Raw genomic sequence first — 55,006 nt, 5'->3', positions numbered from 1 at the left:
GATGATCGAGGCCGACCTGACCCGCGCCAAGCGCGCCGCCGCGGTGGATGCGGCGGCGGCGGCCTACACCCTGCAGTCCGCGCTGGACGCGACGCGGCCCGCCCCTGGCTGATGCAGCCGGCAGGTCCCGCAGATTGGGGCAACTGCTTGGCCACCTTCCCCGGCAAGGCTAGCTTGCCCCCCGCCGCAGCCCGCGAGTCCCGATGTCCTTTTCCTTCCCGATCCTCCCCGGCGGCCACCTGCTGGCCATCGAAGGCCTGGAGCCGCCGCATATCGGCGCCCTGCTCGACTTGGCCGAGAGCTACGCCCTGCTGAACCGCGGAGGGAAGACCCAGCGCGACCTGCTGCGCGGCCGCACGCTGATCAACCTCTTCTTCGAGGACAGCACCCGCACCCGCACCAGCTTCGAGCTCGCCGGCAAGCGGCTGGGGGCGGACGTGATCAACATGTCCGTCTCGAACAGCAGCGTGAACAAGGGCGAGACGCTGCTGGACACCGCCTCCACCCTGAACGCCATGCATTGCGACCTGCTGGTGGTCCGCCACGCCCAGTCCGGCGCCCCGGCCCTGCTGTCCCAGAAAGTGTCGGCCAGCGTCATCAACGCCGGCGACGGCACGCACGAGCACCCGACCCAGGCGCTGCTCGACGCCCTGACCATCCGCCGCCGCAAGGGAAGGCTCGAAGGGCTGGTTGTCGCCATCTGCGGCGACGTTCTGCACAGCCGCGTCGCGCGGTCCAACATCCACCTGCTGACCGCGATGAACGCCCGCGTCCGCCTGGTCGGCCCGCCCACACTGATGCCCGCCGAGGCCGGGCGCCTCGGCGTCGAGGTCTTCCACGACATGAAGGCGGGCCTGGCCGGCGCCGACGTGGTGATGATGCTGCGGCTGCAGAAGGAAAGGATGACCGGCGGCCTCGTGCCCTCCTCCCGCGAATTCTTCCGCTTCTTCGGCCTGGACCGGGAGAAGCTGGCCGTCGCCCGGCCGGATGCGATCGTCATGCATCCCGGCCCAATGAACCGCGGCGTCGAGATCGACAGCGCCGTCGCCGACGACCCGGAGCGCAGCGCGATCGGCGAGCAGGTGGAGATGGGCGTCGCCTGCCGGATGGCGGTTCTGGACGTGCTGGCCCGGGACCTTCGCCGCAATGCATGACCTTCTCTTCACCGGCGCCCGCCTGCTCGACCCGGCCAGCGGCCTCGACGGCCCCGGCGACCTGCTGATCCGCGACGGCCTGATCCTCGACCACGGCAGCGGCCTCGGCCGGCCGGACGGGGTGACGGCGATCGACTGCGCCGGGCTCTGCCTGGCCCCCGGCCTGGTCGACCTGCGGGCCGATATCGGCGAGCCGGGGCACGAACACCGCGAGACCATCGCGACGGCCGCCGCCGCCGCCTCGGCCGGCGGGATCACCACGCTCTGCGCGCTGCCCGACACCGACCCGGCGCTGGACGACCCGGCCCTGGTCCAGTTCGTCCTCCGCCGCGGCGAGGCGACGGGCTGCATCACCCTGCTGCCCTATGGCGCCGCGACCAAGCGTTGCGAGGGCGGAGAACTCGCCGAATACGGCCTGCTGAAGGAGGCCGGGGCGGTGGCCTTCACCGACGGGCGCCGCGCCATCGGCAATGCCCGGACCATGCGCCTCGCCCTTTCCTACGCCCGCGCCTTCGGCAGCTTCGTCGTCCAGCACCCGGAGGAGCCCAGCCTGGCCGCCGGCGGTGCCGCGACCGAGGGCGAGCTGGCGACCCGGCTCGGCCTGCCGGGCATCCCGCCGGCGGCCGAGGCCATGATGGTCGCACGCGACATTGCGCTCGCCCGCATCACCGGCGGCCATGTGCATTTCGCCCATGTCAGCACCGCCGCGGCGCTCGGGCTGATCCGCGCGGCCAAGGCCGAGGGCCTGGCCGTCACCTGCGATACCGCACCACCCTATTTCGACCTGAACGAGACGGCGATCGGCGACTGGCGGACCTATGCCAAGCTCTCGCCGCCGCTGCGGCCGGAGGCCGACCGGCTGGCGGTGGTCGCGGCGCTGGCAGACGGCACGATCGATGCCATCGCCTCCGACCACCAGCCGCGCGACGCCGACGACAAGCGCCTGCCCTTCGCCCAGGCCGAAGCCGGCGGGGCGGGGCTTGCCACGCTGCTCGGCGTGACGCTCGCCCGCGTGCATGGCGGCGACCTGTCCCTGCTGGCGGCGCTCGACCTGCTCACGGCACGGCCGGCCAAGCTGCTCGGCCTGCCGGTCGGAAGGCTGGCCAAGGGGGTGGCGGCCGACCTCATGCTGCTCGACCTCGACCGCGGCTGGCAGGTGAAGGACGGCCAGCTGCCGGGCAAGGCGCAGAACACGCCCTTCGACGGCCGGGCGCTGGAAGGCCGGGTGGTCGGCACCTGGAAGGCCGGGCGGCGGGTCTTCGGATGAGCGTGCTCCTGGCGCTCGCCCTCGGCTACCTGCTGGGCTCGGTCCCCTGGGGGCTGCTGCTCACCCGGGCGTCCGGACTCGGCGATATCCGCAGCATCGGCTCCGGCAATATCGGCGCGACCAACGTGCTGCGCACCGGCAACAAGACGCTCGCGGCAGCGACGCTGGCGCTCGATATCCTGAAGGGGGTCGCGGCGCTGGCCCTGGCCCAGGCGCTCTGGGGCGAGACGGCGGGGCTGCTGGCCGGGTTCGGCGCCATGCTCGGCCATGCCTTTCCGGTCTGGCTGGGCTTCAAGGGCGGCAAGGGCGTGGCGACCGGCGGCGGCGTGCTGCTGGCGGCGGGCTGGTGGCTCGGGCTCGGCGCGGCGCTGGTCTGGCTGGTCATGGCGCTGGTCACCCGCATTTCCTCGGCCAGCGCGCTGGCGGCCTGCGCCGCGGCGCCGGCGATCGCCGCGATGGCCGGGCGCTGGGACCTGGCGGCCTTCTCGGCCGGAATCGCCCTGCTGGTGGCCTGGCGGCACAAGGCGAACATCAAACGCCTGCTGGCCGGGACGGAGCCGCGGATCGGCCGCAAGGGCTGATGCTTCAACAGGCTAATTTGTTGCTGATTCGCATATAATTCTGGTGCCGCGGCGGCGTCCTTCCTATGCTGCGCGCGGCCAAGGAGCGGCGCCGGGCATGTCCGACCCCCATGGGCAGCACAGGGTCCTGCACCGCACCACCGGGGTGCCGACCGGATGAACGCGCCGCCGATGGCATTCCTGCCCCCGGCCGAAGCGCTGGCCCGGCTGCGCCTCGCCCGCACCGATGGCATCGGCCCGCTCACCTTCCGCCGGCTGCTCGAGCGCCACGGCCACGCCGCCGCCGCGCTTGCCGCGCTGCCCCGCCTCGCCGCCCGCCGCGGCGCGCCCTTTGTCCTCCACCCCGAAGCCGATGCGCGGCGGGAGATGGAGACATTGCACCGCATGGGCGCCCGGCTGCTCTTTGCCGGCCTGCCGCCCTACCCGCCCCTGCTGGGGATGCAGGAGGACGCGCCCCCGGTGCTTGCCATGCTCGGCGACCCGGCAGCGCTGGCCCCCCGCGCCGTGGCCCTGGTCGGCGCCCGCAATGCCTCCGCCGCCGGCCGTCGGATGGCCGAGGACCTGGCCGAGGCGCTGGCCGCCGAGGGCCTCTCCGTGGTCTCCGGCCTGGCCCGGGGAATCGACGCCGCGGCGCATCTCGGCGCGCTGCGGAAGGGCCGCACCATCGCCTGTGTCGCCGGCGGGCTGGACCAGCCCTACCCGCCGGAGAATGCCGCGCTGCAGGCCCGCATCGCCGCGGAAGGCGGCGCGGTGCTGGCCGAGGCGCCGCTCGGCACCGCCCCGCTCGCCCGCCACTTTCCCCGCCGCAACCGCATCGTCGCCGCCGTCTCGCTCGGCGTGGTGGTGATCGAGGCGGCGCTGCGCTCCGGCAGCCTGATCACCGCCCGCATGGCGCTGGAGGGCGGGCGGGAGCTCTTCGCCGTGCCCGGCAGCCCGCTCGATCCCCGCGCGCGGGGCTCGAACGACCTGATCCGGCAGGGCGCGCACCTCGCCGAGAGTGCCGAGGACGTGCTGCTGCACCTGCCCGAAGCCCCCCGCGCGGCGCCGCTCTTTTCCCCAGCCCCGGCATGGTCCGGCAGCGAACCGGCACGGCCGGTCGTTCCGCAATCGCCGGGAGACTCCGCAAATGCCTCTGAAGTCATTGATATGCTTGGAACCTCGCCGATAGCGGTTGACGAGGTGATGCGGCGCTGCCACCTGTCGCCCTCCGCGATCCAGGCGATCCTCCTCGATCTCGAACTGGCTGGACGGGTGGAACTGCTGCCGGGCAACCGCGTGGCGCTCACCGGACGGGCCCAGGACGGGGGCTAGGAGGGGCGCCCGCCTCGCCGCAAATGCCGCCTGCCCGCGGCCACAGGATGTGTGGAGTCCATGACGGACGTCGTCGTCGTCGAAAGCCCCGCCAAGGCCAAGACCATCAACAAGTACCTCGGCGGGGACTACACCGTCCTGGCGAGCTTCGGCCATGTCCGCGACCTGCCCCCGAAGGACGGCTCCGTCCGTCCGGAGGAGGATTTCGCCATGGACTGGGAATCGGAGGACCGCGGCGAGCGGCAGGTGAACGAGATCGCCCGGGCGCTGCGCGGCGCCAAGCGGCTCTACCTCGCCACCGACCCGGATCGCGAGGGGGAGGCGATCTCCTGGCATGTGAAGGACATGCTGGCGCGGAAGGGCGCGCTGAAGGGCGTCGAGGTCCAACGGATCACCTTCAACGAGATCACCAAGCGCGCCATCCAGCACGCCGTGGCGCATCCGCGCGAGCTCGACACCCCGCTGATCGATGCCTACCTGGCGCGGCGGGCGCTCGACTACCTCGTCGGCTTCACCCTCTCGCCGGTGCTCTGGCGGAAGCTGCCGGGCAGCCGCTCGGCCGGCCGGGTCCAGTCGGTCGCGCTGCGGCTGATCTGCGAGCGGGAAGCCGAGATCGAGGCCTTCCGCGCCCGCGAATACTGGACCGTCGAAGGCCGCTTCACCACGCCGCAGGGCGCCCCCTTCACCGCGCGGCTGACGCATCTGGACGGCAGGAAGCTCGACCAGTTCGACCTTCCCAACGAAGCCGCGGCGCTCAAGGCCAAGGCGGCGGTCGAGGCCGGCACCTTCTCGGTCCTCTCGGTCGAGAAGCGCCGGGTCCGGCGCAACCCGCCGCCGCCCTTCACCACCTCGACCCTGCAGATGGAGGCCAGCCGCAAGCTCGGCATGGGCGCGCAGCAGGCGATGCGGACGGCGCAGCAGCTCTATGAAGGGGTCGAGATCGGCGGCGAGACCGTCGGCCTGATTACCTATATGCGGACCGACGGCGTGCAGATGGCGCGGGAGGCGATCGCCGCCATCCGCGACCATGTCGGCGAGGCCTTCGGCCGCGACTACCTGCCCGGCGCGCCGCGCGAATACGCTTCGAAGGCGAAGAACGCCCAGGAGGCGCACGAGGCGATCCGCCCGACCGACGTGCGCAACACGCCGGAGAAGGTCGCCCGCTACCTCGATGAGCGGCAGCGGAGGCTCTACGAGCTGGTCTGGAAGCGCGCCGTGGCGTCGCAGATGCAGTCGGCCGAGCTGGACCAGACCACGGTCGAGATCGGCGACGCGGCAAAGAAGGTCATCCTTCGCGCTACCGGCTCGGTCATCGCCTTCGACGGCTTCCTGAAGCTCTACCGCGAGGACGAGGACGACCGCGCCGCCGATGCCCGCGCCGGCATCACCGGCGTCCCTGCCGGGGAGGACGAGGACAGCCGCACCCTGCCGCCGATGCGGGAGCGCGATCCGCTGAAGCGCGGCGAGGTGGCGGCGCTGCAGCACTTCACCCAGCCGCCGCCGCGCTATTCGGAAGCCTCGCTGGTCAAGCGAATGGAGGAGCTCGGCATCGGCCGCCCCTCCACCTATGCCTCCATTCTGCAGACGCTGCAGGACCGGAACTACGTCAAGCTCGAGAAGCGGCGGCTGATGCCGGAGGACCGCGGTCGGCTGGTCACCAGCTTCCTGGTCAAATTCTTCGAGCGCTACGTCGACACCGGCTTCACCGCGGGGCTCGAGGAGCAGCTCGACGACATCTCCGGCGGCAAGGTCGACTGGCGCGCGGTGATGCGGGCCTTCTGGGAGGAGTTCAAGCGGGCGATCGACGCCACCAAGGACCTCAAGATCAGCGACGTCATCGACGCGCTGGACGAGGAACTCGGCCCGCACTTCTTCCCCGAGCGCGGCGACGGGACCGACCCGCGCCTCTGCCCGGCTTGCAGCAGCGGGCGCCTCGGTCTGCGGCTCGGCCGCACTGGCGCCTTCATCGGCTGCTCCAACTACCCGGAATGCCGCTACACCCGCCCGCTGATCGCCCCGGGCGCCGAGGGCGACGGCACCACCGGCCTGAGCGAAGGCCCGCGCGAGCTCGGCACCGATCCGGCCAGCGGGGAGAAGGTCACCGTCCGCCGCGGCCCCTATGGCGTCTATGTCCAGCTCGGCGAGGGCGGCACCGACGCGAAGGGCAAGCCGACCAAGCCGCGCCGGGCCAGCCTGACCAAGGACATGGACCCCGATACGCTCGACCTCGACCGGGCGCTGAAGCTGCTCTCCCTGCCGCGGCTGATCGGCCGCGATCCGGAAAGCGGGGAGGAGATCCAGGCCGGGCTCGGCCGCTTCGGGCCCTACATCAAGGTGGGGTCCATCTTCCAGTCGCTCGAGCCGGGGGACGACGTGCTATCGCTCGGCATGAACCGGGCGATGGAACTGCTGGCCAAAGCCCGGGCGAAGGTCCGCTTCGTCGGGCCGCACCCGATGGACCAAGTCGCGGTCGAGATCCGCAAGGGCCGCTTCGGGCCCTATGCCCAGCACGGCAAGACGGTCGCCAACCTGCCGCGCAACCTGGCGATGGAAGATGCCACCATCGACGAGGTGGTCGCGTTGCTTGCCGAGAAGGGCAAGGAGCTCAAGCCGATGACCAAGGGCGGCGCCAAGGGCAAGGCGAAGCCCGCGGGCAAGCGCGCCGCGACGAATGGCGCGGATCCGGAGGCACCGGCGAAGCCTGCCGCGCGCAAGCCGGCCGCGGCGCCGAAGCCCGCGGCGCGGAAGGCCGCGGCCGCCGCCCGCAAGCCGGCCGCGGCGGCAAAGAAGCCCGCGGCCAAGCCGGCCGCCAAGAAGCCGGCGGCGCCGAAGAAGCAGGCCTGAGATGCCCCGCCGCCCCACCGGCGGCGGAGACGCGCCGCTGCCCTCGAAGGAGGCGCTGCGGCGCTTCCTGCAGGCCAGCCCGGGCAAGGTCGGCAAGACCGAGATATCCCGGCATTTCGGCCTCGGCACCGACCAGCGCCCGGCCTTGCGGGAATTGCTGAAGTCCCTCAAGGCGGATGGCAGCGCGGCGCCGGCCGGCCGCCGTGGCGTCAGCGCCCCCGGCCGCCTGCCGGAGATGGCGGTGATCGAGGTCACCGGCACCGACCCGGATGGCGACCCGATCGCCCGGCCGCTCGGCTGGAAGGCCCAGCAGGGCCGCATGCCCGTCATCTACATGCGCCCGGAGCGCGCGGGGCAGCCGGCCCTCGCCCCGGGCGAGCGGGTGCTGGCGAAGCTGAAGCCGGCCGGCGCCGGCAAGTACGAGGGCACCACGGTCAAGCGCGTTGCCGGCGCCGCACCGGCCCGGGTGCTCGGCGTCTACGAGAATGGCCGGATCGTCCCGACCGACCGCCGCCACCGGGCCGAATGGGTCGTCCCGCCCGGCGAGGCCGGCGGCGCCGAGAACGGCCAGATCGTCCTGGCCGAGCCTTTGCCCGGCCGCGAGCTCGGGCTGCGCCCGGCGCGGGTGGTCGAGGTGCTGGGCCGGATGGGCGAGGCGAAGTCGGTCTCGCTGATCTGCATCCATGCCCATGGCATCCCGGACGTCTTCCCGACCGAGGCGGTGCGGGAGGCCGAGCACACCCGCGGCGTCGATGCGTCGGGGCGCGAGGATCTGCGCGAGGTCCCGCTGGTCACCATCGACGGCGAGGATGCGCGGGACTTCGACGACGCGGTCTGGGCGGAACCCGAGGGCACCGGCTGGCGCGTGCTCGTCGCCATCGCCGATGTGGCGCACTACGTCCGCCCCGGCTCGGCGCTGGACCGCGAGGCCTGGGCGCGCGGGAACAGCGTCTACTTCCCCGACCGCGTCGTGCCGATGCTGCCCGAGGCGCTGTCGAACGGCTGGTGCAGCCTGCGCCCGGGCGAGGACCGCGGCTGCCTCTTCGTCGAGATGCGCTTCGATGCCGGCGGCGGCAAGACCGCCCACCGCTTCGGGCGGGGGATCATGCGCAGCGCCGCCCGGCTGACCTACGAGCAGGCCCAGGCCGCCCGGGACGCCGGCGAGGACCCGACCGGTACCCTGGTGCCGCTCTACGGCGCCTTCCACGCCCTGCTGGCGGCGCGGGAGCGGCGCGGCACGCTTGAGCTCGACCTGCCGGAGCGCCGGGTGCGGCTTGACGCGGCCGGCACCGTGCTGGGCGTCGAGCCGCGCGCCCGGCTCGATTCGCACCGGCTGATCGAGGAGTTCATGGTCGCCGCCAATGTCTGCGCGGCGGAGGAGCTCGAGCGGCTGTCCCAACCCTGCATGTACCGGGTGCACGACCGGCCTTCGGACCAGAAGCTGGAGGGCTTGCGGCAATTCCTCGAGGCCTTCGACATCACCCTGCCGCAGGGCGACCGCCTCCAGCCACGCGACTTCGCCCATGTGCTCGACCTGGTCACAGGCAAGCCGGAGGAACGACTGGTGCACGAGACGGTGCTGCGCAGCCAGTCGCAGGCCGCCTATGCGCCGGAGAACATCGGCCATTTCGGGTTGGCGCTGGGCCGCTACGCGCATTTCACCAGCCCGATCCGCCGCTACGCCGACCTGCTGGTGCACCGCGCCCTGGTGCGCGGCCTGAAGCTCGGCGACGGCGGGCTGCAGGAGACCGAGGCGGCGCGCTTCCCCGACACGGGCGAGCACATCACCCAGACCGAACGCCGCGCCGCGGCGGCCGAACGCGACGCCGTCGACCGCTACCTTGCGGCATACATGTCGCAGCGGATCGGAGAGGTGTTCGATGCACGCATTTCTGGGGTGACACGGTTCGGCCTGTTCGTCACCGTAGAGGCGAATGGCGCAAGCGGAATCGTTCCTCTCGCGTCCCTGCCGGACGACCGATGGACCGAGGACCAGGCCAGGCATGCCCAGCGGGGGCATTCGCTGTCGGGCCAGCGTACGGGGATCACCTTCACCCTGGGCCAGGCGGTCGAGGCGCGGCTGGTCGAGGCAACCCCCCGAACCGGCGGCATGGTCTTCCACCTGATGCAGGGCCTGCCCGCACAACCCGCGGCGCGCGCCCGGCCGGCCCGCGACCCGAAGCAGGCGCGGAAGGCAAAGCCGCGCAGGTAAGGGTCCGGACCGGAGGCGCGTCCGGCCTCCTGACCCTGCTGCTGCTGCTGCTCTTCCCGCCCGCCGCCGGCGCGCAGGAAGGCCCCTTCCCGCGCGAGCAGGTCCAGGCGGTGCTGGCCACCGCGTTGGGCGCCGTGCTGGAGCGCCACCTCGACCGCGCCACCCCGGCCCAGCTCGGCCTCTGGAGCCTGCGCGGCCTCGAGGTGCTGGAGCCGGCCCTGCAATCCGAACTGCAGAGCGGCACGCTGCTGCTCTCGGCTCCCGACCGGCTGATCTCGGCCCGGCCGATGCCGAGCCTGCCGGCCCAGGGGCCGCCGGAGGCTGCGGCGCTGCCGCTGGCGGTGGCGCTGTCCGGCATGTTCGACGCGGCCTGGCGGGCCTCCCCGGCGATCCGCCGGGCGGGAACCGAACGCATGCTGCGGAGCGCCTTCGAGGAGCTGTTCAACCACCTCGATCCCTATAGCCGCTACCTGACGCCGGAGGAGGCGATGGCGGCGCGGGCGCGGCGGATCGGCCAGACCGGGCTCGGCCTGCGGCTGGCGGCCGGCCGCGGCAATGCGGTGCTGATCGCCACCATCCGGCCCGACTCGCCGGCGGCCGAGGCCGGGCTCCGGGTCGGCGACCGGGTGCTGGCGGCGGATGGCGTGCCGCTCTCGGCGCAGGACCTGGCCGCCGCCGCGGCCCTGCTGGAAGGCCCGGCCGGCACCGAGGTGGCGCTGCGGGTGGAGCGCGGCAAGCGGCGCTTCACCGTGCTGCTGCTGCGGAGCACCGTGCCGCCTGAGACCCTGCACACCCAGCGGCGGGACGACATCCTCTGGCTGCAGCTGGACGGCTTCTCCAATGCCACCGACCTGCGGCTGACGGAGGCGCTGCTGGACGCCTTCCGCGCCAATGTTCCGCGCGGCGTGGTGCTGGACCTGCGCGGCAACCGCGGCGGGCTGCTGGGCCAGGCGGTCGCGGTGGCCAGCGCCTTCCTGGCCGAGGGCGTGGTGGCGATGACCGGCGGGCGGCACCCGGACGCGGCGCGCACCTATGTCTCGGCCGGGCCCGACCTGGCGCGCGGCATGCCGCTGGTGGTGCTGGTGGATGGCCGCACCGCCTCGGCCGCTGAGATCGTCGCCGCCGCGCTGTCCGACCGCGGCCGCGGCGTGGTGGTGGGCAGCGCCACCACCGGCAAGGGGCTGATCCAGGCGGTGGTGCCGCTGCCGAACGGTGGTGACCTGCTGGTCACCTGGTCCCGGGTGCTGGCGCCGCGCGGCTGGCCGATCCAGGGGCTCGGCGTGCTGCCTGCGGTCTGCACCAGCCTCGGCGCGGAGGCGACGGCGGCGGCCCTGGCCAGGCTGCGCCAGGGCGAGCCGCCGATGGCGCGGACGCTGGCCCGGCTGCGGGCGGCGCGCGCCCCGGTGCCGGGCAGCGAGGTGACGGCGCTGCGCAATACCTGCCCGCCGGCCGAGGGCCGCCCCGCCGATCTCGGCGTGGCGCGGACGCTGATCGAACAGGCGGATGCCTACGAGTCGGCGCTCGCCCGCTGACGCGGCAGCCTCCGCAGGCGCCTTCACCCTTGACGCCGCCGCCCCGGGCGTTACTGTCCGCGCCCTTCCGCCAGCCCGGCAGACCAAACACGCGAAGGCTTCATTATGGCCAAGTCGAACACCATCCAGATCAAGCTCGTCAGCAGCGCCGAGACCGGCTTCTTCTACGTGACCAAGAAGAACGTCCGGAACACCACCGGCAAGCTCGAGATGAACAAGTACGACCCGGTCGTGCGCAAGCACGTCGTGTTCCGCGAAGCCAAGATCAAGTAAGGCCCGCGGCGCGACAGCGCCGCATTGCCTGCCGGAGCCGGGAAGCGGACGGGGCAACCCGGCCGCTTTTTTGCGTGGTGCAGCGGGCGGCGAGCCACAGAAATGAACGAGCGATTCGCGGAGAATGGCTTCTCCCCGGCTTCGTTCAGCCTTCGGTCGCCTGGTCCGGCGGCGCGGCGATGAAGTCCTCCGGCACCGCCGTCTCCACCCGGTTCCGCCCGGCCGCCTTGGCGCGATACAGCGCCGCATCCGACGCGGCGATGGCGCCGGAGACGGAACAGCCCGCCGGGGCGATCGCCAGGCCTATGCTGATGGTGATCGGCAGCAGCGCCGGCCCGACCGAGATCGGGTCGTTGCTCAGAGCCCCGCGCAGCCGGTCGGCGACCATGGCCGCATAGTCGGTCGGCGCGCCGGCCAGCACCACCATGAACTCCTCACCGCCGTAGCGCGCCAGCACGTCGGCGGCGCGCAGGTGCAACTTCAGCCGCTCGGCCACCTCCCTCAGCGCGGCATCCCCGGCGGCATGGCCGTAGGTGTCGTTGATCGCCTTGAACCGGTCGACGTCCAGCAGCATGACCGCGGCGTCCGAGCCGCGCAGCACGCCGTCCAGGTGGCGGCGGACATAGCGGCGGTTGCGCAGCCCGGTCAGCGGGTCGGTCACCGCCAGTTCGAGCGAGCGGTCGAGGTCGTTGCGCAGCCGCTCCTGGTACCATTTGCGGCGCACCTGGTTGCGCGCCCGGGCGCGCAGCTCGTTGGCGTCGATCGGCCGCAGCACGTGGTCGTTGGCGCCGAGGTCGAAGCCGCGCAGCACCAGGCCGCGCTGGCTGGGATCGGCGGTCAGCAGCACCGGCAGGTCGCGGGTCGCCGCCTCGGCCCGCAGGCGGGAGGCGAGGCGGAGCACGTCGCCGCCCTCGGGCGGCAGGCAGAGCACCGCAAGGTCGAAATTCCCCTCCAGCAGTGCCCGCCGCGCCTCGTCCGAGCGGCCGGACTGGTGCACCTCGACCCCATCGGCCGCGAGGGCCTCGGCGATCTGGCGGCACTCGCCCGGCATCTCGGACAGGACCAGGGCCTTGGCACCCTCGATGCCGGCGCGGGGTTCGGGCGGCGGCTCGATGCCGAGCTGGCGGGCGGTGTCGGTGCGCTGCCGCCAGGCATCCAACACCTGCTTGACCCGGAGCAGGGCCCGTAGCCGGGCAAACATGGTCGCGTCGTCGACCGGCTTCGACAGGAAGTCGTCGGCCCCGGCCTCAAGGCCGCGGACGCGTTCGGCCTGGTCGATCAATGCGGTGACCATCACGACGGGCAGATGCGCCGTCGCATCCTGCGACTTCAGCCTGCGGCAGACCTCGTAGCCGTCCATCCCCGGCATCATGACGTCGAGCAAGATGACGTCAGGCGCCCAGCGGGCGGCCATGGCCAGGGCCTCCGGCCCGCTCGAGGCGAGCGCGACCTCGTAGTATTCGGCAAGAAGTTTCGCTTCGAGGAGGCGGAGGTTGGCCGGGATGTCGTCGACCACCAAGATGCGCGCTGTCATATGACCGCACCGTGAAATCCGCCACCGCGGGTCGACCTGTAACCGCCCAGGGCCTTCGCTGCCTTTGGCGTCGACATTATGGAAGCGGCCGGCCGGGAAGGACCGGCCTCGGGGCGAGAAGGGAATACGGGATGTCGGGATTGACGGCGGATGGGGTCGCCGACCGGCGGCAGGTGACGAATGCCGCGCTTTTCTTCAAGCGATGGCTCGCCAACCCGCTGCAGATGGGCTCGGTCATCCCATCCTCCTCCAGCCTGTGCCGGCGCATCGCTGCGCTGGTCGAGCGGGCGCCGGACGAAGTGGTCCTGGAGCTCGGCGCCGGGACAGGCGTGGTTTCCCGCGCCCTGCTCGCGGCCGGGGTGCCGGCCGAGAAACTGGCCGTCATCGAAATCGTGCCGGAGATGGCAGGGCACCTGCGCGAGGTCCTTCCGGGGGTGAACGTGATCTGCGGCGACGCCTTCGAGCTGGCGCGCGACCTGCCGGAGCGGATGCATGGGAAGGTCGGCACCGCGATCTGCGGCATTCCACTGGTGTTGCTGCCGCTGGAACAGCAACGGCGCTTCGTGGCGGCAGTCGAGGCAGTGGCCCCCGGCAAGGGATTCCTGCTCTACACCTACTGCATCACCTCGCCGCTGCCCCATGGCAAGCTGGGGCTGCACGCCAAGCGCGAGGCCTGGACGCCGCTCAACCTCCCGCCGGCCAGTGTCTGGCGGTATCAGCCCCGGCGGTAATGCCCGCATGCGCCTCGCCTAAGCATTGGTCCCGGCGGACGATCCGCCGCCGGCCGGTGCCGAACCTGTGTAGCACAGGCGCAAAGCCCGGTTGAAGGCGGGCGAGACTATCTATTTCGAAGCGTCAGCCGCTGCTGAGGGTGACCTCCTGCCCATCGGCCCGGCGCAGGCGGGCCACCAGCCGGGCATGCGGGCTGCGGCGGACCTTCAGCGCTTCGTCGAGGCCGCGGTCGGCCAGCGCCGCCCTGACCGCATCGGCCTCGGGGTGCTCGGCCTCGAGGTGCAAAAGCCGGACATGGCTGTCGGGCAGGCGGAAGGAGGCACCCTCCCCCTTCCACTCGATCAGGGCCGGGATCAGGTTGTCCATGTCCTGCCGCTGCGGCGGGAAGGCCATGCGCCAGTGCAGGTCGCCGCGGCTCATCTCCCGCACTTCCCCGGCGCGGTGGCCGAGCCGGGAGACCACCGCATCCATTACCGGGGTGCGGGCCACCCAGGCGAGCAGGCGCGGCTCGGCCTCCAGCATCACCTTGGTCGCCGGGTCGTCGAGGTCGAAGAGCCGGGCATGCGCCGGCTCCGGCTGCTCGGGGTCGGGAGCGATGATCTCCAGGTAGGTGCCCTTGCCGAGGCCGAGCAGCATGTTGTGGGTGCCGAAACCCTCATGCCTGCCGCCCGGGCGGGGCTTCACGCCGAGATGCTGCTCGACGAAGGCGGCGCCTTCCTCGAGCGTCCGGGCGCCCAGCACGATGTGGTCGATTTCGGCCATAGTCATCTCCCTTGCCGCGGCGGCCGGATGCGGGCCGCCGCGCACTGCGTCGTCACGGTCGGCGCGCCGCGAATGGGTCCTGCCGAACAGCGCCGCGCCCCCTGCCCCCGTCATGCCGCGGCGGGGGTGCGCAACGATGGCATCATGCCAACGCCGCAGGGGCGGGTAATGCGCCAGATCAATTCCGCGGCGCGCGGCGCTCCACCGCCGGGGAAGCCAGCGGCCGCCGGCGATGCGATCCGCCCGCCCGAAGCCGGCGCCGCAGGTGGGCGGCACACCGGCCTGCGCCGAGGCTCAGCCGGGCGCGCCCCGGCGCGGCCCCGGCTCGACCTCGCGTTCCGCCTTGGCGCGGCGGCGCCATTCCCAGGGCGGCATCCGCTCCGCCTCAGGCAGCGCCCAGAGGCCGCGGCGGGCGGCACGGGCCTCGGCCTCCAGCGCCGGCAGCCTGGAATCGTGGTTGTAGCGATCATAGACCCAGGCGGCGCCGCGACGGACCATCTCGGCATTCACGTCGCGGGCGCCGGCATAGACCCGGCCGACGCTGCGGCCATAGCGGTCGGTATCCTCGACCACCACGCGGACCCGGCGCTGGAAGGCCAGGTCGGCCAGTGCCTCCCGCGCCCGGCTGCCATAGGGCTGGCGGCGTTCCGGGGTGTCGATCTCGGCCAGCCGCACCCTGGTCTGCCGCCGGTCGGGTGTCAGGAGGGTCAGGGTGTCGCCGTCGGTGATGCCGACGACTTGGCCGGTCAGTTCACTGGCCGCGAGCGCGGGCAGGACATGCAGCGAGGCGAGCAGGGCGAGGGTGAAGGCCGGCAGCCGTCGCAAGCGGGACACTCCAAAGTGGCAAGCCTAATCATTATGCCACTTCGGAGTTCGAAGGCTAACCCTCGACAGGCGAAGCACCGGCCCGCAGCCGCGGGGGTCCGGGCGTAGGGGAGCGCAGGAAGGTGAAATCTTCTTGCGCTTGGACCGCAGGCGTCAGGCGTTGCCGTTCAGATAGGCCATCGCCGCCTGCACGCCGCCCGGCTTGTGCGGCACCCCGGCGGCGCCGAGGCCCATCTCCACCCCGCCCAGCGTGCCTACCAGCTGCAGCGGACCGAAATCGCCGAGATGGCCGATCCGGAAGACCCGGTCGTTCAGCCGGCCGAGCCCGTTGCCGAGGCTCATGTTGAACTTCTCGAGGATCGTCGCCCGCAGCGCATTGGCGCTGTGGCCCTCCGGCAGTCGCACCGCGGTGAGCACCGAGGAATACTCGCCGGGCACCTCGACCTGGACCTCGAGTCCCCAGGCGCGCACCGCGCGGCGGGTCGCCTCGGCGAAGCGGTCATGCCGGGCGAAGACGTTGTCGAGGCCTTCCTCCATCAGCATGTCGATGGCCGCATCCAGCCCGTAGAGCAGGTTGGTCGCCGGGGTGGAGGGGAAGAAGCCCTGCGCGTTCGCCGCCAGCATCGGCCGCCAGTCCCAGTAGCTGCGCGGGATCCCGGCGCCCTCCGCCGCCTTCAGGGCCTTTTGCGAGATGGCGTTGAAGGACAGGCCGGGCGGCAGCATCAGCCCCTTCTGGCTGCCGGCGATGGTGACGTCGACGCCCCATTCGTCGTGCCGGTAGTCGATCGAGGCGAGGCCGCTGATGGTATCGACCAGCAGAAGCGCCGGATGGCCGGCGGCGTCGATCGCCTTCCGGACCGCGGCGATGCGGGAGGTGGCGCCGGTGCTGGTCTCGTTGTGCACCACGCAGACCGCCTTGATGCCATGCGCCTTGTCCTCGCGCAGCGCCGCCTCGATCGCCGCGACATCGGCGCCGCGGCGCCAGTCGGTCTCGATCAGCTCGGGCTTGAGGCCGAGCTTCCCCGCGAGTTCCTGCCAGAGGTGGGCGAACCAGCCGGTCTCGCACATCAGCACGCGGTCGCCCGGCGACAGCGTATTGGCCAGCGCCGCTTCCCAGGCGCCGGTGCCGGAGGCCGGGAAGACCACGACCGGCTGGCTGGTCTTGAAGACGCCGCGGAGCTTTTCCAGCAACTGCTTGCCGAAGCGGCCGAAATCCGGCCCGCGATGATCCATGGTCGGGTAGTCCATCGCCCGCAGCACGCGGTCGGGCGTATTGGACGGCCCCGGTATCTGCAGGAAGTGCCGGCCGGAGGTCGGCTTGGACTGGAAATAGGCCATGGATGCTCTCCCCTTCGTCGGCGGCCTTATGGCGCCGATCCATGCCTGGGCGCCAATGAGAAGCCCTTCTTGGATTGATGAGCATTATAGATCGGACAGATGCCCCAGGCCGCCCTACATGACAGCCGAGAACGATTGGACACGGGGCCCAGGAACCGCATGAACGCCGTGACGCCCGGGAAGGACCGCATCGGCGACAGCCGCATCGCCGACCGCCTCCGCCGCGAGACCGAGGGCGAGGTGCTCTGGACCGCCGCCGACCGCGGCCGCTACGCGACGGATGCCAGCATCTACCAGGTCGAGCCGATCGGCGTTCTGGTCCCCCGCAGCATCGCCGACGTGGAAGCCGCGATGTCGCTCTGCCGGGAGGAGGGCATCCCGGTCCTGCCGCGCGGCGGCGGGACGAGCCAATGCGGCCAGACGGTGAACCGCGCGCTGGTGATCGACTGCACCAAGCACCTGCGGGATGTCGTCTCGGTCGATCCGGCGGCGCGCACCGCGACGGTGCAGCCCGGCATCGCGCTCGGCGCGCTGAACGACCAACTGAAGCGGCACGGCCTGTTCTTCCCGGTCGATCCCTCGACCTGGGCGCGCTGCACCATCGGCGGCATGGCGGGCAATAACTCCTGCGGCAGCAAGTCGATCCGCTACGGGCTGATGGCCGACAACGTGCTGGGCATCGACGCGCTGCTGGCCGATGGCTCCCGCTTCCGCTTCGGCGAGCTGCCGGACAACCTCGGCGCCGATGTGCCGGCCGGCATCGCCGACCTGATCCAGCGGCTGCGTGCCCTGGGCGCGCGGGAGGCGGAGGAGATCGCCGCCCGCTTCCCCGAGCAGCTCCGCCGCGTCGGCGGCTACAACCTCGATGCGCTGACGCCCGCCGGGCGCGCCGCCGGCCGCGGCAGCCTAGCGCGGCTGCTGGTGGGCTCGGAGGGGACGCTGGCCTTCTCCGCCGCGCTTGATCTCAAGCTCTGGCCGATCAAGCCGCGCAAGGCGCTCGGCATCTGCCAGTTCCCGAGCTTCCGCGCCGCCATGGCGGCCTCCCAGCACCTGGTGACGCTGGACCCGGAGGCGGTGGAGCTGGTCGACCGCACCATGATCGACCTCGGCCGCTCCATCCCGATCTATCGCGCCACCATCGACAGGATCGTGATGGGCGAGCCGGACAGCCTGCTGATCGTCGAATTCCACGGCGAGGAGGACGGCCCGCTCGCCCGGCGGCTGGATGCGCTGGACGAGATGATGGCCGATCTCGGCTATCCCGGCGCCGTGGTCCGCTGCATCGACCCCGGCTTCCAGGCCGCGGTGGCCGAGGTGCGCGAGGCCGGGCTCAACATCATGATGAGCATGAAGGGCGACGGGAAGCCGGTCTCCTTCATCGAGGATTGCGCAGTCGGCCTGCCCGACCTCGCCGACTACACCGAACGGCTGAACGACGTGTTCGCCAAGCACGCTACCCGCGGCACCTGGTATGCCCATGCCAGCGTCGGCTGCCTGCATGTCCGCCCCGTGCTGAACATGAAGGACGGCGGGGACGTGCGGAAGATGCGCGCGATCGCCGAGGAATGCTTCGCCCTGGTACGCGAATACAAGGGCAGCCACAGCGGCGAGCATGGCGACGGCATCGTGCGGTCCGAGTTCAACGAGCCGATGTTCGGCCCCCGCATCGCCCGCGCTTTCGAGGCGGTGAAGGACGCCTTCGACCCGCATGCGCTGCTGAACCCCGGCCGCGTCGTCCGCCCGCCGCGGATGGATGACCGAAGCCTGTTCCGCTACCACGCGGACTATGCGGCCGATCCCAGGGTGACGCCCGCGCTCGACTGGTCGGCCTGGCCGGGGCCGCAAGGCGGCCTGCTCGGCGCGGTCGAGATGTGCAACAACAACGGCACCTGCCGGAAATTCGACGCCGGCGTGATGTGCCCGAGCTACCGCGCCACGCGCGACGAGCAGCATCTGACCCGCGGCCGCGCCAATACGCTGCGCCTCGCCCTGACCGGCCAGCTCGGCCCGGATGCGCTGGCCTCGGACGAGGTGCATGCGGCGCTCAAGCTCTGCGTCTCCTGCAAGGGCTGCAAGCGCGAATGCCCGACCGGCGTCGACATGGCGAAAATGAAGATCGAGGCGATGGCGGCGCGCGCCCGGACGCATGGGATCAGCGCCAAGGACCGGCTGATCGCGACGATGCCGCGCTGGGCGCCCTTCGCCAGCCTCGCCCCCTTCCTGGCGAATGCGCGGGACGGCATCCCCGGCCTCGCCGGGCTGTCCGAACGCCTGCTCGGCTTCGCCGCCGGCCGCACCCTGCCGCGCTTCCGCCGCGACGCCTTCCATGATGCCGAGTTGCCGGCGCCGGACGGCCGGCCTGGCGAGGTGATCCTCCTCCCCGATGTCTTCAACCGGTACTTCGAGCCGGAGAACCTGCGCGCCGCCGCCCGCGTGCTGGCCGCCGCCGGCTACCGCGTCACCGTGGCCCGCCCGGCCAGGGGCAGCCGGCCGCTCGACGAGGGACGCACGCTGCTCGCCGCCGGGCTGGTCGAGGAGGCGCGGGCCGAGGCGCGGCGGACGCTCGCGGCGCTCTCGGCCTTCGCCTCCCCGGTCATCGGCATCGAGCCCTCCTCCCTGCTGACGCTGCGCGACGAATTTCCCGCCCTGCTGCCGGGCGAGCCGGCCCGGGCGCTGGCCGACCGCGCCCTGCTGCTGTCGGAATTCCTGGCGCGGGAGAAGCCCCGGCTTGCCTTGAGGCCGATCGCCGCTGCCGCCGCGCGTATTCACGGCCATTGCCACCAGAAGAGCTTCGGCGCCTTCCCCGCCGCGGTCGCCATGCTGACCCTGGTTCCGGGGCTGAAGGTGACGCCCATCACCTCCTCCTGCTGCGGCATGGCCGGGGCCTTCGGCTACGAGGCCGAGCACCTCGAGGTCTCGAAGGCCATGGCCGAGCTGTCCCTGCTGCCGGCGGTCCGTGCCGCCCCCGCCGACCACCTGGTCGTCGCCGACGGCACCTCCTGCCGCCACCAGATCGCCGATCTGTCGGGCCGGGAGGCGCTGCACAGCGTCCGCGTTCTCGATCGGGCCCTGGCATGACCGGGCCCTCGGACATCCTCGGCTTCTGGTTCGGCCCCGACCTCGCCCCCTGGCAGGTCGAACGCTGGTTCCGGCCGGACCCGGGTTTCGACGCTGCCTGCCGCGACCGCTTCGGCGACCTGCTGGCCCCGGCGCGGGACGGCGCCCTGGATGCCTGGGCCGCGACGCCCGAGGGCGCGCTGGCCCTGTTGCTGGTGCTCGATCAGTTCCCGCGCAACCTGCATCGCGGCACCGCCGCCGCCTTCGCGTCCGATCCGCATGCCCGTGCCGTGGCGCGCCGGGCGGTGCTGCGCGAACGGCACGACCTGACGCTGCCCTGCACCGCCCGCTGCTTCCTCTACCTTCCCTTCGAGCATTCCGAGGAGGCTGCCGACCAGGACCTCTCGGTGGCGCTCTTCGAGGGGCTGCGGGACGACCCGGCGCATGCCGCGCCGGGCGGCAGCATCGCCTATGCCTGGGCCCACCGCGCGGTCATCCGGCGCTTCGGCCGCTTCCCGCACCGCAACGTCGCGCTCGGCCGGGCGACGACGCCGGCCGAGGCGGACTACCTGGCGCAGCCCGGCGCCGGCTTCTGATCCTTCGCCAAGAAGCTGGACACCATCTTCGGCCAGGTTGTCGGCAACCCGGTCACATCGCGCGCGTTGTGCATCGCAACATTATCTTGCGGCGCAGCAAAGCGCCTTCTAGTCTGACCGCAAGAACAGGGAGCAGCCCAGCCTACGGCCCGCCTTCAGGTCCATGCCGGACCGCACCGACCCGCCGAGCGCGGCGCGGGCACCGGCGCAAGGGGGTCACATGCTCCGTCGTTCGCTGCTGGGCGCCGCCCTGGCCACGCCCGCCCTCCTGCTCTCCGGCCGGGCCCGCGCCAATGCCCCCGTGGATGTCGAGCTGATCCTGGCGGTCGATGTCAGCCGCTCGGTCGACCCCGAGGAGCAGGAGCTGCAGTTCACCGGCTACGAGGCCGCCTTCCGCGACCGCAAGCTGATCGAGGGCATCATGGGCGGCCCGGTCGGCGCGATCGCCTGCCAGATGTTCACCTGGTCCGACTGGCATATCCAGACCATCGTGGTCCCCTGGACCAGGCTCGACAGCCCCGCCTCGGCCCATGGCTTCGCCGATGCCATCGCTGCGGCGCCGCGCCGCACCTGGCTCTATACCTCGATCTCCGGCGCCATGGACTTCGCCGCGCGGCAGTTCGGCCAGGGCTTCGAGGGGACCCGCAAGGTGGTCGACATCTCCGGCGACGGGGTGAACAATTCCGGCCGCCCGGTGGCCGATGCGCGGGAGGAAGCCTTGGCGCAGGGCATCGTGCTGAACGGCTTGGCGGTGCTCGACAAGCAGCCGAGCCCCTTCGCCCAGACCGCCGGCCTGCCGCCGCTCGACACCTATTACCGCGAGGAGGTGATCGGCGGCCCCGGCGCCTTCCTGGTGGTGGCGGAAGGCTTCCCGGCCTTCGAGGCCGCGGTGCGCCGCAAGATCATCCGCGAGATCGCCGCCGTCCCGGCCCCGGGCGCCCGGGTGGAACGTTTTGCCTGAGCCTTGCCGCGATCATCACGGCCGTGACACGGCGCAGGTGGATCTCGACTGCGGCAAGGCCTCGGCATTCCTGCTTCGCTGACGACAGGCGTTCCGCGACGCGCCGGACCTTAGGGGTTGCTTCACGCCGGGAGTGGCTACTGCCGCTGCACAGAGGATCGGCAGGATGCCAGCACCCCCCGAAGCCCCCGGGAAGGACCCGGCCGCAGGCCAAGCCCCGATCGCCGCTGCGGCCGGCATGCTCGACCGCGCGCTGCGGCGGCGGCTTGCCACCGACCTGCGCGGCGCGATCGGCCGCGGCGAGCTGACGCTGCACTACCAGCCCCGCATCCGCCTGGCCGATGGCAGCCGCCGGGGAGCGGAGGCCCTGCTGCGCTGGCACCACCCCGCCCGCGGCAGCGTGCCGCCCACCGCCTTCATCCCGGTCGCCGAGGGCTCCGACCTGATCGTCGCGCTCGGCGGCTGGGCGCTGCGCCGGGCGGCGGCTGACGCTTCGCGCCATCCCGGGCTGGGCCAGGTCTCGGTCAATGTCTCGGCCCGGCAGCTCGCCGCCGGCATCCTGCCCGGCCAAGTGGAACTTGCCCTGGCGGAAAGCGGCCTGGCGCCTGAGCGCCTGGAGCTCGAACTGACCGAAAGCCTGCCGTTGGCCGAGGACGCCGAGGTCGCCGCCGTGCTCGGGGCGCTGCGCGGTCGCGGCATCGGCCTAGCACTCGACGATTTCGGCACCGGCTATGCCTCCCTCGCCTGGCTGCGGCGGCTGCCCTTCAGCACCTTGAAGCTGGACCGCAGCCTGGTCGCGCCGCTGCCGGGCCAGCCGGCCGACCTGGCGATCCTGCGGGCGGTCCGCGACATCGGCCGGGCGATGCGGCTCCACCTGGTGGCCGAGGGCGTGGAGACGCCGGAGCAGCGGGCGCTGCTCGTCGGGCTGGGGTTCGAGGAGGCGCAAGGCTTTCTCTTCGGCGGGCCGATGCCGCTCGAGATGCTGCTGGCCGGCGGTGCCGTCGCCCCCGGGACAGCCCGGCCGCCCGCCGGCATGGCCGCGGGACGGCACGGGAATGCCTGACCGCGCGCTGCCCCCCTTGCGGCGATACGGCAAGGCTCCATCGTTGCGCTCGACATCGCCGCGGCGCGGCATGTCACAACGATCGAGGGCGGGCCGGGCGCCTGGATCAACCGTCACCTCGACGCCGCGCTGGTCCGGCCCGGCCGGCCGCTGCCGGCGGCCGAGCCGGACCGCGAGGGTCCCTTCGACGTCGTCGCGGTCACCCTGCCGCCGGATCAGGCCACGCCGCTTGTGGCGCCGCATGCGCCCGGCTGGCCGGCACTGCTGGAGGCGGTGAAGCTGGCGCCCTGCTGGACGGTGATGGCCGCCTGCGCCGCGCCGCTGCCCCTGCCGGACGGGATGCGGCCCGGCAATGGCGGGCCGATCGGCTGGGCGGCGCGGGACAGCTCCAAGCCGGGCCGGCCCCGGGGCGCCGAGTGCTGGGTGGTGCAGGGCAGCCACTCCTGGTCGCGCACTCATCTGGAGGAAACGCCCGGGACGGTCATGCCGGCGCTGCTCGAGGCGCTCTCGGCCTGGGCCGGGGCAACCCTGCCCGCGCCCATCCATGCCGCGGCGCATCGCTGGCGCTACTCTCTGGTGGAGGTACCGCTCGGCCGGCCTTGCCTGGTCGATCCGGCGCTCGGCCTGGGCCTCGCCGGCGCCTGGTGCCTGGCCGGGCAGGCCGAGGCGGCCTTCAACAGCGGCACCGCGCTGGCCGCGGCCCTGCCGGTTTGATCCCGGTTGCACGAAACATGGCTGGTGCCTTGGCCGCCCCGGCCTATCTTCGCCGCATCATGACGAATCCCGCACCGGAGGCGATCGCCTCCGAAATCCTCCGCCAGGCCACCGCGCGCGGCGCCGACAAGTCGATCTGCCCCAGCGAGGTCGCCCGCGCCCTGGCCGGCGGCGAGGAGGCCGCCTGGCGGCCGCTGATGGGCAAGGTGCGGCAGGCCGCGGTCGCGCTTGCCGGGGCCGGGCAGCTGGAGATCCTCCGCAAGGGCAAGCCGGTTCCGGCCGAGGCCGTGCGCGGCGTCATCCGCCTGCGGGTCCCCGGCGGCACGGCCGGGGAGACCGCGGAATGAACGCGCCGATCGGCTCCCTGTTCTCCTCCGGCGCGGGCGGGCTGCCGCCGGCCGAGCCGCTCGACTTCGCCGCCTTGCGGCTGCCGGCCTCGCCCAATACCTGCCTCGCCGCGCCGGCCGGCGCGCATCCGCAGGCGCAGGTCGTCATGCCGCCCCTGCCGGTCGATGCCGCCACCGCCTGGCCTGTGCTGCAGGCCTTGGGGGACGGCATGGACCGCGTCGCCCGCTACGGCGAGTTCCCCGCCCGGCGCCAGGCGCAATGGGTCGCCCGCTCGGCGCTGATGAACTACCCGGACATCATCGTGGCCGAGCTGGTGCCCGGCGCGCAGGGCGCCGGGCTCTTCCTCTATTCGCGCAGCCTCTTCGGCTGGTCCGACATGGGCGTGAACCGCAAGCGGGTGGAGGCCTGGCTGGCCGCCTTCGACGCCGCGCTGCGCAAACGCTGAGTTCCTCCCCTTTCCCCTCCTGACCCGCGGAGAAGGCCCATGCGGCGCCTGAACTCCTTTCTGGCCGATGCCTGGCGCATCGCCGGCCCCTTCTGGCGCAGCGAGGAGCGCTGGCGCGCCCGGCTGCTGCTCGGGGTCGTCGTCGTGCTCAACCTGTCCCTGGTCGGGATGAGCGTGCTGCTCAGCTACTGGAACCGGGAGTTCTTCAACAGCCTGCAGGCGAAAGACGGCGACGCCTTCTGGGCGCTGCTGTTCTGGTGGCGGCAGACCGACAGCGGGCCGATGCCCGGCTTCGTCTTCGTCGCCGTGCTGTACATCCTGATCGCGGTCTACCAGCTCTATCTGCGGCAGGCGCTGCAGATCCGCTGGCGCGGCTGGATGACGCGGCAGGTGCTGGACCGCTGGCTGGCCGACCGGGCCTATTACCGCATAGCCCTGACCGATCCCGGCACCGACAACCCGGACCAGCGCGTGGCGGAAGACCTCAGGATGTTCGTCGACAACACCCTGGCGCTTGGGCTCGGCCTGATGCGCTCGGTGGTGTCGCTGTTCAGCTTCATCCTGGTGCTCTGGGGCCTGTCGGGCCCGGCGACGCTCTTCGGCATCGAGATCCCCGGCTACATGGTCTGGGTGGCGCTGGTCTATGCGGTGGTCGGCACCGTGCTGGCGCATTGGGTCGGCCGGGCGCTGATTCCGCTGAACTTCAACCAGCAGCGGGTCGAGGCCGATTTCCGCTACGCCCTGGTCCGGCTGCGCGACAATGCCGAGGGCATCGCGCTCTATGGCGGGGAGGTGGACGAGCGGCGCGGCCTGGTCCAGCGCTTCCAGGCGCTGATCGAGAATTGGTGGGCGATCATGGTCGCCACCAAGCGGCTGACCTTCTTTACCGCCGGCTACTCCCAGGTGGCGACCGTCTTCCCCTTCGTCGTCGCCGCCCCGGCCTATTTCGCCGGCAGGATCCCGCTCGGCGGCCTGACCCAGACGGCCAATGCATTCGGGGAGGTGCAGGGCGCGCTGTCCTGGTTTGTCGACAACTACGCCTCGCTGACGGAATGGCGCGCCACGGTGAAGCGCATCACCGGCTTCCTCGACGCGATCGATGCCGCCCGCGGCGCGACCGAGGCGAGCGCCGGGGTGCAGGCGGCGGCGGAGCCGCGGCCCGACCTGGCGCTGGAGGACGTCACCCTGGCCCTGCCCGACGGCCGCGTGCTGCTGGACGATGCCACGGCCCGGATCGCGCCGGGTGAAGCGGTGCTGATCGCCGGCCCCTCCGGTTCCGGCAAGTCCACCCTGTTCCGCGCCATCGCCGGCATCTGGCCCTTCGGCGCCGGGCGGGTGCGGGTACCGCAGGGCGCCTCGGTGCTGTTCCTGCCGCAGCGGCCCTATCTGCCTCTCGGCCCGCTGCGCCGCGCGGTGTGCTACCCCCGCCCGGTCACCGACTTCACCGAGGCCGAGGTCCGCGCCGCGCTGGAGGATGCCGGGCTTGGTTCCCTGGCGGCGCGGCTGGAGGAGGAGGATGCCTGGGACCGTCGCCTCTCGGGCGGCGAGCAGCAGCGCGTGGCGCTGGCCCGCGCCCTGCTGCTGAAGCCGGACTGGCTCTTCCTCGACGAGGCGACCGCCAGCCTCGACCCCGAGGCGGAGGCGCGCTTCTATGCGCTGCTGCAGGAACGGCTGCCGGGGACGACGCTGGTCTCGATCGCGCATCGGCCGGCGGTCGCGCAGTACCACCGGCGCTCCTTGCGGGTGCGCGACCGGCAGTTGGTGGCCGGCGCCGCCTGACGGGAGGAACCGCGGCGCATCGCAACCCGTTCACCGCCCCGTGCGGGGTCGCTTGTGCGGCGGCCCATGCGGGGGCGAATTCCCCGGGGACCGTGCGTCCGCGGGAAGGAGACGGCTTATGCTGCAGAGGCTTTGGGACCTGATAAGAGGCAGCGTCGAAGGCTATATCGCCGACGACGCGATGAGCCGTGGCGCCGCCATCGCCTATTATTCCTTCTTCTCGGTTGCCCCGCTGCTGGTCATCGCCATTGCCATCGCCGGCATCTTCTTCGGGTCCCAGGCGGTCGAAGGCGCGGTGGCGCATCACCTGCACGAGTTGATGGGCGATACCGGCGCCCAGGTGGTGGAAGGCCTGATCCGCAGCGCCGCCGACCAGCAATCCGGCCAGATCGCCGCGGTGATCGGCATCGCCGTGCTCCTGATCACCGCCAGCAGCGTCTTCACCGAGGTGCAGGCCGCGCTCAACGTCATCTGGCGCGCCCCGGCGCCCGAGCGCGACACCTGGATCCGCCTGCTGCGGAACAAGCTGGTCAGCGTCGGCCTGGTGCTCGGCACCGGGCTGCTGCTGCTGGCGTCCCTGACCGCGACGGCGGTGATGGCGGCGATCACGAGCTGGGCGACCGAGCTGGTGCCGCAGACCGGCAACCTGATCGGCCTGACCAATTTCGGCCTGAGCTTCGTCATGACCGCGCTGGTCTTCGCCGGCATCTACAAGCTGCTGCCGAACCGCCATATCGGCTGGCGCGACGTCGGGGTCGGCGCGCTGGTCACCGCCTTCCTCTTCACCATCGGCAAGTGGCTGATCGGCTTCTATATCGGCACCACCGGCATCGCCAGCACCTATGGCGCGGCGGGAGCGTTGATGGCGGTGCTGATCTGGATCTACTACTCCGCGCAGATCTTCCTGCTCGGGGCGGAATTCACCAAGGTCTGGGCCGGCATGCTCGGCAATGCCGAGGCGCAGGAAGCGCTGGCCGCCGACCCGGTCAATCCCTGCCGGCGGCAGCGCCGCCGCGACCGCCCGCGGAAAAGCACCGCGCCGGCGGTGGGCGCCGCGGCGCTGACGGCGGTGGCGCTCACCCTGCTGAAGAGGAAGCGGTAGGCCGCCTCAGCCGTCCTCCCGCACCACCCGCAGCACGCCATCGGCGTAGCGTTCCAGCTTGCTGCGGCCGACGCCTGGGATCATCGCCAGGTCCTCGGCATCCTGCGGCCGCATCGTGGCGATCGAGGCCAGCGTCTCGTTCGAGAAGATCATGTAGGCCGGCAGGCCCTGGATCTCGGCCTCGCGCTTCCGCCAGGACCGCAGCGCGTCGAACAGCGGGTCGCCGGCCATGGCCGGCTGGGCGCCGCGGCCGTTGCGCTCGCGCGGCGCGCCGGCCGTCACCGCCTCGGCCCGCAGCATGACCTTCTGCTCGCCCTTCAGGATCGGCCTGGCGGCATCGGTCGGCACCAGCTCGCCATGGTTCTCGATGGCGACGTCGAGCGCGCCGATCGCCACCAGCTGCCGCGCCACGCCGCGCCAGGCCTGGTCCGACAGATCCTTCCCCACGCCGAAGGTCGGCAGCTGATCGTGCGAGAACTGCGCGACCTTGTCGGTGACCTTGCCGCGCAGGACATCCACCAGATGCGCCACGCCGAAGCGCCGCCCGGTGCGCAGCACCGCGCTCAGCAGCTTCTGCGCCGGCACCGTGCCGTCGAACAGCTTGGGCGGGTTGCGGCAGACGTCGCAGGCGCCGCAGTTCTCCGGCCCGTCCTCGCCGAAGCAGCGCAGCAGGATCCGCCGCCGGCAGGTCGCCGCCTCGGCGATGGAGACCATCGCCTCCAGCCGGGCGCGCTCGATCCGCTTCTGCTCCTCGCCCGCCGGGCTTTCCAGGATGCGGTGGCGGGCCAGCGCGATGTCGCCGGCGCCATAGAGCAGCAGGGCGCGCGCCGGCAGGCCGTCGCGCCCGGCGCGGCCGATCTCCTGGTACCAGCTCTCCGGCGATTTCGGCAGGTCGAGATGCGCGACCCAGCGGACATCCGGCCGGTCGATCCCCATGCCGAAGGCGATCGTCGCCGCCATCACCACGGCATCGCCGCGGGCGAAGCGGCGATGCGCGTCGCGCTTGGCCCCCGGCTCCATCCCGGCATGGAAGCTCAGCGCGTCGTAGCCGTCACCGCGCAGCCATTCCGCGGTCTGCTCGGTCTTGGCCCGCGTGCCGCAATAGACGATGCCGGCCCCGGTGCCGTCGCCCGCCGCCTTGATGAAGGCGCGCAGCTGGCCGCGCTCGCTCTCCCGCGGCTCGGAGCTGATGAAGATGTTCGGCCGGTCGAAGCCGCCGCGGAAGACCGGGCTCTCGGCCAGGCCGAGCTGCGCGCGGATATCCTCGACCGTGCGCGGGTCGGCGGTCGCGGTCAGCGCCATCCGCGGCACGCTCGGGAAGCGCGTCGCCAGCAGGCCGAGCCCGCGGTATTCCGGCCGGAAGTGGTGGCCCCACTGGCTGACGCAATGCGCCTCGTCGATCGCGAAGAGCGCCAGCGACCGGCGCTCGAGGAAGTCGAGCGTCCCGTCCAGCAGCAGCCGTTCCGGCGAGACGTAGAGCAGCTTGACCGCGCCCCGCGCCAGGTCGCGCTTCACCTCGCGCGCCTGATCGTCGGGCAGGTCGGAATGCAGCGCGGCGGCGGCGACGCCCTGCTGCCGCATCGCCGCGACCTGGTCTTCCATCAGCGCGATCAGCGGGGAGACGACGACGCCGAGGCCGGGGCGGCAGAGCGCCGGCACCTGGAAGCACAGCGACTTGCCGCCGCCGGTCGGCATGAGCACGAGTCCGGAGCCGCCCGCCATGACATGGCGGACGATCTCCTCCTGGCGTCCGCGGAAGGCGGGGTGGCCGAAGACGCGGTGCAGGACCTCCTCGGGCGCCTCGCCCTCGGTGTCCGGCCTCGGCTGGTCGAGCATGCCGAGGCTATAGCATGCCGCCGACGAGTCCCAACGGCCTGTCGCGGCCTTATTGGCCGATCACGATCTCCACCCGGCGGGATTCGGTCGGGAAGCTGTCGAAGGGCACGGCGCCGCGCGATTCGATGCGGATGCGGCTGCGCTGCACCCCGGCTTCGGCCAGGTGATCGGCGACATGCTGCGCCCGCGTCTCGGCCAGTGCCTTGCCGAAGGCGGCGGTGCCGGCATCGGGCGCGGCGAAGCCGCGGACGCGCACCGGCGCGCCGGGACGTTCCTTCGCCAAGCCGGCCGCCTGGGCGACGATCGCCTGGGCATTCTCGTCCAGCGCCGCGCTGTCGGCGTTGAAGAAGACCACCGTAACCGGAGCGGGCGCGGGCGGCGTGGGCGCCTGACAGGCGGCAAGCGCCAGCAGAGGCAGGACGGCGAAGGCGAGGCGACGGCGCATGGCACGACTCCGGATCGGTCAGAAGGTCGATTGGTCCGGGAAAGCCACGCCGCCGTCAACCGCGTCGCGCGCTCAGCGCGAGCAGGCGGCACCGCCGAGGACGCAGAACCTGGCGCAGTGCGGATGGTTCAGCGCCACCGGCCGCGATGCCTCGGCGAGCGTTGCGCCGAGCTCGAATTGCGGGTCGTAGGGCAGCAGCGTGCAGGCCAGCACCGCCGGCCGCATGGCGCCGCGCCGCTTCACCACCATGCGGGCGGAGGCGCACATCAGGCTGTCCGGCGACTTCCGCAGGATGCCCCAGCAGGCCGTGGTGATCTCCGGCACGTCGGCCGCCGCATCCATCTCGGGAAAGAGCATGAGCGAGACCGGATCGGTCGTGTCGATCGGGATGCCGCGTTCGGCGAAGAGCGCCGCGAAGCCGGCGCGCATCGCCGCCTCGTCCTCCTGGCCGAAGCCGGCGCGGCCGGCGACATGGGTGCGGAAACCCTGCCGCGCCAGCCATTCGAGCCCGTCCAGCGCCTGGGCGAAGCTGCCCTCCTGCCGTTCCAGGTCGTGCAGCAGGGCGGAATGGTGGTCGAGGCTGACGCGCAGCGTCAGCCGGTCGCCATGCGCCGCCCGCAGCGCCAGCAGCGCGGCGGCATGGTTGCGCATCGGCTTCATCGCATTGGTCAACACCAGGGCGCGGAAGCCGCGCGACAGCACCTCCTGCAGCATCTGCGGCAGGTCGCGGTTGAGGAAGGGCTCGCCGCCGGTGAAGCCGATCTCCTCGACCGGCAGGGCGTCGCGGGCGATCTCGTCCAGGTACCCGCGCAGCTCGGCCGCAGTGATGTAGGCCAGCGCGTCGTTCCGCGGGCTGCTCTCGATGTAGCAGTTGCGGCAGGTGATGTTGCACAGCGTGCCGGTATTGACCCAGAGCGTCCGCAACGCCGAGAGCGCGACGGTGGCGCGCGCCTCCCCATTCGCCGTCACCAGCGGGTTGCGGAACTTCGACGGATCGAGCGGGCGGGTCGCGGGGGCAGCGATGACGGACACGCGGCGATGGCTCCTGATCGGCTGGGATCGGTACGCCGGACGGGCACCGGCGGTTACGGCGGGCAGGCTATCACACCTCCTTGTCGGCGCAGCGCCGGCGCAGGTCGGGTGCGTTTGAGGCGCCGCAAGGCCGCCGCCGCCGCGCGGTGGAATCCTGCGCCCGGGCCCAGGACGGGCCCGCAGCAACAGCAACAACGGAGAAGTCCATGCTCTCCCGCTTCCTTGCCTCTCGCAACGACCTGACGCGCGGCGACGATCCCTTCTTCCAGCTGCAGCGCGAATTGAGCCGTGCGGTGGACGACGTGTTCCGCGGCGCCGCCAGCCCGCGGATGCCCTTCGGCGGCGGCTTCGCCCCGAGCCTTGACGTCAAGGAGACCGAGGCCGGGCTGGAACTGACCGCCGAGTTGCCCGGCGTTGCCGAGAGCGACATCGACCTCTCGCTGGAAGGCGAGACCCTGACATTGCGCGGCGAGAAGAGGGAGGAGAAGAAAACCGAGGAACGCGGCCTGCACATGCGGGAGCGCAGCTTCGGCAGCTTCCAGCGCAGCCTGCGGCTGCCCTTCGCGCCGGAGCCGGGCAGCGTCTCGGCCAGCTTCGACAAGGGCGTGCTGCACGTCACGCTGCCGCGGCCGGCCAAGGCGCAGGCAGCGGAGAACAAGATCCCGATCAAGGGGCCGAACGCCTGAGGAAGGACGCCAGGCGGGGGCGGAAGCATCCCCGGTCCGTCGCGTCGGGGAAGCCGCCGGCCTTATTCCTCCGGGTCCGCCGCCGCCACCGGAAGAATGCTGGTCTCCTTCACCGTGGCGATCGCCAGCAGCGTCTCCACCCGCTGCACGCCCGGCAGGACGCGCAGCTCCTCGTTCAGGAAGCTGTCGAGCGCGGCCATGTCGGGCAGGCGCAGCTTCAGCAGGTAGGTCCAGGGGCCGGTGACGGCGTGGCATTCGAGCACCGCCTCCTCCCGCCGCATCGCCTTGCGGAAGGCGGTGTCGTCGCGGCCCGGCGCCACGGCGGCCAGCACATGCGCCAGCAAGGGGCAGCCGGCCTGGGCCGGGTCGAGGTCGGCGCGCCAGCCGCGGATCACCCCGCGCTCCTCCAGCCGCTTCACCCGCTCCGCGGTGGCGGAGACCGACAGCCCCGCGACCTTGGCCAGCTCCGCCAGCCCCGCGCTGCCATCGAGCTGCAGGGCGACGGTCAGGTTCCGGTCGATCTCATCCATGGCGGGACTTTAAGCGCCCTCGCCCGGCTTGTGAACGGAAGGATTTTCGTTGGCCGGGGAACGAGCCCCGGCCGGGCATTCGACCATCGAAGCTGCGCCCGCAGTGCCGGGCGGCTCGGCCGCCTCCGGCGATCGGCTGGCGTCAGACGTAATGCTCGGCCAACGGGCGGAAGCCGTTGAAGGCCTGGCTCGCATAGGTCGTCACGTAGGCGCCGGTCGAGAGCAGTTCCACCCGGTCGCCGCAGTCGAGCGCGAGCGGCAGGCGGTAGTTGGACTTCTCGTACAGCGTGTCCGTGCTGTCGCAGGTCGGTCCGGCGATGGTCACGGGACCATCGGCCTCGCCGTCATGCGGCGTGCGGAAGGCGTACTTGATCGACTCGCCCTCGGTCTCGGCCAGGCCGCCGAAGCGGCCGATGTCAAGGTAGACCCAGCGCACCGGGTCGTCCGCCGCCTTGCGGGAAACGAGCACGACCTCGGCCGAGACCACGCCGGCATCGCCGACCATGAAGCGGCCCGGCTCGATCACGATCTCGGGCAGCGCATTGCCGAAATGCTGCACCATCGCGCCCATGATGGCGGCGCCGAAATCGTCGATCTCCGGCACCTCGGCGCGGTAGCGCACGGGGTAGCCGCCGCCGAGGTTGACCATGCGCAGGTTGATCCCGGCCTCCTTGAGGTCGGTGAACAGCATCGCCACCCGGCCGATCGCGGCCTCATAGGCCGTGGTCTTGGTCTGCTGGCTGCCGACATGGAAGGAGATGCCGTAGGGGTCGAGGCCGAGCTCGCCGGCCTGCACCATCAGCGCCTTCGCCATCTCGATGTCGCAGCCGAACTTGCGGTTCAGCGGCCATTCGGCGCCGTCGTTGCCGACCAGGATGCGGCAATAGACCCGGGCGCCGGGCGCGCTGCGCGCCAGCTTCCGCAACTCGGCTTCCGAGTCGAAGGCGTACATGGTCACACCGGCCTCGAAGGCGGCGCGGATCGCGCTCTCCTTCTTGATGGTGTTGCCGTAGGAGATCGCCTTCGGCGTCGCGCCGGCCGCGAGGCAGGCCTCGACCTCCTCGAGGCTCGCCGCGTCGAAGCAGGAGCCGAGGCCGACCAAGCGCTCGAGGATCGGGGCGGCGGGGTTCGCCTTGACCGCGTAGTAGACGCGCGCCAGCGGCATCGCCGCGATCAGGCGGCGGTAGTTCTCCTCCACCCGGTCCACGTCGAGGACGAAGCAGGGCGTCGCCGGGGCGGTGTCACGCAGATAGCGGGCGACCTTCGGGGTCATGCCAGCACCCTCCAAAGACAGGAAGGACCGCCCCCATGTTCCGGGACGGCGGCCCCAAGTTGACGAAACGGTCGAACGAACCAGCGACCAAGTGGACCGCCCGGGATTGACCCGAACGGGGTTGCCAGAACGCTTGACGTCGTTGCGTAAACCTTGCGCTGCGGTGACCCGATACTTGGCGCCGTTGTGGAGGAGCGCCGGGGTTCCGTGGGCCTGGGGCCAGAGGCACGTGCGTACTGCGTCTGAGGCGGCATATAGGGCCCGCCCCCTCCCCTGCAAAGCGAAAAAACCGCCCTGGCCGGATTTTTTTCCAGCAACCTTCGCCGGCGGCCGGAAACTCCCCCGGAACCCTCGCGAGGATCAGGCTGAAACGCCTGCCGCCGGGCGAATCGGCCGGGAATCCACCGGTACGGCAAGCGCCAGCGCCACGATCCAAGACGGCGAACCGGGTCAGCCGCCGAACATGTCCCGGGTGATGCTGGCATACCAGGCGTCGGCATAGGCCGCTTCCAGCCGCCGCTGCTCCGGCAGCACGCCGCGCGGGGAAACGCCGCCCGAGTCCGGCACCTCGACGAAGCCGGCCGGGCCGGGGCGGAAGATGCCGACGATGCTGATGCCGTAGGCCTCGCCGACATGGCTGTAGCAGGTGTTGAAATAGACCCCTTCGGGCGGCGACTGGCCGCGCAGCGCGGCTGCGGCGCAGGCCACCGCCTGCTTCGCCGTGTTGTTGGCGACGAAGGCGGATTTCGGCATCGGCGCGCCGTTGTTGGCGTCGCCCACGATGTGGATGTCGGGCGCGGCGCGGGAAGCGAAGGTCAGCGGGTCGACCTCCGCCCAGCCCGTCTTCGCCGCTAGGCCGCTGGCGGTGACGATGCGCGCGGCCGATTGCGGCGGGATGACGTTGCCGACCGCCAGCGTGTGGCGGGTGCCGAACTCGGTCTCGAAGACCTTCTCTCCCGGGTCGACGCGGGCCACCGCGCCGTCCTGGCTGGCCGGCACCCATTCGACCATGCCGCCATAGAGCGCCTTCCAGCCGTCCTGGAACAGGCCCTGCTTGCTGAAGGCGTCCTTGGCATCCAGCGCCAGGACCTTGGATTTCGGCTTGTGGCGCTTGAGATAGGCCGCGACCATGCTGATGCGCTCGTAGGGGCCCGGCGGGCAGCGGTAGGGATTGGCGGGGATCGAGATCCCGACCACGCCGCCATCCGGCATGGCCTCGAGCTGCCGCCGCAGCAGCTCGATCTGGCTGCCATCGCCGCCCATCCAGGCATGCGGGAAGACCTCGGCTGCCGCCTCGTCGTAGCCGGGCAGCGCGCCCCAGCGGAGCGCGATGCCGGGCGAGAGGATCAGCTTGTCGTAGGCCAGCGCCCCGCCGCCGCGCAGCCGCACCGTCCGCGCCGCGGCGTCGATCCCGGCCGCCCAGTCCTGCACCAGGCGGATGCCGGCGGCCTGCAGCCCGTCATAGGAATGGGTGATGTCGCCGATCTGCCGGAAGCCGCCGAGCAGCAGGTTGCCATAGGGGCAGGTGACGAAGCGCGCCTGCGGCTCGACCAGCGTGACCTGCAGCTCGGGGTAGCTGGTCCGGGCGAAGCGGGCGGCCGAGGCGCCGCCGAAGCCGCCCCCCACCACCAGCAGCCGCGCCGCCCCTTGGGCGCGGGAGAGGGCGGGCGCGGCCAGCAGCCCGAGCGCGGCGCGGCGGGTGAGCCGCATCACCGGACCGCCGCGAAATAGGCAGCCGCCGCGGCCAGTTCGGCCTCCGTGTAGCCGCGCGCGATGCGGTTCATGATGGTGCCCTGGCGCGCATCGGTCCGGTAGTCCCGCAGGATCGCGTCGAGCTCCGCCGCGTCCCGCCCGGCCAGCCGCGCGCCGGCACCGGTCCCCCGGCCCTGCGGGCCATGGCAGCCGAGGCAGCCCTGCGCCGCCAGCGGCGCCGGATCGGCCACGGCGGCACCGCCAAGCAGGGGCAGGACCAGCAGCACCGCGATCGGCCAAGGCATTCCCTGCATGGGCCGCTCCCCTCCCCCTGCATCCCCGTCAGGAAAGAGTAGGGCGCCCCGCCCGGTGCGCCAGCGGCAAGCCCGCTCAGTTCCGCCCGATCACCCCGGCATGCAGCGGACTGGACGGGTCGGCGGCATATTGCCGCGGCATCCGCCCGGCGAGGAAGGCATGCCGCCCGGCCTCGACCGCCGCCTTCATGGCGCGGGCCATCCGCACGGGCTCCCTGGCATGGGCGATGGCGCTGTTCATCAGCACCGCGTCGCAGCCGAGCTCCATCGCCAGCGCGGCGTCGGAGGCCGTGCCGACCCCGGCATCGACCAGCACCGGGACCTTGGCATTCTCGATGATCGCCCGGATCATCACCGGGTTCTGGATGCCGAGGCCCGAGCCGATCGGCGCGCCCAGCGGCATGACCGCCACGGCGCCCATCTCCTCGAGCCGCTTGGCGGCGATCGGGTCGTCCGAGCAGTAGACCATGACCTGGAAGCCGTCCTTCAGCAGCGCCTCCAGCGCCTCGAAGGTCGCCCGCATGTCAGGATAGAGGAAGGGCGGCGGGCCCAGCACCTCGAGCTTCACCAGGTTCCAGCCGCCGGCCTCCCGCGCCAGGCGCAGGGTGCGGACCGCGTCCTGCGCGGTGAAGCAGCCGGCAGTGTTCGGCAGGTAGGTGTAGCGCTTGGGGTCGACGAAATCCTGCAGCATCGGAGCCGCGGGGTCGCCGAGGTTCACCCGCCGCACCGCGACGGTGACGATCTCGGCACCCGAGGCATCGATCGCCCGCCCGGTCTCCTCGAGGTCCTTGTAGCGGCCGGTGCCGACGATCAGGCGGGAGCGGAAGCGGAGGCCGGCGACCTCCCAGGTGTCGTCAAGCGTCGCAGCCGTGGTCGGAATCGTGTCCATGGCTCAGCCTCCGCCGATGAAGTGGACGATCTCCAGCTGGTCGCCGGCGCTGAGCGCGGTGGCGGCATAGGTGGAGCGGGGGACGATCTCCAGGTTGCGCTCGACCGCCACCTTGCGCAGGTCGAGCCCGATGCGCGCCAGCAGGTCGGCCACCGTGGCGGGGCCCGGGATCTCCCGCGCCTCGCCATTCACCGTGATGGATATCGTCGCCTCCATGCGGCGGAACATGGCGAAGCCCGACGCCGGCGGCAAGGCACCCGGGACGCACGGCTGCATCCCACCGCTTGCGGCACGAAAACCCCCCGTGCTAGCCCCAACCCCCCACCCGACAGGACACCCTGCCGTGACTCCGCCCCTGATCACCGTCCTGAACGGCCCGAATCTCAACATGCTGGGCACGCGCGAGCCGGAAAAGTACGGCCATGCGACGCTCGACGACGTCGAGGCGCTCTGCGCCGAAACCGCCGAGGGGCTCGGGCTCGCGATCGACTTCCGCCAAACCAACGGCGAGGGCGAGCTGGTCACCTGGGTGCAGGAATGCCGCGGGCGCTCGGCCGGGATCATCATCAACCCGGCGGGCTACACCACGACCTCGATCGCCCTGCTCGACGCGCTGCTGGCGGTCGGGCTGCCGGTGATCGAGGTGCACATCACCAATATCCATCGCCGGGAGGAATTCCGGCACCACAGCTTTGTGTCGAAGGCGGCCACCGGCGTCATCGCCGGCCTCGGCGTGCAGGGCTACGCCCTCGCGCTGCAGGCCATGGCGGGGCTGGTCGACCCGATCGACCCGGACGACGAAGAATGAGCAACGGCATCCAGTTCGACCCGGCGGCGATCCGCGCCCTGGCGCAGATCCTCAAGGACACCGACCTGACCGAGATCGAGCTGGTCGAGAAGGATAGCCGCATCCGCGTGGCACGGAAGCTCCCGGCACCGGCCGCGCCGGTGCAGGTGGCCTGGCCCGGGCCGATGCCGCAGGCCCCGGCCGCGGCGCCCGCCGCCCCGGTTGCGGTCGTCGTGGCGCAGACCGCCGCGCAGCTCGCGGCCGAGGAGAGCCTCGACCTCGCCAAGCATCCCGGCCTCGTCGCCTCCCCCATGGTCGGCGTCGCGTACCTGGCGCCCGAGCCGGGGCAGCCGCCCTTCGTCACGCTGGGATCGAAGGTGGCGCAGGGCCAGACCCTGCTGCTGATCGAGGCGATGAAGACCTTCAACCAGATCAAGGCGCCCAAGGCCGGCACCGTGACCCGCATCCTGATCGAGCCCGGCACGCCCGTCGAATACGGCGAGCCGCTGATGATCGTGGAGTAGGCGCGCGTGCGCATCGGCAAGGTCCTGATCGCCAACCGCGGCGAGATCGCGCTGCGGATCCACCGTGCCTGCCAGGAGATGGGCATCCGCACCGTCGCGGTGCATTCCACCGCCGATGCGGCCGCGATGCATGTCCGCTTGGCCGACGAGAGCGTCTGCATCGGCCCGCCCGCCGCGCGCGACAGCTACCTGAACGTCGCCGCCATCCTCTCGGCCGCCGCGATCACCGGCGCGGACGCGGTGCATCCGGGCTACGGCTTCCTTTCGGAGAACGCCGACTTCGCCGAGATGGTGGAGGCGCACGGCCTCGCCTTCATCGGCCCGAGCCCCGAGCACATCCGCATGATGGGCGACAAGATCGCCGCCAAGGACGCGATGCGCCGGCTCGGCGTGCCGTTGGTCCCGGGCAGCCTCGGCGCGCTGGCCTCGGTCGAGGAGGCCCGCGCGGTCGCCGCCGAGGTGAAGTATCCCGTGCTGATCAAGGCCGCCGCCGGCGGCGGCGGACGCGGCATGAAGGTGGCGCGTTCCGAGGACGAGCTCGAGGAGGCCTGGCGCGTCGCCCGCACCGAGGCCAAGGCCGCCTTCGGCAACGACGAGGTCTATCTCGAGAAATACCTCGACCGCCCCCGCCACATCGAACTGCAGGTCATGGCCGACAGCCACGGCAATGTCGTGCATTTCGGCGAGCGCGACTGCTCCCTCCAGCGCCGGCACCAGAAGCTGGTCGAGGAGGCGGGCTCGCCGGTGCTGACCGCGGCCGACCGCGACGCGCTCGGCGCCCAGGTGACGCGGGCGCTGCGCGAGCTCGGCTACCGCAACGCGGGGACGCTCGAATTCCTTTGGCAGGACAACCAGTTCGCCTTCATCGAGATGAACACGCGGCTGCAGGTCGAGCACCCCGTGACCGAGATGGTCTGCGGCATCGACCTGGTGAAGGAGCAGCTCCGCGTCGCCGCCGGCGAGCCGCTCGGCTACGACCAGTCCGAGATCCGCTTCCACGGCCATGCGATCGAATGCCGCATCACCGCCGAGGACCCGGATACCTTCGCCCCCTCCCCCGGCCGGGTTCATACCTACCACGCGCCGGGCGGGCTCGGCGTCAGGGTCGATAGCGCGCTCTACTCGGGCTACGCGGTGCCGCCGCACTACGACAGCCTGGTGGCGAAGCTCGTGGTGCATGGCGCGACCCGGGCCGAGGCGATCGCCCGCCTCAGGCGCTCGCTGGCCGAGATGGTGGTGGACGGCATCCAGACCACCCTGCCGCTGCACCGCGCCATCATGGAGGACCCGGAATTCCAGGCCGGGAACTATACCATCCATTGGCTGGAACGCTTCGTGGCCAACCGGCAGGCGCCGGAGGCGGGCTGAACCCGGCCCGGTACCGCGGGCGCATCCGCCGCGGGGGTACATGCCGATATGCCGGAGGTGCGGGACACCGCCTCGCCGCCGGGTGACGCCGCGCGGCCTCCGGGGCCGTGGCGCCATGGGCTGCCGCTCGATATAGTCGGGGGATGCCGATCCCGCCCCCCGCCGCCACGTGGTGAACGCGCGCCCCCTCGCGGGTGGGCCGGGGCGGCGGGCGTCGTGCGGCGTCCCGGTCGCCGCGGCATGAGCCGCCGGCAGATCGACATCACCCCGGACCTCATGCTGCGCGCCTATCGCGCCGGTCTCTTTCCCATGGCCGAGAGCCGGCGCGGCGACCGGCTTTATTGGCTGGACCCGGAGCGGCGCGGGATCATCCCGCTCGACGGCGGCTTCCACCTGCCGAAGCGCCTGCTGCGCACCGTGCTGCACAGCTCCTACCGGGTCACCGCCGATGCCGACTTCGCCGGCGCCATCGCCGGCTGCGCCGCCCCCGCCCCGGGCCGCGAGGACACCTGGATCAACCCGGAGATCGAGTTCCTCTTCCTCACCCTGCATCGCCAGGGCCATGCCCACTCGATCGAGGTCTGGGACGGCCAGGTGCTGGTCGGCGGCCTCTACGGCGTCGTCCTCGGCGGCGCCTTCTTCGGCGAGAGCATGTTCAGCCGCGCCCGCGACGCCTCGAAGCTCGCCCTGGTCCATCTCGTCGCCCGGCTCCGGCTGGGCGGTTTCTCGTTGCTCGACAGCCAGTTCCTGACCGAGCACCTGGCCCAGTTCGGCGCGCACGAGATCCCCCGCGCCGACTACAAGCGCCGCCTGGCGCATGCGGTGGGCGAGGAGGCGCGCTGGCTCGCCGCCCCCGACCCGGTCGCGCTCGAGGCCGCGATCCGCGCGCTGAGGGAGCCTGCCGCCGCGTGACCGCGACCGAGGACGGACTTGTCCCCGCCCCGGGGCGGCGAAAGCGCGTGCAGGGCGGCACCGCGACCGCCGATGTCGTGCTCTCGGCCCATGCCGGCGGCAACTCGGCGCTCTTCCCGCAGATCCTGGCGCTGCACGTGCCGGACGGCGCCACCATTGCCGACGTCACCTTCGGCCAGGGCGTCTTCTGGCGCGAGGTGCCGCCCGGCCGCTACCGGGTGCTGCCCACCGACCTCGCCACCGGCACGGATTGCCGCGCCCTGCCCTATGCGGCGGACGCCATCGACGCCCTGGTGCTCGACCCGCCCTACATGGAAGGCCTGCTGCGGCCGAAGGCCGAGACCCGCGGCGGGCTCGGCAGCCATGTCGCGCTGCGCGACTTCTACGCCTCCGGCGGCGCGCATGCCGCGCCCGGCGGCGGCCGCTGGCACCAGGCGGTGCTCGACCTCTACCTCGATGCGGGGTGGGAGGCGCGGCGCGTGCTGCGCGACCACGGCATCCTCATCGTCAAGTGCCAGGACGAGGTCAGCGCCAACCGGCAGGAGCTGACCCATGTACAGATCGTCATGGGCCTCGCCGCGCTCGGCTTCTATGCGCGCGACCTCTTCGTGCTGGTCCGCAGCGGCAAGCCGGGCATCGCCCGGCTGCTGCGCCAGGTGCATGCGCGGAAGAACCACAGCTACTTCCTGGTCTTCCAGAAGGTCCCGGCCGGCCAGGAGGTCGCCCGCTACCGCACCCGCGACCTGCCCCCGCGCGGACCGCATCGCGGCCCCACCCTCCTCGCGCTTCCGCCAGCCGGGGATCCGGCCTAGACAGCCGGCCCGCGGCCCCCGCCGTGTCAGCCGGAGCCCCCCATGTCCGACCGCATCTCCCTTCCCAAGGACCGCATCAAGGTCCTGCTGCTGGAGGGGATTTCCGACAGCGCCGTCGAATTGCTGGCCGGCGCCGGCTACCAGAATGTCACCCGCATGGCCAAGGCGCTGGACGGCCCGGCGCTGGCCGAGGCGCTCCAGGGCGTCCACATGCTCGGCATCCGCTCCCGCACCCAGTTGCGGGACGAGGCGCTGGCCGCGGCCGACCGGCTGATCACCGTGGGCTGCTTCTGCATCGGCACCAACCAAGTCGACCTCGACACCACCCGCACCCGCGGCATCCCGGTCTTCAACGCGCCCTTCTCCAATACCCGCAGCGTGGCCGAGCTGGTGATGGGCGAGGTGGTGATGCTGCTGCGCGGCATCCCCGACCGCTCCCGCTCCGCCCATGCCGGCGGCTGGGACAAGTCGGCCGAGGGCAGCTACGAGGTGCGCGGGCGGACCCTCGGGCTCGTGGGCTACGGCAATATCGGCAGCCAGCTCTCGGTGCTCGCCGAGGCCTTCGGCATGCGGGTCATCTACTGGGACCACACCACGAAGCTGCCGCACGGCAATGCCCGGCCCTGCTCGTCGCTTGCCGAGCTGCTGGCCGAGGCCGACATCGTGACGCTGCACGTGCCGGAGACTGCGGAGACGATCGGCATGATCGGCGCGCGCGAGATCGCCGCGATGAAGCCGGGCAGCATCCTGATCAACAATGCCCGCGGCACGCTGGTGGACCTGGAGGCCGCGGCGGACGCCCTGCGGTCCCGCCACCTGCTGGGCTTCGCCGCCGACGTCTTCCCCGAGGAGCCGGCCCGCAACGGCGAGCGCTTCGCCAGCCCGGTCCAGGGCCTGCCCAACGTCATCCTGACCCCGCATATCGGCGGCTCGACGCAGGAGGCGCAGTCGCGCATCGGCCAGGAGGTGGCCCGCAAGCTGGTCGAGTACAGCGACAGCGGCGCCACCATGGGCGCGGTGAACTTCCCCCAGGTGCAGCTGCCCGCGCGTCCCACCGGCGCCCGCTGGACGCATGTCCACCGCGACGCGCCCGGCGTGCTGTCCCGCATCAACGAGTCCTTTGGCAAGCGCGGCCTGAACATCGCGGCGCAGTACTACCAGACCTTCGGCGACCTCGGTTACGTGGTGGTCGAGAGCGTCGAGGCGCGCTCGGCGGCGGAGGCGATCCTCGGCGAGTTGCGGGCGCTGCCGGGAACGCTTCGGGCACGGCTGATCTACGAGCGGGAATAAAGCTCGCCGGGAACGGCGTTTTCGGACAAAGCCGGAAGCGGGACCGGAGGGGCGCTGCCCCTCCAGGCCACCCCGCCAAAGGCCGAAAGGCCTCTGGACACCTCGGGTTGCGGGCGCGCGATGCGCGCTTTCGGACAAAGGCGGGGCGTGGGCGAGGCTCCGGGGCATTTCGCAACGGCAGTCGCGGGAAAGCCCGGGCGCGTGCTCCAAGGCTGGCCTCCTTGCCGGAGGCCGGAACGTATCATGAACGAGCCGGAAAGCTCAAGCCTTCAGGCGGCTTCGTCCTGGCGGCCGCGGCGGGCGGCCTCGCGCGCCCGGCGGCGGGCCAGCGCCTGCAGCCGGCCGAGATCGGCGGCCGGCAGGCCGAAGGCCTCGAGCGCCGCGAAGCCGCGATGCGTCCCGGTGGTGGCCGCGAAGAAGCCGCGGAGGTCGCCCGAGCAGCGGGCCAGGGCGGCGGCATTCTCGGCCGCCTCGTACTCCGCGAGCGCGGCGCGGAAGGCAGCCTGGAGCTTCGGGCAGCCGGTGAGGCGGAAGGCGGCGCCGCGGCGCGGCCATTCCAGGCCGAGCGGCTCGGGCGCCGAGGGGTCGCGCGGCGGGGCGAAGAAGTCGGCGGGCAGGCGCGGCAATGCCAAGGGGCGGATGCCCGGCAGGCGCGTGATCGATTCCATCCCAGTCGCTCGCTTTATGGTCCAGCGGTTGTCGGGGCCAGGGGGCACCCCGCGCCGGGACCTTATCAAAGGGCGAGTCGTTCGGGGAGTGGGGGCCAGATGGTTTCGCTGGTGGTGTGGACGGAATTTCTAGCGGAGCGTGTGGCGGCGCAGCATCGAAAACTCGAAACCGGCTCGATCCGCAAACCACACGAAACCATGCCGGGCGGCGGGCGGGAAACTCGGGCGCCCCCGGACGCCAGCAGCGGCAACGGCTGATTCGTTGCAGGGGCAGGCAGGGTCCCCGGTGCAGGCAATTGCCTGCCGCCGCGGCATGCCCGCCGGATCGGTGCGCGGCCGGGCGAGCATCCTCCCCTTGACGTGAAGGCAACCATGCTTCCGGCCCGGTTTCGATCTGCACGAGCCTCCGGTGTTGCGGCGGAAGCGGAGTACGGGTGCGGCCGGCGTTGCGCAGGGCCTGGAAGCCGCCTAAAACCGCCCCCCTCGCCCAGGCCTGCCGATCCCGGCACGGCCCGCGCCCGCTCATTCACTCCACCCGGACAGGCAGCCCACCCATGGCAAAGATGCAGGCCAACCAGATGCGTGCCGGCATGGTCATCGAATTCGAAGGCCAGCGCTACACCATCATCCGCCAGAACATCATGATCCCTGGCAAGGGCAATGCCATCATCCAGGTGGACATGCGCAACATCAAGACCGGGTCCAAGAAGGACCAGCGCTGGCGCACGGCGGATGTGGTGGAACGGCTGGAGACCTCGGACGAGGAGTTCACCTTCTCCTACGCCGAGGGCGACAACATCATCCTCATGCACCCCGAGACCTACGAGCAGACCACGGTGCCGAAGGACATCCTCGGCGACCGCCTGCCCTTCCTGGTCGAGAACATGACCGTCCAGGTCCGCATGATCGAGGGCGAGCCGGTGGCGATGACCCTGCCCGAGCAGGTGACGCTGGAAGTCGTCGAGGCCGATCCGGTGGTGAAGGGGCAGACCGCCTCCTCCTCCTACAAGCCGGCCGTGCTCTCGAACGGCGTCAAGACCATGGTCCCGCCCTTCGTCACCCAGGGCGACCGGATCGTGGTGAAGACCGAGGACGCCTCCTACGTGGAACGCGCCAAGGGCTGAGCCGCCGCGGCCCCGCCGAGGGGCCGCGCCCCTGCGCCCCGGCCGGCCGAGGGGCCGCCCCGCCGCTGCCCGCGCCCGGGCAGCCGCGTCCCCGCCGCGGGCGGGGAGACCCTCCGGCCGGGGCCAGCCCCGCCCCCGCCTGGCCCGCCGCCCCAAGCCGACCCCCAGGAACACCCCGCCGCCATGGCCTCCTCCCCGCGCCTCTCGCCCGCCCTCAACGTCGTCGTCGGCGCCGTCCAGAAGGCCGGCCGCCGCCTGCTCCGCGACTTCGGCGAAGTCGAGCAGCTCCAGGTCTCGGCCAAGGGCCCGGGCGACTTCGTCTCCGCAGCCGACATCCGCGCCGAGGAGACGCTGCGGCAGGAGCTCTCCCGCGCCCGCCCCGGCTTCGCCTTCCTGATGGAGGAAAGCGGCAGCCATGGCGCGGAGGGCTGGGAATGGCGCTGGGTGGTCGACCCGCTCGACGGCACCAGCAACTTCCTGCACGGCATCCCGCACTGGTGCGTCTCGGTCGGGATCGAGAAGCGGGTGGATGCCGACCGGACCGAAATCGTCGCCGGCGTGATCTACAACCCGGCCTCGGACGAGATGTTCTGGGCGGAAAAGGGCGTCGGCGCCTTCCTCAACGACAAGCGGCTCCGCGTCTCCGGCCGGCGCGAGATGAACCACGCGCTCTTCGCCACCGGCATCCCCTTCGCCGGCGTGCCGCGCAAGGCGGAGTTCAGCCAGATCCTCGGCCGCATCATGCCGCAGGTGGCCGGCGTCCGGCGCTTCGGCTCGGCCGCGCTCGACCTCGCCTGGACCGCCGCCGGCCGCTACGACGGCTACTGGGAGCTCGGCATCAAGAAGTGGGACATGGCCGCCGGGCTGATCTTGGTGCGCGAGGCCGGCGGCTTCGCCACCGACCCTGAAGGCGGCGACCCCTACCTCGAGGGCAACGTCGTCGCCGGCAACCAGGCGCTGCACGGCAAGCTGCGCGAGGTGGTGCAGGAGGGCATCGCCGCCGCCGGCGCCGTCCGCGGCCGCGCCGCCGAAGCGGGCCCGCCCGCCGCGGGTTGAGCTCCAGCGCCGGCCGTACCGCCTGCACCGACGTTGCCCGGGCCGTGTCAGGACGACATCGGTCCAGGCTTTGTTGACCCGGCGATTCACGTCCCGTGCTTCCACCCAGGACGATCGCAGGCTTTGCCGAGCCGGCGCTTCACGTCCCGTGTTTCCACCCAGGACGACCGCAGGCTTTGCCGGCCCGGCGATTCACGTCCCGTGCTTCCACCCAGGACGATCGCAGGCTTTGCCGAGCCGGCGCTTCACGTCCCGTGCTTCCACCCAGGACGATCGCAGGCTTTGTTGAGCCGGCGCTTCACGTCCCGTGTTTCCACCCAGGACAATCGCAGGCTTGTTGAGCCGGCGATTCACGTCCTGCGTGTTTCCACCCGGGACCATCGCAGGCTAGCCTGCCCCGGCGAGGAAAAGGGGCCGAGTCCAGGGTGATGCGCGTCTTGCCAGTCCGGATGGCCCTGCTGGCCGGGGCGATGCTTGCCATGACCCCGGCGGCTGCCCAGCCCGTTTCCGCGGCCGAGGCATCGCCGGCCGGGACGCTGCCGGCCGACCCCGCCCCGGCGCCGCCCGCCCCGGCCGACCTCGCCGCCCGCCCCGGCCTTGCCCAGCCCGCGCCCGCCCCGCCCGCCACCCGCCCCTTCACCCTGCCGCCGGGGATGGAGGCGCTGCCGGACGGCGCCTGGCGGCTGCGCTTCCCCGAAGGCAAGGACGCCGCGCCGCGGGCCGCCGACGCCGCCCTGGCCGAGCTCGGCCGCCGCCTCGCCGCCGGGCCGGAGGGCCGCGTCGTGCTGTTCGCCCAGGCCAGCGGCCCCGCCGCCGATGTCTCGACCGCGCGCCGGCTCAGCCTTGCCCGCGGCCTCGCGGTGAAGGAGGCGCTGGTGGCCGGCGGCCTGCCCGCCACCCGCATCGACATCCGCCCCATGGGCCGGACCGAGGAGGCGGCGGATGCCGTCGACGTCCAGCCCCCGGGCACCCGGGCCGCACCCCGGTGACCGAACACAGGAACACCGATCCATGAGTTCGGGCCGATGACCCCGCCGCTTCGCTTCCTCTGGCGCATGCTCGGCTTCCTCGGCGTGGTGGCGCTGGTCGCCGCGCTGCTCGCGCCGCAACTGGCCACCGCCTTCGCCACCAACCTGGTGCTGAACGGGCTGATCCTCGGCGTGCTGCTGATCGGCGTGGCCTGGAACCTGCGCCAGGTGCTGACCCTGCGGCCGGAGGTCGACTGGCTCGAGCATTTCCGCAGCCCGAAGCACGGCGCCCCGGCCCAGCCGGCGCCGCGGCTGCTCGGACCGATGGCCAGCATGTTCCAGGCGCGGCGCTCCGACCGGCTCAGCCTCTCGGCCGGCGCCATGCGCAGCGTGCTGGACGGCATCGGCTCCCGCCTCGACGAGACGCGCGAGCTGTCGCGCTACATGACCGGGCTGCTGATCTTCCTCGGCCTGCTCGGCACCTTCTGGGGCCTGCTGCTGACCATCTCCTCGGTCTCCGACGTGATCGGCGGCATGTCGGTCGGGTCGGGCGACCTGAACCAGCTCTTCAACCAATTGAAGTCGGGCCTGGCGCAGCCGCTGAAGGGCATGGGGACGGCCTTCTCCTCCTCGATGCTCGGCCTCGCCGGGGCGCTCGTGCTCGGCTTCCTCGACCTCACCGCCGGCCAGGCGCAGACCCGCTTCTACAACGAGTTGGAGGAATGGCTGGCCGGGATCACCCGGCTCTCCTCCGGCGTGCTGGGCGACGCGGGCGCCGAGGGCGGCGGCAGCGTGCCGGCCTATGTCCAGGCGCTGCTGGAACAGACCGCGGAGAACCTCGAAGGGCTGCAGCGCATCCTGGCGCGGGGCGAGGAAGGCCGCGCCCAGACCAGCCAGGCGATGATGACCCTGACCGAGCGGCTCTCGACCCTGACCGACCAGATGCGCGCCAGCCAGCAGCTGATGCTGCGGGTGGCGGAGCAGCAGGCGGCGCTCGGCCCGGTGCTGCAGCGACTGGCCGAGGTCCAGGCCGCCCCGGCGGACGAGGTGGTGCGCGGCCATCTCCGCAACACCGAGATCTACCTTTCCCGCATGCTGGAGGAGATGACCACCGGCCGCGCCCAATCGACCGCCGAGCTGCGCAGCGAGATCAAGCTCGTCGCCCGCACCATCGCCGCGCTGGCCGAGGAGCAGCCGCGGTGAGCAGGCCCGCCGCATGGCGCTAGGCGGCAACCGGCGCAACCGCGGCGGCGGGGGCCTCGATGCCTGGCCGGGCTACGTGGACGCGCTGTCCACCCTGCTCATGGTCATCATCTTTGTCCTGCTGGTCTTCGTCCTGGCCCAGGGCTTCCTCAGCGTCGCCCTGTCCTCGCGCGACCGGGCGCTCGACCGGCTGAACGCCCAGGTGGCGGAGCTGGCGGAGCTGCTGGCGCTCGAACGCGGCCAGGCGACCGAGCTGCGCGCCTCCCTCGCCCGCACGAGCGAGGAGCTGCGTGCCGCCGCCGGCGCCCGCGACCTGCTGACCAGCCAGCTGCGCGAGGCGCGGGAGGCGCGCGACCGGCTGGGCGGCGAGCGCGACGCGGCCCAGGCGGAGCGCGACCGGCTGGGCGCCCGCCTCGCCGACCTCGAGCTCGCCGGGCGCGGCGGGGCGGAACGGCTGGCCTCGCTGGAGCAGCAGCTGGCCGAGGCGCTGCGCCGGGCCGAGAGCGTCGGCGGCGACGCCGCCCAGACCGTCCGCCGCCTGACCGATACCGGCCGGGCGCTGGCCGCCGAGCAGGCGGCGCGGCAGCGCTCGGACGCGCGGGTGACGGAGCTCGACAAGCAGCTGGCGGACAGCCGCGGCGCGACCGAGACGGCGCGGCGCGAGCTGGCCGCGCTGCAGCGCCAGGTGCAGGACAGCCAGGCGCAGCTGGCCGAGGCGCAGCGGCAGCTCGCCGCCATGCGGACGGAGATGGCCGCGCTCGACCGCCAGGTGACGGTCGGCAGGACGACGCTCGAAGCCCGGCTGTCGGACCTCGCCAGGCTCGGCGAGCAGGTCCGCAGCCTGACCGCGCTGCGCGACCAGCTCGAGCGGCAGGCGCAGGAAGCGCTGAAGCGCGCCGGCGAGGCGGACCGCGCCCGGACCGCGGCCGAGGCCGCCACCGGCACCGAGGCCGAGCGCCGCCAGGCCGCCGAGCGCGCCGCCGCCGAGCAGGGGCGGCTCGCCGAGAGCGCCCGCGCCCAGGTCGCCCTGCTGACCCGGCAGATCGAGGAGCTGCGCAGCCAGCTCGGCCGCCTGACGGCCTCGCTCGATGCCGCCGAAGCGGGGGGACGCGACAAGGATGCGCAGATCCTGACGCTCGGCACCCGGCTGAACGCCGCGCTGGCGGCGCGGGTCGAGGAACTGCAGCGCTACCGCAGCGACTTCTTCGGCCGCCTCCGGGACGTGCTGGGCGACCGGGCCGACGTGCGGATCGTCGGCGACCGCTTCGTCTTCCAGTCGGAGGTGCTCTTCCCGCCGGGCAGCGCCGACCTGTCCGCGGCCGGGCAGCAGCAGATCCGCGAGATCGCCCGGGTGCTGCAGGATATCGCGCAGAAGATCCCGCGCGACGTGAACTGGCTGCTGCGGGTGGACGGCCATGCCGACCGCCAGCCGGTCCGCGGCGGCGGCCGCTACGCGACGAATTGGGAGCTTTCGGCGGCGCGGGCGATCGCGGTGGCGCAGCTGCTCATGCAGGAAGGCCTGCCGCCGAACCGGGTCGCGGCCACCGCCTTCGGCGACAACCAGCCGCTCGACCCGGCGGAGACGCCGGAGGCCTATGCCCGGAACCGGCGGATCGAGCTGCGGCTGACCGACCGCTGAATCGAAAGGGGCCGCGGCGTTCCCGCCGCGGCCCCCTGCGTGCGATCCGGCGGCCTATTGGGCGGTCGCCACCGGGTCCAGCTTGTAGCCGCCGCCCTCGGTCAGCAGCAGGCGGGCATGCGTCGGGTCGGGCTCGATCTTCTGCCTGAGGCGGTAGATATGGGTCTCGAGCGTATGGGTGGTCACCGCGCTGTTGTAGCCCCAGACCTCGTTCAGCAGGATCTGCCGCGGCACCGGCTTGCCGCCGGCGCGGTAGAGAAACTTCAGGATGGAGCTTTCCTTGTCGGTCAGCCGCACCTTGCGGTTGCGGCCCGGCTCCATCAGCAGCTTGGCGCTGGGGCGGAACAGGTAGGGCCCGATGGTGAAGACGGCGTCTTCCGAATTGTCGAAGACGCGCAGCTGGGCGCGGACCCGGGCCAGCAGCTCCGGCAGGCGGAAGGGCTTGGCGATATAGTCGTTCGCCCCGGCGTCGAGACCACGCACCACGTCCTGCTCGGCATCCGCGCCGGTCAGCATGATGACCGGCATCCGCTTGCCGTCGCGTCGCAGCTTGGCGCAGAAGTCGCGGCCGTCGCCGTCGGGCAGGCCGATATCGAGCAGGATCGCGTCGTAGCGGACGTCGCCATCGGCCAGCTTGGCCGTGGCTTCCGCCGCGCTCTCGGCCTCATCGGCGGTGAAGTCGCCTTCCAGGGCGATCTGTTCGGCGAGGGTCGCGCGCAGAGCGGCATCGTCCTCCACGATCAGGATAGGGCGGGGAGTGGCCATGCGACCTCCGACACGTGATGGGTTCCTCGGAGCGGCATCCCGCAAACCTGCGCGATTCTCAACTCCTCAGAAGTGATTGAAACTATCGGGCGATAAAACGCACCTCACGGACGCGTTGAACCGCCTACACAATATTGCGATATGTGCCTTCGCGCCAGTTCTAGAGCAATTTGCCCTCGAAAGGCGGCTTCAGGTCCGGGGCGTCGAACTCCACGACCCATAGATCCGGGTCGCGTTTCACCTGCCGCGCGACATAGGCATCGGTGGTTGCTTCGTCGACCGGCATCGCGCCCGTACCGCGCAGCCAGGCCGGCCGGCCCTCTGCGTCGCGCACCTGGCCGAGCACCACCAGCCCCTCCCTGCCCCGCAGAATACAAAGGATTCCGCCCGAATCGGGATCACCCTTCCGCAGCACGGCGCCGCTCCGCCCGGCGATATCCGCCAGCCGCAGCGCCATCGAGACCCAGATCCCCGCCTTCACCCGTGCTTCCATGCGGCGCATAGGGACCCGAACCGCGCGCCCGTTCAAGCCCCCGGCGCTTGCCCCGGCGTGCGGCCTTCGCCACATCTCCGGAGTCGAAGAGGTTCCCATGGATCAACGCAAGATGACCGAGGCCCAACGCGCCTATGAGGCGAAAAGGGCCGCCAAGGCGGGCATGAGCCTGGAGCGATGGCTCGCCAACAAGGAGAAAGACGCGGCGACGGAGCGCGCCCAGGCTGAAAAAACCGCCAAGGCGGAGGCCGCGACGAAGAAGCCGGGCTTCTTCGCCCGCATCCTGGAGAAGGCGCAGAAGCCGCTCTGACGGACCTGTTGCCACAACGCAGCGGGTGATCGGCAGGTTCCGCCGGCGGGGTCAGACCATCCGCAGCAGCGTGCCGTCGCGGCGGATGGCCTGGTGGAACACCACCCCGCCGACATGCAGCACCAGCAGCACCAGGATCGACCAGCCGCCGATCGTGTGGATGGTCTGCAGAACGCCGGCCAGCCCCTCGTCCGTTTCCATGAACTTCGGCAACTGGATAAAGCCGAGATAGGCGGTCTCCCCGCGCAACGGGAAGCCCCAGGCATTGGTGGCGAAGAAGCCGAGGATCGGCTGCAGGATCAGCAGCAGGTAGAGCGTGTGGTGCACCGCCGCCGCGGTCTTCCGCAGCACCGGCGGCACGTGCTCCGGCAGCGGCTTCGGCGGGTTCCGCAGCCGCCAGGCCAGCCGTGCCAGGGCGACGAAGAGGATGGTCAGCCCGGCCGATTCATGGATGGCATAGAAGGCCATCTTGTCGGCATCCTTGACGTGGTCGATGACGAAGCCGACCGGCAGGGCGATGCCGAGCAGCACCACGGTCACCCAGTGGAACCACTTGGCCGCGCTGCCATAGGCATCCGGCAGGGTCACGGTCGAGGCAGGCAGGACAGGCTCATCCATCACCGTCATGGCTATCTCCTTCTCGGCTGGGGGCATCCTGGCACGGCCGGCCAGCGCATCGGGTGACATGATTGCCGCCCATGCCGACTGGAGCATCGATCCCCGCAAGCGCTGGATCACCTGGGCCCTTCGCCGGAATGGGCAATGGCAGGCCGCCGCCCCGGCCCCGGTGGGCGAGCTCGCCGCCCTGCTGCCGCGGCTGCTGGCGCCGGGCCTGCCGGTGGCGTTCGGGCTCGACCTGCCGCTCGGGGTGCCGCGGGAATTCGCCGCGGGACGGTCGGAGCCGGGCTTCGCCGCCTTCCTGCGCGGCCTGGCCGGCAACCCGGACTTCTTCCGCGTCAGCGCGGGCCTTGAGACCGTCTCCCCGGCCCGCCCCTTCTACCCCGCACGCGGCATTGCCGGGATGACCCGGGCGGCGCATGCGGCGGCGCTCGGCCTGTCCGGGCCGCTCGGCCTTTCCCGCTGGTGCGACCGCGCCACCGCCGAGCGCCCGGCCGGCGCGCCGCTGTTCTGGACGCTTGGCGCCAACCAGTCGGGCAAGGCGGCGATCACGGCCTGGCGGGACTGGATCGTGCCGGCCCTCTGCGCAGGCCTCCCCATCCGCCTCTGGCCCTTCGAGGGCGCGCTGCACGCGCTGCTGGCGCCGGGGATCGCGGTGCTGGCCGAGGTCTATCCCGCCGAGGCGCTGCGCCATTGCGGGCTGAGGCTGGCCGGCAGCAAGCGGGCGCAGGCGCCGCGCCGGGCCCTGGCGCCCGCCCTGCTCGCGGCCATGGCGGCGCGCGAGGTGCAACCGGACGCCGCGCTGGCGGCCGCAGTCCAGTCGGGCTTCGGCGCCGACGCCGCCGGGGAGGACCGCTTCGACAGCGTCATCGGCCTGCTCGGCCTGATCGGCGTGCTGGATGGCCGGCGTTCGGATTTCGTGCCGGACGATCCATGGGTGCGGGGCTGGGAGGGCTGGGTTCTCGGCCAGACCGCCCTGCCGCGGCCGGGCAGCAACGGCAAGGGTCCGGTCGCGGCGGTGGCGTCGCCCTGGAGCGGATCCCGACCTGATGGCGCCACCGGATCCGGTGAAAATGCCCGCAGGGACAGGCAGCCAGGGTCGTTGCCGTGAGCCGAGGCGAACGGAAACCGCTCCAGCCCGGGCCGGCCGGCAGCCGGCCGGCCCATCCTGCCGTAATGCGGACGGCGCTCATGCCGGCGCGCCGATCGGCCCGCACTTGTTCTTCCCGGCACGGAAGGACGCGGCCGGGCAATGGCTGCCCGCCGCGACCGGCGTCAGACCGCCCGCCGCAAGTGCGGTCGCAGTCCGGCGAATGCGGCGATCGCCTCGAAATCCGCGATGTCGAAGACCGCCTCGCGGCCGGCGTCGCGGCGGCACAGCTGCCGGTGGCCCTCTCCGACGGCCGGCTGGTCCGGCGCCGCGCCGGGTTGCGGCCGAGCATGACGGCCCGGCCACGTCACCACCACCTGCTCGTGCTTCTGGTCCATATCCATCCCGTGCTCTCCCTCGCCAGGCTTGGTCCTGTGGGGACTACGCGGGAAAGACGCCGGACGGATGCGATCCGTTCCACGCCGATCGAAGGACGATTCACTCGGTTACAGCGCTCGCCGCGGCGTCGTTGGCTCAGCCGAGGAAGTCGACCACCGCGTTCAGCGCCGGCTCCGCCGCCACCCGCAGCCCGGTCGGGCGGGGTGCCGCGGCGACGGCATGGGCCCGCAGCAGCGCCGAGGTCGCCGCCAGGTCGGCGACGCGCAGCGCGACCAGTGCCATGTGGTCGCCGCGCCCGGCGGGATCGGGCGCCGCGGCGCCGAGCTCGGCCGCGACGAGCGCGTGCGGCGCGACCTCGATCGTGACCGGGCCGCAGGGCAGCAGCACGCGGCCGTCGGCGCCGGCGGTCACGGCATCGGCCCCGAACATCCGGCGGAACATCGCCGCCTGGCGTTCCGGGTCGCGCACCGAGAGCAGCACGCGGGCGACCGAGGCCACGCCGTTCGGATGCGCCAGCCATTCCGGCCGCCAGACATGCTGCGGCGTCAGGTGCTCGCACCAGTAGATCCGGCCGTCGAAGGCGGCGGCGCGGTCGAGCCGCACGGTGCGGAAACGGGCATCGTCCCGGGTGCCGTCCGGCAGGTCGACCGGGCGGTGGAAGGATTGCGCCGGCAGCGCCGGCACCCCGCCGGCGACCAACTGGGCCGAGAGCGCCCCGGCATCATTCGTCTTGAAGACCAGCCCGTTCAGCCCGACGGGGTAGCTGGCGATGTCCGGCCGCAGCGCGCCGCCGGAGATGTCGGTGCCGAGCAGCTCCAGGTAGTCCTGCCCGAAAACCGCCAGGTGGTTGGCGGAGCCGAGGCTGTGCCTGCCCACCGGCGTCAGCTGGAAGCCGAGCGCCGCCATCCGCGCCGCGCCCTCCGCCATCCGGTCGCGGACGTCGAAGACGAGGTGGTCGAGCACGGGGGCCACGGCGTCAGGCCGCCCGCGGCAGCAGGCCGGCGCCCTCGGCCGCCTGGGTCATCAGCGCGACCGTCAGCGCCAGCATCGGCGCCGGGATGCCCTTCTCCCGCGCCAGGCGCAGCGGCACCTGGAACAGCGCATCGACCTCCATCGGCCGCCCGGCCTCGAGATCCTGCAGGATCGACGGCTTGTGGTTGATGCCCGCCGCCTGCGCGATCCGCTCCTCCGCGCCGCCCGGCACCGGCTGGCCCATGGCCCGGGCGATGGCGATGCCTTCCTCGACCAGCTGGGTCGCGGCCGCGCGCACCACCGGGTCGGCCAGGCTGTCGCGCATGGTCCGGCGGTTCAGCGAGCAGATCGGCCCGCTGAGCAAGTTGTTCAGCAGCTTGGCCCAGACCTCGACGCGGATCTTCTCGGAGACGCTGCAGGGCAGCCCGCCCTGCTTGAAGAGCGACGCCAGCGCCACGGCGCGATCGGTGCGGAGGTTGTCCGGCTCGCCGAGGATCAGCTTGCTGGTGGCGCTGACGACCTGGGCGACGCCGGGCTCGGGCTGGGCGCAGGCGGAGTAGATGACGCCGCCGATCGCCCGCGCCGGGCCGACCGCGTTCCAGACCAGGTCGCCCGGATCGGCTTCCGGCACCCGCCGGCCTTCCTCGGCCCCGCCATGGCTGGCGTAGTACCACCAGGGGATGCCGTTGGTGACGAAGACGACGGGCGTCTCCGGTCCCAGCAGCGGGCCGATCGCGCGGGCCACGCTGCCGAGCGCCGGCACCTTGGTGCAGACCACCACGGCATCCTGGCGGCCGAGCGCGGCCGGGTCGGCGGCAAGGCTCGGCCGCACCTGCATGTCGCCATCCGGCGCGCGGACGATGAGGCCATTGGCCTGCATGGCGGCGAGGTTGGCGCCGCGGGCGACGATGGACAGCTCGGCGCCGCCCTTGGCCAGCCGCCCGGCGAGATGCCCGCCGATCGCGCCGGCGCCGAAGATGCAGACCTTCATGCGGGAAGTCCTTTGTCGTGGAAGGCAGCAAGGCCGGGGAGAAGGTATTCTCCCCGGACCCCTCATCTATTTCTTCAGGTCGGCACTCGCTGCGCGGCGGCTGCCAGACCCACAAAAAGGAAGGGTGGGGCTTGGGGAGGGAATACTTGTTTCCCTCCCCAATCTTCCTTCAAACCCTGTGCAGCCCCGCCTCGATCGCCGCGCGCGTCACCAGCGCGACCGACAGGTCGAGCACCGGCGTCGGCACCCCCGCCTCCCGCGCCAGCTGCAGCGGCACGGCGAAGAGCGCGTCGATCTCCATCGCCCGACCCTGGTCGAGGTCCTGCAGGATCGAGGGCCGGTGCGGGATCCTCGACGACCGCGCGATGCGGTCCTCCGGCGTCTGGCCGGTGATCGGGTGGCCATGGGCGGCGGCGATCGCCATCACCTCCCGCGCCGCGGCGATGGCGGCCTCGCGCACCGCGGGCACCGAGAGCGTGTCCCGCATCGAGGACCGCGCCAGCAGGCAGAGCGGCCCGTTCATCATGTTGCCGAGCAGCTTGGCCCAGACCGCGTCGCGGATATCGGGCACGGCGATGCCGCCCATCCCGCCGGCCTCGATCGCCCCCGCCAGCGCCCGCAGCCGCGGCGTCATGGCGCCGTCGAGCTCGCCGAGGATGACGCGGTTGTCGGGCGCCAGCGCCTCGACATGGCCGGGACGCGTCACGGTGGCCGAGGAATAGACCACGCCGCCGAGCGTGCGCGCGACGCCAACGGCGTCGCGCACCGCATCGCCGGGATCGAGCGCCGGCAGCCGCCTGCCCTCCTGCGGGGTGCGGTCGAAATACCACCAGGGAATGCCGTTCATGACGAAGGCGACGGTGGTCTCCGGCCCCAGCAGCGGCGCGATGCCGGCGGCGACCGAGGGCAGCGCCGGCGCCTTGGTGGTGACGATCACCGCGTCCTGGGGGCCGAGCGCGGCCGGGTCGTCGCTGGCGCTGGGACGGCAGTGCAGCGTGCCGTCATTGGCGGCGACGCTGAGGCCACTCGCCTGGATGGCGCGGAGGTGCGCCCCGCGGGCGACGACCGAGACTTCCGCCCCGCCCTTGGCCAGCCGCGCCGCGATGTGGCCGCCGATCGCGCCGGCGCCGTAGACGCAGACCCTCATGCGACGGCCCTCAGCTGGGACAGCATGGCGGCGCCGGCCTCGACCAGCCGGGCGACGATGCGGGCGCCGTGCGCGGCATTGCCGGGGCGGCTGTCGGCACAGGCAACGCCGCCCGGCGCCACCTCTTCGACCTCCATGGGGATATTGAGCTCGACGCCGGCGACACGGAGCGTGCCGAAATTGGCAACGGGCAGGCCGAGGATGGGCGGCACCGCCCGCTTCTCCCGCGCCGCCTCCGGCCGGCAGAGATCCGGCCGCAGCGCCAGTGCCACCGACCAGACCGGGTCGCCGCCATGGCCGAAGCTGGCCGGGCTGCCGCCGAGTTCCGCATGCAGGCCGCCGGCGATCCGCCAGAGATGCATCGCCGGCACCAGCAACGCGTGCCGCCGCCGCAGCATCCGCGCCGCGGCATCGACCGGGGCGATGGAGCCGGCATGGCCGTTGAGGATCAGGATGCGCCGCGTGCCGGTGCGGATCAGGGTCTCGCAGGTTTCCTCGACCACCGCCTGCAAGATGGCGGGCGAGAGCACCACGCCGCCCGGGACATAGGAAAAGTAATCGACGCCGCCGAAGGGGATGGCCGGCAGCACCAGCGCATCGGTCCCCTCCGCCGCGGCGGCCGCGGCCATGCGGTCGGCCAGCGCTTCCGCCAGAAGGTAGTCGCCCATCGGCGCCTGCGGGCCATGGGTCTCGAGGCTGCCCATGGGAAACAGCACGGCAGCGCCCGCGGCCAGCCGCGCCGC

The 55,006-nt window shown here is 72.2% G+C and carries 56 protein-coding genes (2 of these 56 only partly in view); 34 read left to right on the top strand and 22 right to left on the bottom strand.

Annotated features, from left to right (window positions below; translation table 11 throughout):
• From ruvX to rpmG, 9 genes are all read left to right on the top strand, one after another.
• Positions 1-112: the end of a Holliday junction resolvase RuvX gene (gene ruvX / locus E2C06_RS09470; RefSeq protein WP_133288355.1), read on the top strand. 359 nt of this gene lie to the left of the window's left edge; the window shows 112 of its 471 coding nt (coding positions 360-471); the start codon falls outside the window, past its left edge; it ends in the stop codon at positions 110-112.
• Between the two features lie 91 nt (positions 113-203).
• Positions 204-1,154: an aspartate carbamoyltransferase catalytic subunit gene (locus E2C06_RS09465; protein WP_133288354.1), complete on the top strand. Its 951-nt coding sequence runs from the start codon at positions 204-206 to the stop codon at positions 1,152-1,154.
• On the top strand, positions 1,147-2,421 hold the full coding sequence (gene pyrC / locus E2C06_RS09460) for a dihydroorotase (RefSeq protein WP_133288353.1): 1,275 nt from the start codon (positions 1,147-1,149) through the stop codon (positions 2,419-2,421). Before E2C06_RS09465 ends, pyrC begins: the two co-directional genes overlap by 8 nt.
• Complete coding sequence (gene plsY, locus E2C06_RS09455; protein ID WP_133288352.1) at positions 2,418-3,002, top strand: glycerol-3-phosphate 1-O-acyltransferase PlsY; 585 nt, start codon at positions 2,418-2,420, stop codon at positions 3,000-3,002. Before pyrC ends, plsY begins: the two co-directional genes overlap by 4 nt.
• A 171-nt stretch (positions 3,003-3,173) precedes the next feature.
• Complete coding sequence (gene dprA, locus E2C06_RS09450; RefSeq protein ID WP_133288351.1) at positions 3,174-4,313, top strand: DNA-processing protein DprA; 1,140 nt, start codon at positions 3,174-3,176, stop codon at positions 4,311-4,313.
• A 60-nt stretch (positions 4,314-4,373) separates the two neighbouring features.
• Complete coding sequence (topA, locus tag E2C06_RS09445) at positions 4,374-7,157, top strand: type I DNA topoisomerase (RefSeq protein WP_133288350.1); 2,784 nt, start codon at positions 4,374-4,376, stop codon at positions 7,155-7,157.
• A gap of 1 nt (position 7,158) precedes the next feature.
• Positions 7,159-9,369, top strand: a complete 2,211-nt coding sequence (gene rnr / locus E2C06_RS09440; protein WP_133288349.1) for a ribonuclease R — start codon at positions 7,159-7,161, stop codon at positions 9,367-9,369.
• A gap of 110 nt (positions 9,370-9,479) precedes the next feature.
• Positions 9,480-10,901 (top strand): S41 family peptidase, encoded by a 1,422-nt coding sequence (locus E2C06_RS09435; RefSeq protein ID WP_133288348.1) that lies wholly within the window; start codon positions 9,480-9,482, stop codon positions 10,899-10,901.
• Between the two features lie 105 nt (positions 10,902-11,006).
• Positions 11,007-11,174 (top strand): 50S ribosomal protein L33, encoded by a 168-nt coding sequence (rpmG, locus tag E2C06_RS09430; RefSeq protein ID WP_133288347.1) that lies wholly within the window; start codon positions 11,007-11,009, stop codon positions 11,172-11,174.
• Positions 11,175-11,319: 145 nt separating this feature from the next.
• On the opposite strand, the gene E2C06_RS09425 is transcribed toward rpmG, so the two are convergent.
• Complete coding sequence (locus E2C06_RS09425; protein ID WP_133288346.1) at positions 11,320-12,708, bottom strand: PleD family two-component system response regulator; 1,389 nt, start codon at positions 12,706-12,708, stop codon at positions 11,320-11,322.
• 131 nt (positions 12,709-12,839) lie between these two features.
• Between E2C06_RS09425 and E2C06_RS09420 the strand changes: the two genes are divergently transcribed.
• The gene (locus tag E2C06_RS09420) at positions 12,840-13,439 is read left to right on the top strand and encodes a class I SAM-dependent methyltransferase (RefSeq protein WP_133288345.1); all 600 of its coding nucleotides are present in this window, start codon (positions 12,840-12,842) and stop codon (positions 13,437-13,439) included.
• Between the two features lie 124 nt (positions 13,440-13,563).
• Here the strand turns inward: E2C06_RS09420 and E2C06_RS09415 are convergent, their stop codons facing one another.
• The 3 genes from E2C06_RS09415 to E2C06_RS09405 form a co-directional block, all read right to left on the bottom strand.
• Positions 13,564-14,202: a VOC family protein gene (locus E2C06_RS09415; RefSeq protein ID WP_165982299.1), complete on the bottom strand. Its 639-nt coding sequence runs from the start codon at positions 14,200-14,202 to the stop codon at positions 13,564-13,566.
• Between the two features lie 294 nt (positions 14,203-14,496).
• Positions 14,497-15,027, bottom strand: a complete 531-nt coding sequence (locus E2C06_RS09410) for a thermonuclease family protein (protein ID WP_241671196.1) — start codon at positions 15,025-15,027, stop codon at positions 14,497-14,499.
• A 153-nt stretch (positions 15,028-15,180) separates the two neighbouring features.
• Positions 15,181-16,365, bottom strand: a complete 1,185-nt coding sequence (locus tag E2C06_RS09405) for a pyridoxal-phosphate-dependent aminotransferase family protein (protein ID WP_133288343.1) — start codon at positions 16,363-16,365, stop codon at positions 15,181-15,183.
• Between the two features lie 159 nt (positions 16,366-16,524).
• Here E2C06_RS09405 and E2C06_RS09400 point away from each other — a divergent pair, with 159 nt between their 5' ends.
• The 9 genes from E2C06_RS09400 (at position 16,525) to E2C06_RS09360 (ending at position 26,430) form a co-directional block, all read left to right on the top strand.
• Positions 16,525-19,443, top strand: a complete 2,919-nt coding sequence (locus E2C06_RS09400; RefSeq protein WP_133288342.1) for an FAD-binding and (Fe-S)-binding domain-containing protein — start codon at positions 16,525-16,527, stop codon at positions 19,441-19,443.
• Positions 19,440-20,018 carry a DUF924 family protein gene (locus E2C06_RS09395; protein WP_133288341.1) on the top strand — a complete coding sequence of 193 codons (579 nt, stop codon included), beginning with the start codon at positions 19,440-19,442 and terminating at the stop codon, positions 20,016-20,018. The genes E2C06_RS09400 and E2C06_RS09395 overlap by 4 nt, the downstream gene beginning before the upstream one ends.
• 220 nt (positions 20,019-20,238) lie before the next feature.
• On the top strand, positions 20,239-20,979 hold the full coding sequence (locus E2C06_RS09390) for a DUF1194 domain-containing protein (protein WP_133288340.1): 741 nt from the start codon (positions 20,239-20,241) through the stop codon (positions 20,977-20,979).
• Between the two features lie 166 nt (positions 20,980-21,145).
• Complete coding sequence (locus E2C06_RS09385) at positions 21,146-22,042, top strand: putative bifunctional diguanylate cyclase/phosphodiesterase (RefSeq protein WP_133288339.1); 897 nt, start codon at positions 21,146-21,148, stop codon at positions 22,040-22,042.
• Between the two features lie 231 nt (positions 22,043-22,273).
• A complete protein-coding gene (locus E2C06_RS09380; RefSeq protein ID WP_133288338.1) occupies positions 22,274-22,756 on the top strand; it encodes an NAD(P)/FAD-dependent oxidoreductase in 483 nt (160 codons plus the stop codon).
• A 17-nt stretch (positions 22,757-22,773) separates the two neighbouring features.
• Positions 22,774-23,103, top strand: coding sequence for a DUF3253 domain-containing protein (locus E2C06_RS09375; RefSeq protein WP_241671195.1), 330 nt, complete (start codon positions 22,774-22,776; stop codon positions 23,101-23,103).
• On the top strand, positions 23,100-23,549 hold the full coding sequence (locus tag E2C06_RS09370; protein WP_133288337.1) for a DUF1499 domain-containing protein: 450 nt from the start codon (positions 23,100-23,102) through the stop codon (positions 23,547-23,549). The genes E2C06_RS09375 and E2C06_RS09370 overlap by 4 nt, the downstream gene beginning before the upstream one ends.
• A gap of 39 nt (positions 23,550-23,588) precedes the next feature.
• On the top strand, positions 23,589-25,328 hold the full coding sequence (locus tag E2C06_RS09365; protein ID WP_133288336.1) for an ABC transporter ATP-binding protein/permease: 1,740 nt from the start codon (positions 23,589-23,591) through the stop codon (positions 25,326-25,328).
• Between the two features lie 118 nt (positions 25,329-25,446).
• Positions 25,447-26,430, top strand: coding sequence for a YihY/virulence factor BrkB family protein (locus E2C06_RS09360; protein ID WP_241671194.1), 984 nt, complete (start codon positions 25,447-25,449; stop codon positions 26,428-26,430).
• 6 nt (positions 26,431-26,436) lie between these two features.
• Here E2C06_RS09360 and recQ read toward each other — a convergent pair whose 3' ends face one another.
• From recQ to E2C06_RS09345, 3 genes are all read right to left on the bottom strand, one after another.
• A complete protein-coding gene (recQ, locus tag E2C06_RS09355; RefSeq protein ID WP_133288335.1) occupies positions 26,437-28,266 on the bottom strand; it encodes a DNA helicase RecQ in 1,830 nt (609 codons plus the stop codon).
• Positions 28,267-28,315: 49 nt separating this feature from the next.
• Entirely contained in the window at positions 28,316-28,711 is a 396-nt protein-coding gene (locus E2C06_RS09350) for an OmpA family protein (protein WP_133288334.1), read from the bottom strand.
• A 72-nt stretch (positions 28,712-28,783) separates the two neighbouring features.
• Complete coding sequence (locus tag E2C06_RS09345; protein WP_241671193.1) at positions 28,784-29,743, bottom strand: radical SAM protein; 960 nt, start codon at positions 29,741-29,743, stop codon at positions 28,784-28,786.
• Between the two features lie 206 nt (positions 29,744-29,949).
• Between E2C06_RS09345 and E2C06_RS09340 the strand changes: the two genes are divergently transcribed.
• Entirely contained in the window at positions 29,950-30,429 is a 480-nt protein-coding gene (locus E2C06_RS09340) for an Hsp20/alpha crystallin family protein (protein WP_133288333.1), read from the top strand.
• Between the two features lie 62 nt (positions 30,430-30,491).
• Here E2C06_RS09340 and E2C06_RS09335 read toward each other — a convergent pair whose 3' ends face one another.
• The 6 genes from E2C06_RS09335 to thiS all read right to left on the bottom strand — a co-directional run bounded on the left by E2C06_RS09335 (position 30,492) and on the right by thiS (position 35,403).
• On the bottom strand, positions 30,492-30,959 hold the full coding sequence (locus E2C06_RS09335; RefSeq protein ID WP_133288332.1) for an Lrp/AsnC family transcriptional regulator: 468 nt from the start codon (positions 30,957-30,959) through the stop codon (positions 30,492-30,494).
• Positions 30,960-31,101: 142 nt separating this feature from the next.
• Positions 31,102-32,232, bottom strand: coding sequence for a type III PLP-dependent enzyme (locus E2C06_RS09330; protein ID WP_133288331.1), 1,131 nt, complete (start codon positions 32,230-32,232; stop codon positions 31,102-31,104).
• 450 nt (positions 32,233-32,682) lie between these two features.
• Entirely contained in the window at positions 32,683-33,942 is a 1,260-nt protein-coding gene (locus E2C06_RS09325) for an NAD(P)/FAD-dependent oxidoreductase (protein ID WP_133288330.1), read from the bottom strand.
• Positions 33,942-34,238, bottom strand: coding sequence for a c-type cytochrome (locus E2C06_RS09320; protein WP_206664491.1), 297 nt, complete (start codon positions 34,236-34,238; stop codon positions 33,942-33,944). The genes E2C06_RS09325 and E2C06_RS09320 overlap by 1 nt, the downstream gene beginning before the upstream one ends.
• Before the next feature lie 76 nt (positions 34,239-34,314).
• Positions 34,315-35,127 carry a thiazole synthase gene (locus E2C06_RS09315; protein WP_133288329.1) on the bottom strand — a complete coding sequence of 271 codons (813 nt, stop codon included), beginning with the start codon at positions 35,125-35,127 and terminating at the stop codon, positions 34,315-34,317.
• Between the two features lie 3 nt (positions 35,128-35,130).
• Positions 35,131-35,403 (bottom strand): sulfur carrier protein ThiS, encoded by a 273-nt coding sequence (gene thiS, locus E2C06_RS41200; protein ID WP_241671192.1) that lies wholly within the window; start codon positions 35,401-35,403, stop codon positions 35,131-35,133.
• A gap of 67 nt (positions 35,404-35,470) precedes the next feature.
• Here thiS and aroQ point away from each other — a divergent pair, with 67 nt between their 5' ends.
• From aroQ to serA, 6 genes are all read left to right on the top strand, one after another.
• Complete coding sequence (gene aroQ / locus E2C06_RS09305; RefSeq protein WP_133288328.1) at positions 35,471-35,935, top strand: type II 3-dehydroquinate dehydratase; 465 nt, start codon at positions 35,471-35,473, stop codon at positions 35,933-35,935.
• Complete coding sequence (gene accB / locus E2C06_RS09300) at positions 35,932-36,438, top strand: acetyl-CoA carboxylase biotin carboxyl carrier protein (RefSeq protein WP_133288327.1); 507 nt, start codon at positions 35,932-35,934, stop codon at positions 36,436-36,438. The genes aroQ and accB overlap by 4 nt, the downstream gene beginning before the upstream one ends.
• Before the next feature lie 6 nt (positions 36,439-36,444).
• Positions 36,445-37,806: an acetyl-CoA carboxylase biotin carboxylase subunit gene (accC, locus tag E2C06_RS09295; protein ID WP_241671191.1), complete on the top strand. Its 1,362-nt coding sequence runs from the start codon at positions 36,445-36,447 to the stop codon at positions 37,804-37,806.
• 240 nt (positions 37,807-38,046) lie between these two features.
• Positions 38,047-38,718 (top strand): leucyl/phenylalanyl-tRNA--protein transferase, encoded by a 672-nt coding sequence (gene aat / locus E2C06_RS09290; RefSeq protein WP_133288326.1) that lies wholly within the window; start codon positions 38,047-38,049, stop codon positions 38,716-38,718.
• Positions 38,715-39,530 (top strand): site-specific DNA-methyltransferase, encoded by an 816-nt coding sequence (locus E2C06_RS09285; RefSeq protein WP_133288325.1) that lies wholly within the window; start codon positions 38,715-38,717, stop codon positions 39,528-39,530. Before aat ends, E2C06_RS09285 begins: the two co-directional genes overlap by 4 nt.
• 42 nt (positions 39,531-39,572) lie before the next feature.
• A complete protein-coding gene (serA, locus tag E2C06_RS09280) occupies positions 39,573-40,820 on the top strand; it encodes a phosphoglycerate dehydrogenase (RefSeq protein WP_133288324.1) in 1,248 nt (415 codons plus the stop codon).
• A gap of 269 nt (positions 40,821-41,089) precedes the next feature.
• On the opposite strand, the gene E2C06_RS09275 is transcribed toward serA, so the two are convergent.
• Positions 41,090-41,488 (bottom strand): hypothetical protein, encoded by a 399-nt coding sequence (locus E2C06_RS09275; RefSeq protein ID WP_133288323.1) that lies wholly within the window; start codon positions 41,486-41,488, stop codon positions 41,090-41,092.
• Between the two features lie 99 nt (positions 41,489-41,587).
• On the opposite strand from E2C06_RS09275, the gene E2C06_RS37485 reads away from it, so the two are divergent.
• From E2C06_RS37485 to E2C06_RS09250, 6 genes are all read left to right on the top strand, one after another.
• Positions 41,588-41,746 carry a hypothetical protein gene (locus tag E2C06_RS37485; RefSeq protein WP_165982298.1) on the top strand — a complete coding sequence of 53 codons (159 nt, stop codon included), beginning with the start codon at positions 41,588-41,590 and terminating at the stop codon, positions 41,744-41,746.
• A gap of 296 nt (positions 41,747-42,042) precedes the next feature.
• Positions 42,043-42,612, top strand: coding sequence for an elongation factor P (gene efp / locus E2C06_RS09270; RefSeq protein WP_133288322.1), 570 nt, complete (start codon positions 42,043-42,045; stop codon positions 42,610-42,612).
• Positions 42,613-42,795: 183 nt separating this feature from the next.
• A complete protein-coding gene (locus tag E2C06_RS09265; RefSeq protein WP_133288321.1) occupies positions 42,796-43,668 on the top strand; it encodes an inositol monophosphatase family protein in 873 nt (290 codons plus the stop codon).
• Positions 43,669-44,096: 428 nt separating this feature from the next.
• A complete protein-coding gene (locus E2C06_RS09260; protein ID WP_133288320.1) occupies positions 44,097-44,657 on the top strand; it encodes an OmpA family protein in 561 nt (186 codons plus the stop codon).
• Positions 44,658-44,693: 36 nt separating this feature from the next.
• Entirely contained in the window at positions 44,694-45,839 is a 1,146-nt protein-coding gene (locus tag E2C06_RS09255; RefSeq protein ID WP_133288319.1) for a flagellar motor protein MotA, read from the top strand.
• Positions 45,840-45,852: 13 nt separating this feature from the next.
• A complete protein-coding gene (locus E2C06_RS09250) occupies positions 45,853-47,478 on the top strand; it encodes a peptidoglycan -binding protein (RefSeq protein ID WP_133288318.1) in 1,626 nt (541 codons plus the stop codon).
• A 54-nt stretch (positions 47,479-47,532) separates the two neighbouring features.
• On the opposite strand, the gene E2C06_RS09245 is transcribed toward E2C06_RS09250, so the two are convergent.
• Positions 47,533-48,243, bottom strand: coding sequence for a response regulator transcription factor (locus E2C06_RS09245; protein ID WP_133288317.1), 711 nt, complete (start codon positions 48,241-48,243; stop codon positions 47,533-47,535).
• Between the two features lie 160 nt (positions 48,244-48,403).
• Positions 48,404-48,736 carry a DUF1491 family protein gene (locus E2C06_RS09240; RefSeq protein WP_133288403.1) on the bottom strand — a complete coding sequence of 111 codons (333 nt, stop codon included), beginning with the start codon at positions 48,734-48,736 and terminating at the stop codon, positions 48,404-48,406.
• Positions 48,737-48,833: 97 nt separating this feature from the next.
• On the opposite strand from E2C06_RS09240, the gene E2C06_RS09235 reads away from it, so the two are divergent.
• Complete coding sequence (locus tag E2C06_RS09235) at positions 48,834-49,046, top strand: hypothetical protein (protein WP_133288316.1); 213 nt, start codon at positions 48,834-48,836, stop codon at positions 49,044-49,046.
• A gap of 51 nt (positions 49,047-49,097) precedes the next feature.
• On the opposite strand, the gene E2C06_RS09230 is transcribed toward E2C06_RS09235, so the two are convergent.
• A complete protein-coding gene (locus E2C06_RS09230; RefSeq protein WP_165982297.1) occupies positions 49,098-49,673 on the bottom strand; it encodes a cytochrome b in 576 nt (191 codons plus the stop codon).
• Between the two features lie 58 nt (positions 49,674-49,731).
• On the opposite strand from E2C06_RS09230, the gene E2C06_RS09225 reads away from it, so the two are divergent.
• Positions 49,732-50,775, top strand: coding sequence for a DUF429 domain-containing protein (locus tag E2C06_RS09225; RefSeq protein WP_193560440.1), 1,044 nt, complete (start codon positions 49,732-49,734; stop codon positions 50,773-50,775).
• A 164-nt stretch (positions 50,776-50,939) separates the two neighbouring features.
• Here the strand turns inward: E2C06_RS09225 and E2C06_RS09220 are convergent, their stop codons facing one another.
• The 5 genes from E2C06_RS09220 to E2C06_RS09200 all read right to left on the bottom strand — a co-directional run.
• Entirely contained in the window at positions 50,940-51,158 is a 219-nt protein-coding gene (locus E2C06_RS09220) for a hypothetical protein (protein ID WP_133288314.1), read from the bottom strand.
• A gap of 130 nt (positions 51,159-51,288) precedes the next feature.
• Positions 51,289-52,125 carry a VOC family protein gene (locus tag E2C06_RS09215; RefSeq protein WP_133288313.1) on the bottom strand — a complete coding sequence of 279 codons (837 nt, stop codon included), beginning with the start codon at positions 52,123-52,125 and terminating at the stop codon, positions 51,289-51,291.
• 4 nt (positions 52,126-52,129) lie between these two features.
• Positions 52,130-53,116 carry a ketopantoate reductase family protein gene (locus E2C06_RS09210; protein ID WP_133288312.1) on the bottom strand — a complete coding sequence of 329 codons (987 nt, stop codon included), beginning with the start codon at positions 53,114-53,116 and terminating at the stop codon, positions 52,130-52,132.
• A gap of 169 nt (positions 53,117-53,285) precedes the next feature.
• Entirely contained in the window at positions 53,286-54,263 is a 978-nt protein-coding gene (locus tag E2C06_RS09205; protein ID WP_133288311.1) for a ketopantoate reductase family protein, read from the bottom strand.
• Positions 54,260-55,006: the 3' portion of a creatininase family protein gene (locus tag E2C06_RS09200; protein WP_165982296.1), read on the bottom strand. Its footprint extends 54 nt past the window's final position; the window shows 747 of its 801 coding nt (coding positions 55-801); its start codon lies beyond the right edge, outside the window; the stop codon is at positions 54,260-54,262. The genes E2C06_RS09205 and E2C06_RS09200 overlap by 4 nt, the downstream gene beginning before the upstream one ends.

The organism is Dankookia rubra (genome assembly GCF_004355005.1).
Classification (GTDB): Bacteria; Pseudomonadota; Alphaproteobacteria; order Acetobacterales; family Acetobacteraceae; genus Paracraurococcus; species Paracraurococcus ruber_A.
This window is presented reverse-complemented; position numbering and strand designations above follow the sequence as displayed.

Coding starts and splice junctions, on each gene's coding strand:
- E2C06_RS09465 (WP_133288354.1), top strand. CDS start 204: ATGTCCTTTTCCTTCCCGATCCTCCCCGGCGGCCACCTGCTGGCCATC.
- pyrC (WP_133288353.1), top strand. CDS start 1,147: ATGCATGACCTTCTCTTCACCGGCGCCCGCCTGCTCGACCCGGCCAGC.
- plsY (WP_133288352.1), top strand. CDS start 2,418: ATGAGCGTGCTCCTGGCGCTCGCCCTCGGCTACCTGCTGGGCTCGGTC.
- dprA (WP_133288351.1), top strand. CDS start 3,174: ATGGCATTCCTGCCCCCGGCCGAAGCGCTGGCCCGGCTGCGCCTCGCC.
- topA (WP_133288350.1), top strand. CDS start 4,374: ATGACGGACGTCGTCGTCGTCGAAAGCCCCGCCAAGGCCAAGACCATC.
- rnr (WP_133288349.1), top strand. CDS start 7,159: ATGCCCCGCCGCCCCACCGGCGGCGGAGACGCGCCGCTGCCCTCGAAG.
- rpmG (WP_133288347.1), top strand. CDS start 11,007: ATGGCCAAGTCGAACACCATCCAGATCAAGCTCGTCAGCAGCGCCGAG.
- E2C06_RS09425 (WP_133288346.1), bottom strand. CDS start 12,708: ATGACAGCGCGCATCTTGGTGGTCGACGACATCCCGGCCAACCTCCGC.
- E2C06_RS09420 (WP_133288345.1), top strand. CDS start 12,840: ATGTCGGGATTGACGGCGGATGGGGTCGCCGACCGGCGGCAGGTGACG.
- E2C06_RS09415 (WP_165982299.1), bottom strand. CDS start 14,202: ATGGCCGAAATCGACCACATCGTGCTGGGCGCCCGGACGCTCGAGGAA.
- E2C06_RS09405 (WP_133288343.1), bottom strand. CDS start 16,365: ATGGCCTATTTCCAGTCCAAGCCGACCTCCGGCCGGCACTTCCTGCAG.
- E2C06_RS09400 (WP_133288342.1), top strand. CDS start 16,525: ATGAACGCCGTGACGCCCGGGAAGGACCGCATCGGCGACAGCCGCATC.
- E2C06_RS09395 (WP_133288341.1), top strand. CDS start 19,440: ATGACCGGGCCCTCGGACATCCTCGGCTTCTGGTTCGGCCCCGACCTC.
- E2C06_RS09390 (WP_133288340.1), top strand. CDS start 20,239: ATGCTCCGTCGTTCGCTGCTGGGCGCCGCCCTGGCCACGCCCGCCCTC.
- E2C06_RS09385 (WP_133288339.1), top strand. CDS start 21,146: ATGCCAGCACCCCCCGAAGCCCCCGGGAAGGACCCGGCCGCAGGCCAA.
- E2C06_RS09375 (WP_241671195.1), top strand. CDS start 22,774: ATGGCTGGTGCCTTGGCCGCCCCGGCCTATCTTCGCCGCATCATGACG.
- E2C06_RS09370 (WP_133288337.1), top strand. CDS start 23,100: ATGAACGCGCCGATCGGCTCCCTGTTCTCCTCCGGCGCGGGCGGGCTG.
- E2C06_RS09365 (WP_133288336.1), top strand. CDS start 23,589: ATGCGGCGCCTGAACTCCTTTCTGGCCGATGCCTGGCGCATCGCCGGC.
- E2C06_RS09360 (WP_241671194.1), top strand. CDS start 25,447: ATGCTGCAGAGGCTTTGGGACCTGATAAGAGGCAGCGTCGAAGGCTAT.
- recQ (WP_133288335.1), bottom strand. CDS start 28,266: ATGCTCGACCAGCCGAGGCCGGACACCGAGGGCGAGGCGCCCGAGGAG.
- E2C06_RS09350 (WP_133288334.1), bottom strand. CDS start 28,711: ATGCGCCGTCGCCTCGCCTTCGCCGTCCTGCCTCTGCTGGCGCTTGCC.
- E2C06_RS09340 (WP_133288333.1), top strand. CDS start 29,950: ATGCTCTCCCGCTTCCTTGCCTCTCGCAACGACCTGACGCGCGGCGAC.
- E2C06_RS09335 (WP_133288332.1), bottom strand. CDS start 30,959: ATGGATGAGATCGACCGGAACCTGACCGTCGCCCTGCAGCTCGATGGC.
- E2C06_RS09330 (WP_133288331.1), bottom strand. CDS start 32,232: ATGACCCCGAAGGTCGCCCGCTATCTGCGTGACACCGCCCCGGCGACG.
- E2C06_RS09325 (WP_133288330.1), bottom strand. CDS start 33,942: ATGCGGCTCACCCGCCGCGCCGCGCTCGGGCTGCTGGCCGCGCCCGCC.
- E2C06_RS09320 (WP_206664491.1), bottom strand. CDS start 34,238: ATGCAGGGAATGCCTTGGCCGATCGCGGTGCTGCTGGTCCTGCCCCTG.
- E2C06_RS09315 (WP_133288329.1), bottom strand. CDS start 35,127: ATGGACACGATTCCGACCACGGCTGCGACGCTTGACGACACCTGGGAG.
- thiS (WP_241671192.1), bottom strand. CDS start 35,403: ATGCAGCCGTGCGTCCCGGGTGCCTTGCCGCCGGCGTCGGGCTTCGCC.
- accB (WP_133288327.1), top strand. CDS start 35,932: ATGAGCAACGGCATCCAGTTCGACCCGGCGGCGATCCGCGCCCTGGCG.
- aat (WP_133288326.1), top strand. CDS start 38,047: ATGAGCCGCCGGCAGATCGACATCACCCCGGACCTCATGCTGCGCGCC.
- serA (WP_133288324.1), top strand. CDS start 39,573: ATGTCCGACCGCATCTCCCTTCCCAAGGACCGCATCAAGGTCCTGCTG.
- E2C06_RS09275 (WP_133288323.1), bottom strand. CDS start 41,488: ATGGAATCGATCACGCGCCTGCCGGGCATCCGCCCCTTGGCATTGCCG.
- E2C06_RS37485 (WP_165982298.1), top strand. CDS start 41,588: ATGGTTTCGCTGGTGGTGTGGACGGAATTTCTAGCGGAGCGTGTGGCG.
- efp (WP_133288322.1), top strand. CDS start 42,043: ATGGCAAAGATGCAGGCCAACCAGATGCGTGCCGGCATGGTCATCGAA.
- E2C06_RS09265 (WP_133288321.1), top strand. CDS start 42,796: ATGGCCTCCTCCCCGCGCCTCTCGCCCGCCCTCAACGTCGTCGTCGGC.
- E2C06_RS09260 (WP_133288320.1), top strand. CDS start 44,097: ATGCGCGTCTTGCCAGTCCGGATGGCCCTGCTGGCCGGGGCGATGCTT.
- E2C06_RS09255 (WP_133288319.1), top strand. CDS start 44,694: ATGACCCCGCCGCTTCGCTTCCTCTGGCGCATGCTCGGCTTCCTCGGC.
- E2C06_RS09250 (WP_133288318.1), top strand. CDS start 45,853: ATGGCGCTAGGCGGCAACCGGCGCAACCGCGGCGGCGGGGGCCTCGAT.
- E2C06_RS09245 (WP_133288317.1), bottom strand. CDS start 48,243: ATGGCCACTCCCCGCCCTATCCTGATCGTGGAGGACGATGCCGCTCTG.
- E2C06_RS09240 (WP_133288403.1), bottom strand. CDS start 48,736: ATGGAAGCACGGGTGAAGGCGGGGATCTGGGTCTCGATGGCGCTGCGG.
- E2C06_RS09235 (WP_133288316.1), top strand. CDS start 48,834: ATGGATCAACGCAAGATGACCGAGGCCCAACGCGCCTATGAGGCGAAA.
- E2C06_RS09230 (WP_165982297.1), bottom strand. CDS start 49,673: ATGACGGTGATGGATGAGCCTGTCCTGCCTGCCTCGACCGTGACCCTG.
- E2C06_RS09225 (WP_193560440.1), top strand. CDS start 49,732: ATGATTGCCGCCCATGCCGACTGGAGCATCGATCCCCGCAAGCGCTGG.
- E2C06_RS09220 (WP_133288314.1), bottom strand. CDS start 51,158: ATGGATATGGACCAGAAGCACGAGCAGGTGGTGGTGACGTGGCCGGGC.
- E2C06_RS09210 (WP_133288312.1), bottom strand. CDS start 53,116: ATGAAGGTCTGCATCTTCGGCGCCGGCGCGATCGGCGGGCATCTCGCC.
- E2C06_RS09205 (WP_133288311.1), bottom strand. CDS start 54,263: ATGAGGGTCTGCGTCTACGGCGCCGGCGCGATCGGCGGCCACATCGCG.